The following is a 57,671-nucleotide window of genomic DNA, read 5'->3' as shown; positions in this document are numbered from 1 at the left end:
CCCTAGGGGCGCCCGCATTCCGGCGCCAACGATTTTGCGCAGGGTCACCGGCCGTGCTGTTGGAGGAGCCGCATCAGGTTCCGATTCGGTTCTGACCGGCACACAGAACGGCGTGTCACACGGTGAGATGGGCTTCGGTGCCGCAGTCCTGGTGCGGCGACCCGATCGTGACCGAGGCCCTGCTCCACGACAGGGACGTCGATGCAGCCGGTGGGCCACGGTCGAAACGGGTGCGCTCGACCGGCAGTGGCTCGCCCTCGCCGACCAAGCCCTGTCATCATCGCCTGTCGATCACGGCGATGTCGGACCCTGAGCGCCCCTTGCGCGCCGAGAGCCTCTTCATAGTCGAGCCACAGATTCACGCAGGTGAGATCGCTCAGGTCGCTGAATGGATGGCCGACCAGCCACCGAGTGGTCTTGTGCGAGTCCGAACATGGCGCGCGTCAGCGTCGAGGTGGGCCTCGCGAAAACGCCGTCCCGTCTCGCCGCGGGTGACCGTCTAAGTCCCCGATGGCATCCCTGGTCCGCCCGGCGGCGGTCAGCGCGGCGATCGCGGAGACCGCCTGGGTACCAGTTCACCGTAGGCGCGGGCTTCGGCGTACTCCATGTAGCCGTAACGTGCCTGCCCGCCAAGGCCCACCGCACCTGCCCCGTTCGATGGCCCGCAAGATCAGCGCCTCTTGGTCTTCTTCTTTTGCGGTGGGGACCAATCGCCTCGGTGCAACTGGCAGCGAGAGTAACCGATCATCGCAGGGTTCTCGCATCGTTTACGACATTTCTGATCACTGTGCCCATCAGGAACTCGCTGATCACAGATCGTCGGTGTCATCCGCCGTGTCGAGGTTGATCCCCAGACCCTCGGCGCCCGGATCGTCGTCCAGGATCGGTTTGCCCATCACGTCGGAGATGCTGCGGAGCAGCGCCGCCCTACGGGCGGTGAAGAATCCGTCGAAGTCATCGGTGGCCATCAGTTCCGGTTGGGCCAGGTGAGAGCGAATGCGTTCGGCGACGCTTTCGTGAGGAGTCTGCGCGGCCTTGATCAGACGGGCAAGATAGTCGGAGGGAGCCGCCCCTCCGATGATTCGGTTGGTACGGGCGGTCAACGGGGTCTTATTGATGATCGAATTGTAGTCGGCTGGGGCGTGCCCAGCCTTTTCGCACCACGTCTTGGGGAAGATGTGGTGAATGTCGATGGACTCGTCGAAATACCCGGTGACCTCGGCCTTTTCCCCGGTGCGCCAGTCCCGGGCGCCCGCCCTGAGCAGCAGAGCGTAAATCCCCTTGTAGGCAGCACTGTTCCGAGTACGCAGAGTCAACAGGCGTCCGGGGGCGAACTGCGCAGCGGTTACGGTCCGAGGCTCTGCGGCGTCCTCGCGGATCCAGTCGACGACATCCGGCAAATCCTGACTGAAGCGTGTCTCGGTCGAGCCGCCGTACAGCTCCCCGAACACACCACACCAGTACCAGCGAGCGAGCTTGTGCTGGGCCCCAGCACTCTGCGCGGCATCTCCGGCCACGGCCAGGATCGCGGCAAGCGGTATCAGCTGTGTTCCGTAAGGCAGGAACTTCGTATCGAAGAGAAACTGCTGGTGCAGGAACTTCGCCGCCGCCTTGAAGCCGTCGATGACGGACGGCGAGAAGCGTACGTAGTCCTCGAGGGCGAGGGCGAGCATGTCCTTGCGCTTGCAGCCGATGCGCGGCAGCCGCTCTTCTTCCGTGCCGCGTTCGGCCTCGCACCCGCGCCGCTCGGCCGTGGCCAGCAGGGTGACTGCCTGGAGGAAGTCCGTGTTCGATACGTCGCGAAGGATGCGGTACTCGGGCGCCTTCCAAGCAGCGCGGCACTCCCGCTCCCAGTGGTGGCGCAGATCGAACTCGTCCGCTGCGTAGGTGGCGGTCAACAGCTCGAAGACGGTCAGGGTGACACCGCCGGTGTTCACCTTCTCGAACACCTGGCACACGGCTTGGCGTGGGGTCGCCTGCCCGAGTTCGATGACTGGAACGTGGTAGCGGTCGAAGGAGCGGACGAACGCCTCGTTGAAGTCGCGCCACAGTGTGCGCTTGTCCTTGTCACCGTCCCAGTGGTCAGTGAACTCGTAGCCCCAGTCGCCGCCGTCGAAGACGGCGTGAAGCGGAAAGAGATGCGCCTCGTACTCACGCTCGGGAGTCGAGTAGTCCTCGATGACCTGACCCCGGAAGTTGAGGACCTTGCGCGTTTCCGGCAGAAACCGGATCGCGTCCTCTCGGTCGCTGTTCTCGTCGAGAGCCTGAACCATGTCGACGTAGAACCAGCCCGACACCTGGTGCTTGCGCAGGTCCTGCGTGACCACCGGACCGTTCAGCTTCAGCGACTGGAACAGCGACGTCAGCCGCTGCTGCCCGTCGAGTACGAGCGTGTCGGGCTCCGGCTTGCCGACCGGGGTGGCCCCCTCGATGGGCCGGTACTTGAACCGGACGTCGCCGCCCGCCTTGAGCAACATGACGGTGCCGACGGGATAGCTCAGCGAGATCGACGCAAGGAGGCTGGCGATGTTCGGGTAGGGCCACACCCAGCCCCGCTGAAACTCCGGCAATTGAGCCTTGCCCACTTCTACTTGCCGCAGCAGATCTCGCAACGGCCGCTTGTCGATGCTGAACGCTTCGTCGGGCACATCGGCTCCTTGAGGCTGCCGGTCACCAGAGGTGGGCGCCTGAGGTGGACTTGTCTCATGTCACAGCAAAACTACTGGTTGTCATGACATCGGGTGCCAGAATCGGGAAACAGCTCGAATCTTCATCAGGGAGTCGGTGGCCTCACCGGCTCAAGCCACTTGACGGCCGACGACTCCCGCACTTCGGCCGCATGGCCGCCTGCCTTCGGCGTCGGTTGTCCGCGGCGGCCGGCGGAGCCGCATGCCCAGGACCTGAGCGGTGGCCGGCCTCGGCTGTGGCCTCCGGGCAACCGCACACGTCTCGTCACGTCACATTGCAGCACCCGCCTGTAGGACCGCGAAGTGGCTGACCAGCTCCACGACCGCCCCGTCCGGACAGAGACGAGGGCGAGGAAGCGTGCGACACAGCCGAGGTGGAATCTCACGGCGAGGAACACGGCGACGACGGCGTCACCTCCACTCCCCCGCTGTCCCTCCCCTCGCGGCGTCAACTCACCGCGCAATCGGCCCCGTCGAGGGTGAAGGCGGTCGGTGTCCGGTTCGCGTCGCGCCAGGAGCCGAGGAACCCGAAGGACACGGTGCCGTGCGCGGCCACGGTTCTGTTGTAGTCGGCGGCGGTGGCCGTGACGTGGGAGCCGTCCTGGTGGACGGTGGCGTCCCACATGTTGCCGACCCGCTGGCCGTCGCGGAAGGACCAGGAGACCCGCCAGCCGGTGAGGGCCCGGTCGGTGGTGACGGTCACGGTGGCCTGGAAGCCGTCGGGCCACTGGCCGACCAGGTGGTAGGCGATCCGGCAGCCGGTGGTCCGCGGGGTGGCGGGGGCGCTCGCGGGGTGGGGCCGGGGGGCGGCGGAGGAGGTGCCCTGCGGCTCGGGGCCGGGCTCCTTCGGGACGGGCGCGGTCACGGTACCGGCCGCGGAGGCAGTGGCGGACGGTGTGGCGGACGGCGGCGCGGTCGTGGCCGGGCGGGTGGTGGTGCGGGAGGCGCCGCGGTCGGCGGCCGTCTGGCGGTTGTCACGGGCTTCGGCGACGCCGTCGCCGGAGCCGCCGAACGGCATCATCGACACGCCGAGCGCGAGCGCCGACAGCAGGACCGCGGCGGCGAGCAGTCCGCCGCGCAGGACGCGGCTGCGGCCCGCACCCTCCTCGGCGTCCCCCGTGCCGGATCCGGACGGGCCGGGGCGGCCCGCGCCGAGGCGGACCTCGGCGGCCCGGCGGCGGCGTTCCAGGTAGGCGAGGCCGCCCCAGCCGATCACCCCGCCGGCCAGCGCGGCGGGCAGGCCGCCGCCGTGCAGGCGCAGGCAGGCGGCGGCCTCGGCGCACTGCACGCAGGTCGCGAGGTGCCGCGAGAGGTCGGCGGGGGTCTCGGCGGCGGCCGAACGGGTGACCGCGTCCAGCAGGCGGGCGTAGGAGCGGCACTCCGCGTCCGTCAGAGAGTCGAGGTGGGCGCGGTGGCAGCGGTCCCGGAACAGGGTGCGGACCTGGTCGAGTTCACCGGCGGCGGTGGCCGGGTCCAGGCCGAGCCGGCGGGCCACGGTGGGCAGGGGCAGCGCCTCCACCTCGGCCAGCCACAGCAGCGCGGCGTCGGCCTCCTGCATGTCCCGCAGGCCGCGCAGTGCGACCGGGCGGTGCGGCGGCGGCCCCGTGAAGCGGGCGGCGCCGGGCGAGTTGAGCCACAGTCTCAGGTCGGGGTCGAGCCGGTGTCCCCCGCCGCCCGCCTCCCAGGCCGCCGCGGTGTTGCGTACGGCGGTGAGCAGCGCCGCGATCGTGGGCAGCCGGGCGGTGCGGCGGCCGGCGCCGCGCACGTGGGGAGCGGCGGCGGCGCGGACCTCGCGCATGCCGAGCGTGAACGCCTCGTTCGCCAGCTGGTGGGCCGTCAGGGATCCGGAGGTGCACAGGTCCGCGTACGAGAGCACGGCGTCCCAGCACTCCGCGAACAGCGCGGCCTCGGTGTCGTCCTGGGGGGTCGGCAGGTCGGGCATGGGACTCCTGCATCCACGTGCGAGTCAACTCACCTGAGAGGGAATGGAGTTGTAGGGGACCTCGCGGGAGGACACAGAGCCTTTCACGGCCTCGACACAACTGACAAGCTGCCTGTTCACATCCGGTTACCGAAGGTCATGACCCGGTCGCGTGGCACGACGGCCCGTGGCTCCCGTCTCCGTTACGGACGCGGACGCGGCCCCGTTCACCGGCCGCGCCCGCGTGTCGCGGAACCCTCGTCCGGCGGGGTCAGGCCCCGGCCGGCGTCTCCGTCCCCTCCGCCGGTTCCCGCGCGGGCAGGCTGTCCATGAAGGAGCTGACGGAGAACACCGCACGGCCCGGTCCGGGCGGGCCGTAGCCGGGCGGGGAGGACAGGCCGAAGTCGTCCATCGTCTGCCGGTAGGCCTGGAGCAGCCGGATGTGGTACTCCAGCGGCGCGCCCTGCGGGTTGGCCTTGCCCAGCGGGGTGGTGGGCTCCGGGCACCAGGTGGTGAAGCGGGGCGTGATGCCGTGCGACATGAAGAACCGCAGGCCCTCGGTGGTGGAGGCGATCGCCTCGTCGACGGTGGTGAAGCCGAAGGGCTCGGCCATCTCCACCCCGGCCACGAAGTTGGGGATGACGTTGCGGGCGCCGAAGACGTCGGCGGAGTCGAGGATGCGCTTGTGCCACTCGTCGCGGCCGACGTAGCGCTCCTTGCCGGGGCAGTACAGCTCGAACAGCCGGCGGTCCCACACCTCGAAATTGGGGTGGTAGATCTGCACGCCGTGGTCCTTGAACCGCTGCACGTCGTCCTTCGGCAGCGCCTGCGCCACGACCTTGCCGATCCAGCGGCCCGGGAAGCGCTCCTCGATGGCCTTGGCGTAGTGGCCGTAGAAGTCGGCCTCGTCCCGGCCCGCCACCGTCTTGGTGATCGCGCCGCCGGTGAGGGTGTACGCGGTGGAGGCCTTCTGGGTGTCGTACCGGTCGATGATCTCCAGCGCCTCGAGGACCTCCTCGACGTCCTTGACCCCGGTGTACGGCCGGCCGGCGGCCTTGTGCTGGCGCCAGTTGTGGTTGATGTCGCAGTACTGGCACTCCTCCTTGGCGCCGAAGTACTGGCACACCCGGAAGACGGTCAGATAGATCAGATAGCCCCACTGGATGGTCGGGGCGACCTCCATCACGGACTTCCCGTTGGACAGGGTGTGCCGGTAGTACTCGGGCATCGGCGGCACGCCCACGTCGGCGATGCGCCTGCCGTCCAGGTACAGCCCCAGCAGCCCCTCCTCGTCGGAGGCGACCCGGTAGGGGGAGGCGGGATTCACCCGTACGGAGACGACCGTACGCCTCAGGTCGTACGGGCCGCCCGTCAGGATGATCTCCTCCGGGGGCCGGCGCAGCGCGGCCTCGCCCAGCTCGGGCAGGGTGCCGTGGTCGAAGGAGAAGATGAAGTACGACTTCGGCTTGACGTCCCCGTCCTCGTTGTCGCTGAGGGCGGACTCGTCGAAGGCGACACCGCCCCGGAGCAGGTCCTCCTTGAAGACGGCCTCCCGGGGCACGTGCGGGAAGCGCTCCATCAGATCCTCGACCAGCGCGGTACGACTGCCCATTCGTCTGTCTCCTCCCGGCTCAGGCGTACATCCCTCACCGTATGCCCCCGCCTCCGGCTTGCCCGTGCCGGGTCCCCGCCGGACGGGCGCCGCCTTCCGGCCGGGACCGTCCGCGGCCCGCGCCGGTCAGGCCGTGCGCTCCAGCGCCGCTCGGTCGACGGCATGCAGGAGGCCGGCGCCCGACACCAGCCGCTCGGCCTCCTCCACCACCGTGCGGCCGAGGCGGGCCACCTCGTTGCCCTGGGAGCCGGCCAGGTGCGGGGTGACGAAGGCGTTCGGCAGGTCGTACAGCGCGGAGCCGGCGGGCAGCGGTTCGGGATCGGTGACGTCCAGGACGGCACGGAGGCGTCCGGTGCGCAGCTCCCCGACCAGTGCCTCATGGTCGACCAGGGCGCCGCGCGCGGTGTTGATCAGCACCGCCCCCGTGGGCATGAGGGCGAGTTCCCGGGCGCCGATCAGATGACGGGTCTCCGCGGTCCCGGGGGCGTGCAGCGTGACGATGTCGCAGGTGCGCAGCAGCTCGTCCAGGCGCAGCAGCGGTACGCCGAGGCGGCGGGCCTCCGCCGCGTCCACGTAGGGGTCGGCGAGCGCGACCCCGAGATCGTGCGGGCGGAGCAGTTCGATCAGGCGGCGTCCGACCCGGGAGGCACCGACGATCCCGACCCGCCGGCCGTGGTTGCCGATGCCGGGGACGATGCCCTCGTAAGGGAAGGCGCGCCGGGTGCGCAGCCGGTCGCGGAAGCCCAGGACGTCCTTGCCGGCGAGCAGGATCATGGCGAGCGTGTACTCGGCGACGGGCAGGGCGTTGGCGGCGGCGGCCGAGGAGACGAGGATGCCCCGCTGCCAGACCTCGGGGGCGGCGAACCCCTTGACCGAGCCGGCCGCGTGCAGGACGGCGCGCAGTCGCGGTGCGGCGTCCAGGGCGACCGCGTCCAGGCGGGGGCAGCCCCAGCCGGTGACGAGGACCTCGGTGCGGGCCAGGACCCGGCGCACCCGGGGTCCGGTGAGGTCGTGCGCCACCAGGGCGGGATCGATGGCCACGCACGCCCGCAGCCGCGCGAGCAGCTCGGGCGGGAAGAGGTGCGGCAGGTTCTCGGCGGCCATCGCGAACAGCGCCTGGGGACGCTCGGGCACGAATGTGACCTTTCGGCTCGGTGGCACGCGGACAGCAAGCGTTCTCTACGGTAGGTCGCGGCGGACAAGAGGGTCAACGGACACGCGAGTTCCCTGGAGGACACAGAGATGACGGTGGGCGCAGGAGCGGCGGAACCGGTGGGGGCGACGGCGGGCGAGGGGGCGGGGACCGTGTCGCCGGTCCGGCGGGAGGACGCCGGCGTGATCACCAACTGGGCGCGCACCGTGCGGTACGCGGCGCGGGAGGTGCACCGTCCGCGCACCCCGGAGGAGCTCTCGGCGCTGGTGGCGGGCAGTACCCGGGTGCGGGTGCTGGGCAGCGGGCACTCCTTCAACCGGATCGCCGACCCGGGCCCGGACGGCGTCCTGCTGTCCACCGCCGGGCTGGCGCCGGTGACGGAGGTGGACACGGCGGCCCGTACGGTCCGGGTGTCCGGCGGGGTCCGGTACGCCGAACTGGCCCGCGCGATCCACGCGCACGGTCTGGCCCTGCCCAACATGGCGTCCCTGCCGCACATCTCCGTGGCCGGTTCCGTGGCGACCGGCACGCACGGCTCGGGTGTCGCCAACGGGCCGCTGGCGTCGGCGGTCCGGGAGGTGGAGCTGGTCGTCGCGGACGGTACGACGGTGACGATCGGCCGGGACGACCCCCGTTTCGACGGGGCGGTGACCTCGCTCGGCGCGCTGGGTGTCGTCACCGCGCTGACGCTCGCGCTGGAGCCGGCCTACGAGGTGGAGCAGCGGGTGTACACCGAACTGCCGTTGCAAGGACTGGATTTCGCGGCCGTGGCGGCGGCCGGGTACAGCGTGAGCCTGTTCACGGACTGGCGGGAGCCGGGGTTCCGGCAGGTGTGGGTGAAGCGGCGCACGGACGGGCCGGCGGTGGACTTCCCGTGGGCGGCACCCGCGGCGGTACCGCTGCACCCGGTGCCGGGGATGCCCGCGGTCAACTGCACCGGGCAGCTGGGCGTGCCGGGGCCGTGGCACGAGCGGCTGCCGCACTTCCGGGCGGAGTTCACGCCGAGCAGCGGGGAGGAGATCCAGTCGGAGTACCTGCTGCCGCGGTCGGCGGCGCTCGACGCGCTGCGCGCGGTCGACGGCATACGGGGCACGGTCGCCGGTGTCCTCCAGGTCTGCGAGGTGCGTACGGTCGCCGCGGACCGGCAGTGGCTCAGCCCCGCCCACGGCCGGGACTCGGTCGCGCTGCACTTCACCTGGGTGCGCGACGAGGCGGCGGTCCTGCCGGTGGTGCGCCGGCTGGAGGAGGTGCTGGAACCGTTCGATCCGCGTCCGCACTGGGGAAAGGTGTACGAGATGCCGCCGGCCGTGGTCCGCAGGCGGTACGCGCGTCTGCCCGGCTTCCGGGCCCTGGTCCGATCCCTGGACCCCGGCGGCACCTTCACCAACGCCTTCGTACGGGACCTCCTCGACGGCTGACCGGCTCCGCGGGAACCGCCGCTCTCCCCCGCGGCCGCTTCCCCGCGCGGCCCCCGGCGGCCCCTTCCCGGGGCCCTTGTCGGACGTCCGCCCCAGCCCATAGCCTGACGGCCGCGCCGGTGCCGATGGCGCACCGGCCCGGCCGGCACCGGAAGGACAGCCGCGTGAAGCCCACCTCACGTGACCTCCGTACCGCGAACCACGACGAGGAGCCGCGCCGGATCACCGCCGGGGCTCCCGCCTCCCGGCGGCCCCCGTGACAGCGCCCTCCCCGGTACGACGGCGGAAGGACCCACGTGTCCGGACCGCACCAAGGGCTGACCCAGGAGACCGATGTCTTTGCGCACCCGCACCGTCGACCACGTCGAGGACGTCTCACCGGGTTCCGGGGCGCTGCCGCCCCGCGCCTGGTACGCCATCTCGGACGCCAAGTCCCTCTCACTGAACGGGAGCTGGCGCTTCCGGCTGTCGCCGACGGCCGACGCCGAGGACGACTCCTTCGCGGCGCCGGGGTACGACGCCGGTGACTGGGCGGAGATCTCCGTCCCCGGCCACTGGGTGCTCCAGGGCCACGGCGCCCCCGTCTACACCAACCACCGCTACCCGTTCCCGGTGGACCCGCCCCGGGTACCGACCGAGAACCCGACCGGCGACCACCTGCGCGTCTTCGACCTCCCGGCGGACTGGCCGGCACCGTCCGACGGCGGTGCCGTCCTGCGCTTCGACGGGGTGGAGTCCTGCGCCCGGGTCTGGCTGAACGGCACGGACCTCGGCGATTTCAAGGGCTCGCGGCTGCCGCACGAGTTCCCGGTCGGCCCCCTGCTGAGAACCGCGGGGAACGTCCTGGCGGTCCGCGTCCACCAGTGGTCGGCCGGCTCCTACCTGGAGGACCAGGACCAGTGGTGGCTGCCGGGCGTCTTCCGTGACGTCACCCTGCTGCACCGGCCGGCCGGCGGTGTCGTGGACTTCTTCGTGCACGCCTCCTACGACCACACGGCCGGCGCGGGCACCCTGCGTGTCGACTCCGACGTGGCGGGCCGGGTGGCCGTCCCGGAGCTGGGCATCGACATCGCGACGGGCGAGCCGGCGACCGTGCCCGTCGCACCGTGGTCCGCCGAGTCCCCCCGGCTCTACGACGGCGTCCTGGCCACCGGGGGCGAACGGGTGCCGCTGCGCATCGGCTTCCGCACCGTGGAGCTGTCCGACGGCCTGATCGAGGTCAACGGCCGCCCGGTGCTCTTCAAGGGCGTCAACCGGCACGAGTGGCATCCGCAGCGGGGCCGCGCCCTGGACCTGGAGACCATGCGTGAGGACGTGCTGCTGATGAAGCGGCACAACATCAACGCGGTCCGCACCTCCCACTACCCGCCGCATCCGGCCTTCCTCGACCTGTGCGACACGTACGGCCTGTGGGTGATCGACGAATGCGACCTGGAGACGCACGGCTTCACCGAACAGGGCTGGCGGGACAACCCCGTCGACGACGACCGCTGGACCCCGGCGCTGCTCGACCGGGCGGCCCGCATGGTCGAGCGGGACAAGAACCACCCGTCGGTCGTCATCTGGTCGCTCGGCAACGAGGCCGGCACCGGGCGGGGGCTGACGGCGATGGCCGCGTGGATCCGCGCCCGCGACGGCTCCCGCCCGATCCACTACGAGGGTGACCACGACTGCCGTGACACGGACGTGTACTCACGGATGTACGTCGGCCACGCCGAGGTGGAACGGATCGGCCGCGGCCTGGACGGCGGCCCCCGCAAACGCCGCGCGCTTCCCTTCCTGCTCTGCGAGTACGCGCACGCCATGGGCAACGGGCCCGGCGGGCTCGCCGACTACCAGCGGCTGTTCGAGGCCCACGGCCGGCTCCAGGGCGGTTTCGTCTGGGAGTGGATCGACCACGGCATCGCCCACCCCGAGCTGGGCTACGCGTACGGCGGTGACTTCGGCGAGGAGCTGCACGACGGCAACTTCGTCTGCGACGGCCTGCTGTTCCCCGACCGCCGCCCCTCCCCCGGTCTGGCCGAGTACAAGAAGGTGATCGAGCCGGTCGCCATCACCGCGCCACCCCGGCGTGAGCGGAACCGGCGGCCCGGGACGGAGGCGCACGGCACGGCGCGCATCACCAACCGGTACGACGTCACCGACCTGTCGGCGCTGGCGTTCACCTGGGCGTACGAGGTGGAGGGCGCGACGGTGCGGTCCGGCACCCTGACCGTGCCCGCGCTGGCCCCCGAGGAGAGTGCCGAGGTCGAGCTGCCCGCCGTGCCGGCCGGCGCGCCGGCCGGTGAGGCCCACTGGACCGTCCGTGCGGTGCTCGCGTCCGGCACGGCGTGGGCGCCGCCCGGCCACGTCGTCGCGTGGGGCCAGTTCCCGGCCTCGGCGCGCCGGGTGCCGTACGTCGCCGCGACCGCCCGGCCGGCGCACGGGGACGGCCTCGTCACCCTCGGTCCCGGTGTCTTCGACGCCCGTACCGGAGCGCCGCGGACGATCTGCGGGGTGCCCCTGACCGGTCTGCGCCTGGACGTGTGGCGGGCGACCACCGACAACGACGACGGTGCCGCCTGGCAGGGCGACCCGCGCCACGGGCCGCTGTGGCGCGGGCTCGGCCTGCACCGGATGCGGCACCGCCTGGACACGGTCGAGGCCGGCCGGAACGCGCTGACGGTCCGCACCCGGGTGGCGCCGGCCGGCGGGGAGCTGGGCCTTGCGGCGGAGTACCGCTGGACGTCCGACGGAGACCGGCTCCGGCTGACGGTGTCCACGGCCCCCGAGGGCCACTGGACCGTACCGCTGCCCCGTCTCGGCATCCGCTTCGCACTGTCCGGGGCCGACCGTGTGCGCTGGTACGGCGGCGGCCCCGGCGAGGCGTACCCGGACACCAGGACGGCGTCCGCGGCCGGCCGCTGGGAGTCGGCCGTGGACGACATGCAGACCCCGTACGTCCGCCCCCAGGAGAACGGCGCGCGCATCGACGTCCGCTGGGCGGAGCTGGGCGGCCTGCGCGTGGACGGCGACCCCGCGTTCTTCCTCACCGTCCGCCGCTGGACCACCGAGCAGCTGGACGCCGCCACCCACCGCACCGACCTGGTTCCGGGCGGCACGGTCTGGGTCAACCTCGACCACGGCCAGCACGGCATCGGCTCCCAGTCCTGCGGCCCGGGCCCGCTGCCCCGCTACCACCTGCGCGCCGAACCGGCGGAGTTCTCCTTCGTCTTCTCCCCGCGGCCCCTCTGCCCGCAGTCCTTCTCCCCGCATGCCGGCACCCGCCTCGCCTGACCCGTCCCACTCGGGCCCCCGGCTCCCTAGAGGCTCTAGGATAACTCCTAGTAGACCAAGGGGAGGTGGGCGGATGGCCCGGGTGGGACTCACCGCCGAGCGGCTGGTGGCAGCCGCCGCGGAGCTGGCGGACGAGGTCGGCCTCGACCACGTCGGCATCTCCGCGCTGGCCCGGCGTTTCGGCGTCAGGGACGCCAGCCTGTACTCGCACGTCCGCAACCTCCAGGACCTGCGGACACGGCTCGCGCTGCACGCGGGCGGCGAACTGATCGACCGGATCGCGGTGGCCGTCGCGGGCCGCGCGGGCAAGGAGGCGCTGACCGCGTTCGCCGGCGCCTACCGGGCCTACGCCCTGGAGCACCCGGGCCGGTACGCGGCCACCCAGATCCGCATCGACCAGACCCTGGTCGCCGGCTCCCCGGCGCTGCGCCGCACCACCGAGATCACCTACGGCATGCTGCGGGCCTACGGCCTGGACGAGCCGGACCTGACGGACGCCGTACGGCTGTTGCGCAGCACCTTCCACGGCTACTGCGTCCTGGAGGCGGCCGGGGGGTTCGGCGCGGCGCGGCCCGTCGCCCGGTCCTAGGACAAGGCGGTCGACGCCCTGCACCTCACCCTCGTGCACTGGCCCCGGGAACGGACAAGCGATGGCTGACCGCCCGCACCACGACGTCACCGGCCGCGGCCCCGTCCTGCTGCTGATGCCGGGCGGGGCCGGGCACCCGATGGGTCTCGGCCCGCTGACCGAGCGGCTGGCGCGGCGCTTCACCGTGGTGACGTACGACCCGCTCGGTCTTGCCCACGGCCGGCTCGGACTGCCGGTCGCCGAGCAGCGGGTGGCCGACTGGAGCGAAGGGGCGCACCGGGTGCTGGAGGAGGTCCTGCCGCCCGGTGAGCGGGCGTACGCCTTCGGAACCAGCTCGGGCGGCATCGCGGCCCTCGACCTGCTCGCCCGGCACCCGGAACGGCTGGCGCACGTGGTCGCGCACGAACCGCCGTGCGTGAGCCTGCTGCCGGACGGGGCGCGGCGCCGCCAGGAGCTGATCGACGGCCTCGACGGTCCCGGCCGGCCTCCCGCCGAGGGGGAGTCGGCGACGCCGATGGGCGTCTTCCTGGCCCACGTCCTGCGCCCGTTCACCGCCTGGACACCCCGGTTCACGACCGACCGTCTCACCGTGGCCGCGGGAACCGCCTCGCGCGGTCAGCTCCTCCACGACACCGCCCGCCGCGTCGCCGAACACCTCGGCAGCCCCTTCGTGGAGTACCCGGGCGGCCACCTGGGCGCCCTGGACCACCCCGACGCCCACGCCGCCCTGCTCGGCGACACGTTCCTCACCCGCACCGCGCGTCCCGGCCCCACTCCCCCACGCTGACGTCCACTCCGGCGGGGTCCAGCCGTACCCGCAGCCGCGCCGGGGTGCCCGTGGTCCAGTGGACGTCCAGGGTGCCGGTGCCGTCCGCCCGTACGGTGACCAGGTCCGCGAGTGGCGCCGGGGCCGGTTCGGCGGTCAGTCTGGCCAGTGCGGCGAAGAGAGTGGGGCCCTCGCCGGTGGTGCCGGTGAGGGTGGCGGACAGGCCCACGGCGGGCAGGAGCTCGGCTCGCCGGTCGTCGCGGGCCGCCCATCCGGTGAGCCGTACCGGTGTGCCCGGTGCGGCGCCGTCGACCAGGTGGCCGCGGACCTCCACCGCCCCGCGCGCCAGCACGACACTCGTCACGCGGGTTCCCCCGCCGCCCGTGTGCCGTGAGGCCGCCCAGCCGTCACCGACGCCCAGCGGTTCGATACCGGTACGGCTCGGATCCCCGCCGACGATCACGCTGTTGTCGTACGACGGTGCGGGCGCGGTCGCCGTCGAATAGGCCAGCCGGGTGTAGTACGGGTCGTAGCGGACGTCCTCGCTGCCGTGGTTGTGCAGCCGCACCAGGCCGTCCGAACGGGTGCTCTGAAGCAGCCAGTTGGGGGCGGGCAGGGGGCGTACCACGTCCGCGCGGTCGGCCGGACCGGGTTCCTCGCGTGCCGTCCACACCTCGTGTGCGGGTGGCAGCAGCAGGCCGAGGAAGCCCTTGCTCGCCCAGTACGGGGAGGCGGGGCCCGAATAGGCCTGGGCGAGCGACTCGTCGCGGCCGAGCCAGCCGAGCGGCAGCAGGCCCCGCAGGTCGACCGCGCCGCCGTCGAGGAAGTACCGCAGTGCGCCGGAGGCAAGGCGCCGGGTCTCACCCGGGGGCAGGGGGGTGTGGCCGGTCAGGGCGCCGAGCCAGAGCGGGGCCGCCGTCGCGAAGCGGTAGGTCAGGGAGCGGCCCTGGTGCAGCGGGGCGCCGTCGCCACCGAACAGGTGCGCGTAGTCGGCGAGATGGCGTGAGAGCCGTCCGCCGTACAGGGACAGCAGGGTGCGGTCGTCCGCCAGCCAGGCGTGCAGGACCGTGTACAGGTGCAGGGCCCAGCCGTTGTAGTAGTCGAACTTCCGGCCGTCCCCGTCGGTGTACCAGCCCTCGCCGGCGTACCAGCCCTCGATCCGCTCCAGCCCCCGGTGGATCACCCTGCGCGCCGCCTGCTCCCGGTGGCCGGTCTCCGCGAGGAAGCCGGCGACGGTGACCGGGAACAGCTCCCAGTTGCACGGCCAGGGTTGCGCGGTGAGCGCGTCCGCGAGCCAGGTGGCGGTCCGCTGGCGGACCGGGTCGTCCAGGCGGTCCCACAGCAGCGGCCGGGTCAGCCGCAGGGCGAGCGCGACGGACGCGGCCTCGACCAGCGGCTGGCTGCGGTCGGTGATCGCCGGCCAGACCCCTCCGGGTCCGGCCGCGAGTCCCTCGGCGTACCGGCCGAGCACGTTCTCGTCCCGCCGGAAGGCGGCCAGCAGCAGGGTGCGGGCGTACCCTTCGAGGCCGTCCGAGAGCCGTCCGGCGTGGCCCACATGGCCGCCGGGCAACTGGTAGAGGGCGCCGCCGGCGGTGCCGTAGGGCTCGACGGCGGCGAGCAGGGCGTCGGCGACGGCTTCCCAGTGGGCGCGGGTGTAACCGGTGTACGGGCTCGACGCGCGGTCGTCGGCGGGCAGCTTCAGCACGGCGGTGGCCTTCCTTCCCGGCGGGGCCCGGGACGCCCCGGTTCCGGTCGGGGCGCCCTGGGGGGATTCATCCCCTCCGTACCCGGCGGACGGGGGCCCCGATCCGCGTGGTCACGTGCCGCGTGTCCACTGCTGGTTGGTGCTCCCGGTGCACGTGTAGGTGATGACCGCGGCGGAGTCGGCGGTGGACGCGCCGGACACGTCCAGGCATTCGCCGCTCGTCCGGGCACGGACGGTCACGTACGACCCGGAGGCGACGACCGACCACTGCTGGGCGGCGGCGCCGGTGCAGTCCTCCTGCGTGACGTCGCTCGCGTTCTCCTGGAGACACAGGGAGCTGCCGCGGCCCAGCAGGGCGGAGTAGCCGTTGCCGAGGTCCTTGAACCACCACTTCTGGTTGGTGCCGCCGTTGCAGGTGTACTGCCCGACGGCGACGCCCTGCCACAGCGACCGGCTCGGTACGTCCACGCACTTGGAACTGTGCCGGGCGACCAGGGTGCGGTACGCGGCACCGGTGCCCGTGACGGTGCCCGCGGTGGTGTCGACGGTGATCTCCGGATACCAGGACATGCTCATCGAGGTGGCGGCCGGGAAGGCGAGCGGCAGCCACACATACCGGGAGTCGTCGACCGTGCCGCCGAAGGAGTTGCCCCAGCGGTCGCCCAGGTACAGGTACGAGGTGCCCGAAACGCCCTGCACCGTCAGTACGTAGGCGGTCTGGGAGCCGTAGGCGGTGGCGTCCCCGACGTTCGACCACGAGGTCCAGGGGCCGGAGAGGGAGGTGGCGGTGGCGTACTGCTGCTGGTTGGGATTCCAGCCGGTGGCGCCCGAAGTGAGCATGAAGTAGACGCCGTCGCGCCGGAACAGGGCGGGAGCCTCGCGGTGGCCGCCGGGCCAGGGGTTGGCGACCAGGCCGGCGATACCGGTGTAGTCGGCGGTGAGCCGGTAGATGTGCAGGTCGTAGTTCTCGTTGGCGGCGGAGACCATGTACGCGGTGCCGTCGGTGTCCACGTAGGTGGTCAGGTCGCGGGACATGTACTGGCCGAGGGGACGGAAGCTGCCCCGGTAGGTGTAACTGCCGTCGACGGTGCCGGAGACGGCCACCGCGGCGCGCGCCTCGCCGTAGTCGGTGCCGTTCTCCTTGTGCATCCACATGACGAACATGCCGGTGGCCGCGTTGTAGATGACCTTGGGGCGCTCGATGTACGCGGTGCCCAGTTCGGCGGCGGAGGACCGGGTGAGGACGCGGGCGCGGAACTCCCAGTTCGTCAGGTCCGTGGAGCGGTAGGCGTTCACGGACCGGAAGGTGTTGTCGCTGTTCCGGTCCTCGCCGAACCAGTAGTAGAAGGCACCGACCTTGATGACTCCGCCACCATGGGCGTGCACGGGGTCACCCGAAGTGTCCGTGAAACGGGTGCCGTTGCTGATCGTCCGCGGTGCCGCCTGCGCGGCGCCCGCGGTGGCCGGCGCGGCGGCGAGCGCGCAGCACAGGGCCAGCAGGACCGCGTACACGCGTCTCATCTCACGCACTCCCCTTCACGGTGTCGGCGACGGGGACGCCGAAGTCCGGGGTGCCGTCGGGTTTCCAGCCGAACCTCTGGACACGGGTGTGCCGGTTGGGGTCGTCCAGGGGGTCGCCGGTGATCTCCCGGTACTGGCGGGCGTGGTAGACGAGGACATCGCCGCGGCCGTCCTCGGTGACGGTGAAGCAGTTGTGGCCGGGGCCGTACTGCCGCGTGGTGTCGTTGCTGGTGAAGACCGGAGCGGGTGACTTGGCCCAGCTCCGCGCGTCCAGCAGGTCGCTGCCGGCGTCGGCGGTCAGCAGGCCCATGCAGTAGTGCCGGTCGGTGGCGCTGGCCGAATAGGTGAGGAAGACACGACCGTTGCGCTTCAGGACGGACGGTCCCTCGTTGACCCGGTATCCGACGCACTCCCAGTCGTACTCCGGGGTGGAGAGCCGGACCTGGGGGCCGGTCAGTGTCCACGGGTCGGCCATCTTCGAGATCCACAGCGCGGTGTTGTCGTCCATGCCGGGCTCGTGCTGTGCCCACACCAGGTAGCGGCTGCCTCGATGGGTGAAGGTGGTGGCGTCGAGGGAGAAGGTCTCCCAGGCGGTCCTGACCTGACCCCGTTCCACCCAGGTCCCCCTGAAGGGGTCGGGGTGGGCGTTCTCCAGCACCCAGATACGGATGGCCCACACGTCCTCGGCGGGGGCCGAGGCGAAGTAGACGTACCACTTGCCGCCGATCCGGTGCAGCTCGGGCGCCCAGATGTGCGCGCTCATCGGGCCGGTGGTGTGCGCACGCCAGATCACCGACTCGGCGGCCGTGGACAGGCCGTTCAGGGTGCGGGCACGGCGCAGGACGACGCGGTCGTACTCGGGGACGGTGGCCGTGAAGTAGTAACTGCCGTCGGTGTGGCGGGTGATGTGCGGATCGGCGCGCTGGAGGACGAGCGGGTTGGTGTAGCGGGCCGCCCTCGACGGGACGGGGGCCGCCTGGGCGAGGCCCGGAGTGACGGCGAGGGCACCGGCGGCGAGCGCGGCACCCTTGAGCATCAGTCTGCGGCTGGGGACTGCGGGCGGGTGTGCTCCGGGCAGGTCGTGGTCGCGGCTCATGCGGTCTGCCTCTCGCTGGGGCGGAGCTGTTTCGAGCACCGCTCGTTCGGTATTTCGTACGCCATCTGAGATCACGAACGTCGAAAAGGTAGAGGCGGGTCACGGGAGGGTCAATGGGCCCGACGGGAGAAGGGGAAAGCCCTTTCATCGTCGAGGTGCTCACTTCCTGGACACGGGAGCCTCGCGGATCGCGCGTCGATTAGCGTCGTGACATGACCAGCGACCTCTCCCCCGGCCTCGCCGGCGCCCTCGCCGGCGGCGGCACGGTCGTGCTCGACGGCGGCCTGTCCAACCAGCTGGAGTCGGCCGGGCACGATCTGAGCGACGAGCTGTGGTCGGCACGGCTGCTCGCCGAACGGCCGGACGCGGTGACCGAGGCCCACCTCGCCTACTTCCTCGCGGGCGCCGACGTCGCCATCACGGCCAGCTACCAGGCCACGTTCGAGGGCTTCGCCCAGCGCGGCACCGGTCACGAGGAGGCCGCGCGGCTGCTCGCGCTCAGCGTGGAGCTGGCCCGTGCGGCGGCCCGGCGGGCGGCCGGCACGGGCATCCGACGGCCGCTGTGGGTGGCGGCGTCGGTCGGGCCGTACGGGGCGATGCGGGCGGACGGCTCCGAGTACCGGGGCCGCTACGGGCTGAGCGTGGCCGAGCTGGAGCGCTTCCACCGGCCGCGGATCGAGGTGCTCGCCGCCGCCGCGCCCGACGTCCTCGCGCTGGAGACCGTCCCGGACGCCGATGAGGCCGCCGCCCTGCTGCGGGCGGTACGCGGGCTGGGGGTGCCGGCGTGGCTGTCGTACACGGTCGACGGCCGGCGGACACGGGCCGGCCAGCCCCTGGAGGAGGCCTTCGCGCTCGCCGCCGACGCCGAGGAGGTGATCGCGGTGGGAGTCAACTGCTGCGCGCCGCGGGACGTCGGACCCGCGGCGGAGCTCGCGGCCCGCGTCACCGGCAAACCGGTCGTGGTCTACCCCAACAGCGGCGAGGCCTGGGACGCCGGGGCCCGCGCCTGGACAGGCCGTACGACGTTCACTCCCGAGCAGGTCACGGGGTGGCGGGAGGCCGGAGCGCGACTGATCGGCGGGTGCTGCCGGGTGGGCCCGGACACGATCGCGTCGATCGGGCGGGCGCTGGAGACGGCGTGAGGCGGCACACCGAGCGCAACCCGGGCCGGCCGCCCGAGCGCTGCGCGACGTGAGCTCGCCACCGGGACCCTGAGCACGGCCTCGACCGGCCGGCCGAACCCCGGACACGGGGTGGGCTTGCCTCCGGCCGCCCTGGACCTGGGGCGGAGCTTGTCACCGGCCACCCCGGACATGGCGCGGACTCGCCGGCGGCACCCTGGATACGGGATGAGCCCTGTCACCGGCCGTCGCGGACATGGCCCGGACTCGCCGGCCGAACGCCGGGCACGTGGGCTTGTCGCCGGGCGCCCTCGGCACGGCCCGCCCGGACGCCGCCCGTACCCGCCACCCGCTTCGAGGGCGGCGCCGGGCGGGGCGGTGACGCACCCCGAGCGGCGTGGGCCGTGTCAGCGGCGCGGGGTGTTCACCGAGTGGCGCAGACGGCGCAGGGCGGCGGCGAGTTCGGCGCCGGGGGCGCGGGGCACGGTGGTCCGCGGGGGCTCCGGGGTGCCCTGCGCGGCCGGCCACAGGCCGATTTCCGCGTCCCGCGGCCCGTACGCCGTGTACGGCACCCCGTCACCGAAGATCCGTACGGGATGCGTGGCGTCCCACGCCGGCCACCCGGGATCGCCGCTCGCCAGGAACCCGACCCACGCCCCGTGCATCGCGTCGCACAGTTCCTGCGGCGCGCCCTCGCCGGCCAGCCGCTTCGACTCGGGCGCGTCCCCGGTGCCGAACACGAAGCCCAGTTCCAGCGCGTGGCAGGCGCCGAGGCCGGGGAGGCGGGACGGCCAGGCGAACTCGTAGAGGTACGAGGTGCCGGGGCGGGCGTCGGCGACGCGGTGCAGCGGGACGCGCAGCAGGTGGTCGGTGACCATCTGCCCGACGATCTCCGCGGCCCCGGTGCCGGGACGCAGGGTGCGGTAGCCGCGCGGCACCTCGTGGCCGGTGCGGCAGCGGGCCATGGCCCCGGCCAGGGCGACCGGGCCGAGCCGGTCGACGCGCTCCCCGAGGCGGCCGGGCACGAACCACAGCCGGTACTCGTCCCGGGTCCAGCCCATCAGCAGGTCCACGCCCGGGGCGGCACCGGCGCCGGCCAGCGCGTCCAGCGGGTCCCGGGGCACGAGGCCGCCGTCCATGACGATGCCGAACGCGGGCCCGCCCAGCACCGGGCTGCTGAGCCGGCCGGCCTCGGCCTGGACCCGCAGGAGCAGGTCGCGGTCGACGGCGGCGAACGCCTCGGCGGTCGCCGGGACCTTCAGCCGGGCGGCCATGCGGCGCACCATCCGCCGTACCTTGTCCCGGTCGCAGACCCCGGGCGCGCCGCTCTGGAGCACCGCCCGCCGGATGAGCCCCCTGGTCGCGGGTGCGGCGAGCAGGACGCCGGCACTGATCGCGCCGGCCGACTGCCCGCACAGGGTGATCCGGTCCGGGTCGCCACCGAACGCCCCGATCGTCTCGTGCACCCAGCGCAGGGCGGCGAACTGGTCGCGCAGGCCGGGGTTCGGGGGCGCGTCCGGGAAGAGTCCGTAGCCTTCTACGCCCAGCCGGTAGTTGACCGAGACGCAGACGACCCCGTCACGGGCGAAGGCGGTGCCGTCGTACACCGGCACGGCTGAGGAACCCCTGGTCAGGGCCCCGCCGTGGAGCCAGACGAGCACCGGGAGCCGGGCGCCGGGACCGGGTTCCGGGGTCCACACGTTGAGGTTGAGGCAGTCGTCCCCGGGGATGACCGGGTCGGACAGGTACGGGGTGAACGCTTCGGAGTACGGGGGTTTCGGCGCGGTCGGCCCGAAGGCGCCGGCGTCGCGCACCCCGTCCCAGGGCTCGGGCGGCGCGGGCGGGCGGAACCGCAGGGGGCCGAAGGGCGGGGCGGCGTACGGGATGCCCCGGAACACCGCGACGCCCCGCTCGTACCGGCCGCGTACGGCACCGTGGGGCGTCATGGCCACGGGGTCCGCCCGGTCTGCCGTCATCGCCCACCAGCCTCTCGCCGCGTCCCGCACCGTGCCCGGCGGCGCGCGCGTCGCTCCACATCAGAGCATCACAGTGCGCGGAAGAATTCCGCCGCACAGGCCCTGTGCTGGGCCGTTCGGCGTACGCCGGCCGTGCGGGCCGGACGTGTGCCGGGCCGTGCGGCGTACGTCCGCGCGCCGGAACCCGGCCGGTGCGGATCCGCGCACGCCCGCCGTCTTCCCGCCATGGTCACGGCCCGTCTATCGTAGGAAGCGCTTTCTGTCCATCGCCGCGCGGGCGGCGGAGGCGGTGCCGGTCGCGGCTCCCGAGGGCCCACGGACGGGCCGGAGAGGTGGTTCCCCATGGTCCGAGCGGGAGGTGCGGGCGTGGCGGCCGGACCGACGCTGGCGGTGGTGGCCCGGGAGGCGGGCGTGTCCGTGCCCACCGCCTCCAAGGTGGTCAACGGCCGCGAGGACGTCGCCCCGGAGACCCGCCGAAGGGTCACCGAGGCGCTCGACCGGCTCGGCTACGTGCGCCGCCCGCGCTTCGACGCGGCGAAGGCACCGGGCCTGGTGGACCTGGTGCTGCACTCGCTGGAGGACTCCTCCTCGGGCGCGGTGCTGCGCGGTGCGGAGGCGGCGGCGTACGAGGCGGGCCTGGAGGTGGTGGTCTCGGCGGGGCCGGCCCGGACGCGTGACGGGCGGCCGGAGCGCGGCCGGCTGGAGAGGCTGGCCGCGCGCGGCTCGTCGGGAGCACTGGTGCACCTGGCGGAGCTGTCCGCGACGCAGTACGCGTGGCTGGAACACCACCGCGTCCCGTACGTGCTGATCGACCCGGCGCACGAGCCGCCGGCCGGCGTGGTGTCGGTCGGGGCGGCCGACCGGCAGGGCGGGGCCAGCGCGACCGGGCATCTGCTGGGGCTCGGCCACGAGCGGATCGCGGTGATCACCGGCCACCCGCGGACGGTGACGGGAGCCGCCCGTCTGGCCGGCCACCGGGCGGCGCTCGCCTCGGCCGGGATCCGGTACCGCGCGGAGTACCTGCGGCACGCGGGCGACGACGAGGCCACCGCCCGGCTGCGCACGCACGAGCTGCTGGACCTGCCCCGACCGCCGACCGCGGTGTGCTGCTCGGACCGGGTGGCGCTCGGGGTGTACACGGCGCTGGCCGAGCGGGGGTTGAGCGTGCCTGACGACATCAGCGTGGTGGGCTTCGGTGACCTGCCCGAGGCCCGTTGGGCGGTCCCGGCGCTGACCACCGTCCGCCGGCCGCTGGCGGAGATGGCGGCGGCGGCGCTGCGGCTGCTGATGCGGATGACGGCAGGCGAGCGCCCGGAGGGAACGCGCACGGAGCTGCCGACGCGGCTGGTGCGGCGGGCGAGCACGGCCCCACCGGCCGACTGCGTGAACGCTGCGGCCCGTTCGGACGCAGGACGGTGACCCGGGCCCGGCACGGACCGTTCGCCGGGCATGGACCGCACCACGCGTACCGCCGCGGCCCTCGCCCCGGCCGCGGTCGCCCTGGTCGCCGCCTACGGCACGGCCGACGCCACCGGCCACACCCTCGCCCCCGGACAGCGGCGCGTCACCGCGGCCTCGCCCACCGGCGCGCACGAACCGGAGGAGGACGTCGAGGTGGACGAGGACGGCCGCCCCGGCCTCACGGAGGTCTGAGCGCCTCCGCCACGGCACCACCGGTAACGGTCACGGCCGGGCATCTCCCGCACGGGATGCCCGGCCGTCACCTGCGTTCCGTCGCCCCTGGGCGCAGCGCCTTCGAGGTGCGTCCGGCTCGGCTCTGTGCCTCAGTCCGGTGCGTCGTGGGCGCCGGTGCCGAAGAGGGCCTCCACCACGTCCACGGCGCTGCCGTCGTGGTCGCTGCCGGCGGTGCCGCTGCCGGTCTGGAGGTTGGCCGTGCGGTCGACTTCCAGGATCGAGTCGGCGTGGGAGTTGTCGATCACGGTGATCAGGCCCCCGTTCCCGGCGGCGGCCGTGGCGTGGGGGCCGGCGCCGAGGAGTGCGGCGGCGACCGCCGCGACCACGCCGAGCCGGGGTACGGCGCCGGTCACACGCCCACTCCTTCGGGGGTGAGCCGCTCCGGGGCGATGTTGCGTTCCAGCAGGCTGGTGGCGGCCCGCACACCGACGCCGCTGGCGGGGTCCACCTCCGGCAGCCGGCCGTCGGCCGCCTTCAGACCGCAGAGCGCGGAGTCCACGGCCTCGTGCGCCGCGAACAGGCACGGGGTGCTGTAGATGGCCACGTCGACGCCGAGGTCGGACAGTTCACCGAGGGACAGACGCGGCGACTTGCCGCCGGCGATCTGGTTGAACAGCAGCGGCTTGTCCCCGACGACCTCCCGGATCCGCCGGATCCACGCCACGCTGCGCACCCCGTCGACCAGGACCACGTCCGCGTCGGTGGCCGCCAGCCGCTCGGCGCGGTGGAGGATGTCGTGCTCGTCGGTGGCGTCGGTGCGGGCGACGACGACCAGGTCCCTGCGGGTCTCCAGGACCCGGTGCAGCTTCTCTAGATACTCCTCCAGCGGCAGCACCTGCTTGCCGTCGGCGTGACCGCAGCGGCGGGGCCGCTTCTGGTCCTCGAGGATCACACCGGAGGCGCCGATGCGCTCCAGGCCCTCGACGACGTGGCAGGCGACCTCGGGGTCGACGTACCCGTCGTCGATGTCGACGAGGAGGTGGTGGTGGGGGAACGCGCCCCGCAGCCGCTGGACGAAGGCCACCATGTCGGGCCACGCGATGAAACCGATGTCCGGCAGGCCGTAGTACGAGGCCGCGAAACCGAAGCCCGAGACGAACATCCCGTCGTAGTGCTTGGCCGCGATCGATGCGGAGTACATGTCATACACGCCGATCAGCGGGGTGGTCCCGGGCCCGGCGATGCGCTCGCGCAGCTTCTTACCGTAAGTCAAGGTCCGGCTCCTTGTGTGGGTGGGTGACGCGGGACGGGGAGGGTCCGCCGCGTCTCGACGCCCTTTACCAAGACAAGAGCATCTCTAGAAACTCGCCTGACCTTCTGCCTACGCGCGCTTTACTCACCCCAATGGGGGTACGGGTTCACCGCAGAAACGTCACTCGGCGAGCCGCCCCGCCCAGGTGAGCCCGCCGATGAGGTGGCCGAGGAAGGCCGGGTCGCCGTAGGCCCCGGCCGTGTGACCGAGCGCCGTGTAGAACATGCGCCCGCCTGTCCGGTCCTGCTCCCGGCACCAGGCCAGCGGATGGTCCGCGCCCATCCCGCCGCCGTCGTACGAGGTCTCGTCGGCGCGCAGCAGCACCCGGGTCCGGCCGCGCGGCACCTGGTCGAAGTCGTACCACTCGTCGGTGAACTCCCAGACGAGCGGCAGCCCCCGCGTCGCGGGGTGGCCGGGGTCCGCGACGAGGGCGCGGCCGGGCTGGCAGGCGGGGTGCCGGGTGAAGCGCGCGCCGAGGAGTCCGCCGAACCACGGCCACCCGTACTCCGTGCAGGCCGCCGCGTGCACCCCGGCGAAGCCGCCGCCCGCCGCGACGTACTCCCGCAGCCGCTCACGTCCGTCCGGGGTCAGCACATCGCCGCTGGTGGAGAGGAAGACGACGGCCGCGAACCCGTCCAGCGGCCGTTCCAGGTCCGCGGGCTCCTCGGTGTGCTCGACCGCGAAAGGGCCGTGGGCCCGGACGGCGGCGACGGCGTCCGGGATGGAGTCGTGCCGGTAGTCGGTGGTGCGGGTGCAGAGGAGGAGACGGGGGGTCATGCGCCCATGGTGCCGCACGGCTTCCCCACCCCCCGTGGCCCGGACGGTCAGTGGTCCCGGTGCGGGGTGTCGCCGTTGGTCCTGTGGATGTGGTGGGGGTTCTTCGCGTGGGCGCGCAGGCGGGCCGTCACGTCCTCCGGGGGAAGGAAGCGGGACCAGCGTTCGGGGAACTCGGAGGGCATGTCGGGGTCGTCCGGGTCGGCGTCCAGGGCCGCCGCGGCGCGGGCGACGTACTCGGCGACCTGCGCCTCCCGCAGCCGGTCGTTCGCCTCGCGGGCGGCGGCCGTGGCCGCGGCGGGCCAGACCCGGTCGATGGCCGCGTTCACGGCCGCGCCGACCAGTACGGCGAAGGCGGACACGCCGATCCACAGCAGGACGGCGACGGCGGCGGCCAGGGAGCCGTAGATCGTGGCTCCCTCGATGGTGCTGGTGAGGTAGATGCGCAGCAGGAAACTGCCGAGGACCCACATCGCGAGAGCGACCAGCGCGCCGGGCACGTCCTCGATCCACGGCGAGCGGACCGGCACCGACACGTGGTAGAGGGTCGTCAGGAAGACGATGGAGAGGACGATCACGACCGGCCAGTACAGGACCTGCACGACCGTCGCCGACCAGGGCACGATCCGGACCACCGCGTCCGGTCCCGCCACCATCAGCGGCAGCGCCACCGAGCCGATCAGCAGCGCCACGACGAACAGCAGGAAAGCCATGATCCGGGTCTTGACGATGCCCCGGACGCCGTCGAGGCCGTACATGACGGTGATGGTGTCGATGAAGACGTTCACGGCGCGCGAACCCGACCACAGGGCGAAGAGGAAGCCTATGGAGATGACGTCGGGCCGGCCGCCCCTCATCACGTCGTGCAGGATCGGCTGGGCGATGTCCTTGACGCCCTTGTCGGACAACACCGTGCGCGAGGCCTCGAGGAGGTTGCTCTCCAGACTGTGGATGGTGTCGGCGCCGGTCCAGTCGTCGACGTAGCCGAGCAGCCCGATGAGGCTCAGCAGCAGCGGCGGCACCGACAGCAGCGTGAAGAACGCCGCCTCGGCCGCGAGCCCCAGGATGCGGTACTCCATGCAGGAGTTGACGGTGTCCTTGAGCAACAGCCAGGCGGTCCTGCGCTTGGAGACGTTCCGGTAGAGGGCTCTGGCCCGGTGGAGCCGGCCGGCGGGCCGCTCGGGGGGTTCACTTGCTGGCTGCACGTCCTAACGGTATCCGCCGAGCCGGGCCCGCCTCACCTTCCGGGGGCGGTCACCGGTCCGGCGCACCGGGTTTCCGTTCCCGCGGTCCGGTTTACCCGCTCCGGCGGGCCGGGCTCCCCTCACCCGTGGACCAGCCCTCCCGCTCCGGTGGACCACTCCCGTGGACCGGCTCTCCCGCTCCCGCGCCCCGCGTCTCCGGCCCGGCGCGCCCCCTCTCCGTCGTCGTGCCCGGATTCCGGCGACGTGCCACGGCGGGGGTCATCACGGCCGCCGTCCCGGGTAGGTGACCGGCATGGCAGGCACCCCCACGCACACCGTGACGAACCAGCCGCCCCCACTGGTCGGCTACGACCTCTTCACCGCCGACCGGGCCCTCACCGAGGCCGTCGGCCGCCACACCGCCCCCGACGTCCTGGACGAGGTGCGCGCCGAGCTGACCGCGCTCGGCCGGGCCGCCGGCTCGGCCCAGCTCCAGCAGTGGGCGGCGCAGGCCGACGAGCAGCCGCCGCGACTGCGCACGCACGACCGCTACGGTCACCGGATCGACGAGGTCGAGTTCCATCCGGCCTGGCACCGGCTGCTCGGCAAGGGCGTGTCGGCCGGGCTGACCGGTGCCTGGACGCGGCCGGCCGGGCACGTGCGCAGGGCGGCCGGGTTCCTGGTCTGGACGCAGGTCGAGGCGGGCACCTGCTGCCCGCTGTCGATGACCCACGCGGCCGTGCCCGCGCTGCGCGCCGACCCCGCGCTGGCCGCCGAGTGGGAGCCGCGGCTGACGTCGACGGTCTACGACCGGGCGTTGCGGGCCCCCGCGGAGAAACCCGGAGCACTGTTCGGCATGGCCTTGACGGAGAAGCAGGGCGGCAGCGACGTCCGCGCGAACACCACGCAGGCACGGCCCCTCGGGGAGGCCGGGACGTACCTGCTGACAGGCCACAAGTGGTTCTGCTCGGCGCCGATGTCGGACGCCTTCCTGGTCCTTGCCGGGGCGCCGGGCGGGCTGACCTGCTTCCTGGTCCCGCGGATCCTGCCCGACGGCACCCGCAACGTCTTCCTGATCCAGCGGCTGAAGGACAAGCTGGGCAACCGCGCGAACGCCACCGCCGAGATCGAGTTCGCCGGTACGTGGGCGCGCCGGGTCGGTGCGGAGGGCGACGGGGTGCGGACCGTCATCGGGATGGTCGCCGCGACCCGGCTGGACCGCGCGGTCGGCTCGGCGGGGCTGATGCGGCAGGCGGTGGCGCAGGCCGTGCACCACTGCACCCACCGGGCGGCCTTCGACGGGAAGCTGGCCGACAAGCCGCTGATGCGCAACGTCCTCGCCGATCTGGCGCTGGAGTCGGAGGCCGCGACCGCCCTGGCGCTGCGGCTGGCCGCCGCCTGCGACGACGGCGGCGAACGGGAGCGGGCCTTTCTGCGGCTCGCGGTGCCGGCCGCGAAGTACTGGATCACCAAACGGTGTGCGCCGTTGGCCGTGGAGGCCGCCGAGTGCCTGGGCGGCAACGGGTACGTCGAGGAGTCGGGCCTGCCCCGGCTGGTGCGCGAGTCACCGCTGAACTCGGTCTGGGAGGGCGCCGGGAACGTGCAGGCGCTGGACGTGCTCAGGGTGCTGGGCCGGGAGCCGGACGCGCTGGACGCCTGCCTCACCGAGATCGGCCGGGCGCACGGCGCCGATCACCGCCTGGACCGGGCGGTGAAGGACCTGTTCACCGAACTCGCCGATCTGGAGGGCATGGAGGGGCGGGCGCGGCGGCTGGTGGAGCGGCTGGCGCTGGTGCTCCAGGGGTCGCTGCTGGTGCGGCACGCGCCGCCGGAGGTGGCCGACGCGTTCTGCGCCTCCCGTCTCGGCGGCGATCACGGCGCCTCCTTCGGCACCCTGCCGGCCGGCCTGGACCTCAGGCCGGTGCTGGAACGGGCCCGCCCGGCCTGACCGCCCGGGGTCGACGGCAGCCCGCACACCGGGCCGACCCACCCGGGCCGCCTGGGACCGATGGCAGGGGGTGGTGCCGCGCCGACACGGCACCACCCCCGGCGTCCGGGCCCGTCGGGCCCGCGGACGCGCGGACGCGCGAGCGCGTCGGGGCCGAGATGGAGATCCACCCCAAGCCCTTGCCGGCTGGCCGCGCGGACGCGCGAGCGCGCCGGGGCCGAGTCTGCGCCGGTCCGCGGCGGTTCACCAGGGTTGCAGGAGGTTGCAACTCATGGGTGTTGTCGAAGAGGTGCCCGGAGTCCGTCCGTCCGCCGTGGCCGGAACGGCAGTATGGGAGACGCAGCCGGGCCGGAACCCGCCGTCCGGACGGTTTGACACCTGTGTTCGGCGCCCCTGTTTCCGAGAGGATCCCCGTGGGACACCCGCCGCTGGACGTGGCACGCCTGGCCGCCGTGGACGCGGCCCACGCGGCGCGGGTGCTGCGCGAGGTGCGTGAGGCCACGCTCTCGGGGCGACGTGCGCGGATGGCGCCCCGCCCGGTGATCGAGCAGTCGTGGGGGCGGATGCTGCGCGGCGGCCTCGATCCCGAGCACGATGTCAGGTCCGGGCTGCTGCCCCCGGACGAACTGCGGCGCCGGCGGCAGGAGTCACCCCTGCGGCACGTGCTGCCGGAGCTGCGGGAGGGTCTGCTCTCGGTCGCGGACGCCGCCCAGCACATCATGGTCGTCGCGGACGCCGACGGGCGCGTGCTGTGGCGGGAGGGAGCGGCGCGGGTGCTGCGCAAGGCCGACGGACTCGGTTTCGAACTCGGCGCGGACTGGCGGGAGGACGTCGTCGGCACCAACGGGGTGGGCACCCCGGCGGTGCTGCGGCGGCCCGTGCAGGTCTTCGCCGCCGAGCACTTCGTGCGGTCGCAGACCTCGTGGACCTGTTCCGGCGCCCCGATCACCGATCCCCGGGACGGCCGGCTGCTCGGTGGGGTGGATCTGAGCGGTCCGCTGGAGACCATGCACCCGGCGACGCTCGCCTGGGTGGACTCGGTGGCCAAGCTGGCCGAGGCCCGGCTGCGGGAGCTGCATCTGGACTCGCTGGAGCGGCTGCGGGCGGTGGCGGCGCCGGTGCTGGCCCGGCTGGCCGGGCGGGCGGTGGCCGTGGACCGGGACGGCTGGGCGGCGGCCGTGACCGGGATGCCGTACGTGCGGCGGGTGGCACTGCCGAAGGGACTCGCGCCGGGCCGCCGGTGGCTGCCCGCGCTCGGTGTGTGCGCGGTGGAACCGCTGGGCGGGGGCTGGCTGCTGCGGGCGGACGACGAACCGCCCGCCACCGCGGTGCCCCGGATCGTGCTGGATCTGGCCGGGCCGGACCGCCGCACGGTGACGGTCGTGGCGGCGTCGGCTTCCTGGACGCGGGAGCTGAGTCCCCGGCACGCCGAGTTGCTGTTCCTGCTCGCCGAGCACCGCGGCGGCCGCGGAGCGGCGGAGCTGGCCGAAGACCTGTTCGGGGACGCCTCCAGGACGGTGACCGTGCGGGCGGAGATCTCCAGGATCCGGCGGTATCTCGGCGAGTTCCTCCAGCACCGGCCGTACCGCTTCCGCGCGGATGCGGACGTCGAGGTGGTGCTGCCCGCCGACACCCGTGACCTGCTCCCCCGGTCCGCCGCTCCGGCAGTGGCCCGCGAACGGAACGGCGTGGACAACGGCCGGGCCGGGCCGCCCCGTCGGCACACGCCGGCGGCCCGGACGGTGGCCCCGTGAGCGCGTCTTCCGTCCATGTGCGCGGTCTTTGCCCTACGGGGCCCGTTCCTGCCGTAGCATCCCGTACGGGCCTCCCCATCTGCTCCTCGCGTCAACGTACGGACCATCAGGCGCAGTTGGCCCGCCCTCTGGAGGAGAGATGAAGCATCGCGGCAGGCACCGCCGGCGCAGGCGGGGAGCGGCACTGCGCGGCGTGCTGGCCGGGACCGCGCTGGCGCTGACCGCCGCCGCGACCCTGATCAGCGCGTCACAGGCCCAGGTCGCCGAGAATCCCGGCGCGCTCAAGCCGTTGACCTCCCCGGCGGACACCGGCCCGCTCCGGCTCCAGGAGCACCTGGTGCCCGGGCGCACCCTGGACCGGCTCGCCGCCGGGATGGGCCGCCCGGTCGGCGTGGACGCCGTACTGCGTGGCGCCGACCGCGCTCTGCGCGAGTCCGGCGACTGCTCCTCCGACGACCGCGCCTCCCTGCCCGTCGCCCCGGCCGCCGCCCGCGCCTACTGCTGGGACCCGGCCGACACCGCCTCCGGCGCCTGGCGGCCGGCCTCGGTGACCACCTCCGGGGACGCCGGCGGCGACGGTGTCTGGGGCACCCACCGGGTCGTCCTGGCCGGCTGGACCCACCGCGCGGGCACCGGCCGCCCCGCCGAACGGGGCCTGGCCCGGGTCGCCTTCGTCGACGCCGACGATCCCGCCCACCTCGCCTACCGCTGGGTGCTGCTGGTCGTGCCGACGCACGGCGGCCGGGACTACCGGCCGCTGGCCTCCGGGATCTCCGGCATGGTCTGGTACGAGAACAAGCTCCTGGTCACCACCAGGGCGGGCAGCGCCGACGCGCTCTACGTCTACGACCTCGACCGCATCCAGCGCACCACGGTCGACGGGCCGGCGATCGGCCGGGTGCCGGGCGGCTGGTCCGCCGACGGGTACCGCTATGTGCTGCCCGCGGTCGGCTCCTACCGTTTCGCCTCCGGCCGCTGTGCCGCATTCGGGCCGCCGTGTCCGGGTGCGCTGGCTGTCGACCGCGGTACGGCGCCCGACAGCCTGGTCGCCGCGGAGTGGACCGCGCCCGGCGGCGACCGGCGTACCCGTCTGTGGCGGTACGCGTTCAGCACCGACCCGGCGCGTGCCGGGTTGCTCGCCACGGACGCCGCGGGCCGCGCGGACCCGGTGGAGGCCTACCGGACCCGGGCGACCGGCGTCCGGGGCGTGCTGTCGTACCGGAAGGCCGGGGCGGACCGCCCGTCCTGGTATGTGGGACGCCTGCCCGGCTCGCAGGACGGACACGGCGGGCTGTGGCGGCAGGACACCGACGGCGCCCAGGGGGCCCGGTGCGGCTCCGACACCTCGCACCGCTGCTGGGCGCGGGACGCGGGCTCCCTCTCCTACTGGCAGGCGACCGGCGATGTGTGGTCGCTGTCGGACCGGATGCTGTTCGCCCTGCCCCTGGCCGGTCTCGACCGCTCCCTGGGCTGACCGGGGCCGATCGACAGACCGGGCGGCGGGATGATTCCCTGGCCCGCATGAGCAGCGTCCCTGTCACCACGTGGTCCCTGGAGCAGACCTCCCCGGCCGACCTCCTGCCCGCCGCCGCCCCCGACGGCGAGGTCCGGATCGTCCACGCCGGGGTGCCCTCCCCCGAGCTCAGCCGGTTCCTCTACGCGTCGGTCGGCGGCGACATCCGGTGGACCGACCGGCTGGGCTGGACGTACGCGCGGTGGCAGGAGTACCTGGACCGGCCCGGCGTGGAGACCTGGGTGGCCTACGACCGGGGCACCCCGGCCGGTTATGTCGAACTGGACCCGCAGGACGGGGGCGTGGTCGAGATCGCCTACTTCGGGCTGCTCCCCGCCTTCCGCGGCCGGCGCATCGGCGGCCATCTGCTGGCGTACGGCACGGCACGCGCCTGGGACCTGGCCGAGCGGTGGCCGCAGCGGACGCCGACGAAGCGGGTGTGGCTGCACACGTGCAGCAAGGACGGCGAGTTCGCGATGGACAACTACCAGCGGCGGGGCTTCAAGCTGTTCGACACCAAGGTGGAGCTGGAACCGGAAGGCGCGGCACCGGGTCCGTGGCCCGGCGCATACCCCGCCTGACCTGCCGGGACAAGACTCCGCGCGGCGCATGTGAGCGACGACACCCTCGTCCCACATTTCGGGACAAGGATGTCCACCTAATGGACGAAGCTGGACTGTGCCGAGATCGCCGTGACACGCTTCCGTCATGTCCGGAACTGGAGTTGCCTTGGTGAGTCGGCGGCACGTCGACCTCGGCCGCATGTCCAGCGCCATCTGTCCGGCGAGCTGACCACTCCGGCACCGCCGACCCCCCTCGCACCGATTCCTGCCGCGCAAGGACGCGCGCGCCTGCCCGCATGCGCACATATGCGCAGGTCAGAGCCGATTTCCGCCTGTCCCGAAGGACGTAGAACCATGGCCGCCACCCCACAGAACCCCGCCTCCGCGCCCCGCCGCAAGGTGAGCCGTCACCGCGGTGAGGGTCAGTGGGCCATGGGTCACTTCACCCCGCTCAACGGCAACGAGCAGTTCAAGAAGGACGACGACGGTCTCAATGTGCGGACACGCATTGAGACGATCTACTCCAAGCGCGGCTTCGACTCGATCGACCCCAACGACCTGCGCGGCCGGATGCGCTGGTGGGGGCTGTACACCCAGCGCAAGCCCGGGATCGACGGCGGCAAGACCGCGATCCTGGAGCCGGAGGAGCTGGACGACGAGTACTTCATGCTCCGCGTCCGCATCGACGGCGGTGCGCTCACCACGCGGCAGCTGCGGGTGATCGGCGAGGTCTCCCAGGAGTTCGCGCGCGGCACCGCCGACATCACCGACCGGCAGAACGTGCAGTACCACTGGATCCGGATCGAGGACGTGCCCGCGATCTGGGAACGACTGGAGGGCGTCGGCCTGTCCACCGTCACGGCCTGCGGCGACACCCCCCGCGTGATGATCGCCTCCCCGGTGGCGGGTATCGCCGAGGACGAGATCATCGACGCCACGCCGGCGCTGGAGGAGATGAAGCGCCGCATCCTGAACAACCCGGCCTACTCGAACCTGCCGCGGAAGTTCAAGACGGCCATCTCGGGCTCGCCGCTGCTGGACGTCGTGCACGAGATCAACGACGTGGCCTTCGTCGGCGTACGGCACCCCGAGCACGGGCCGGGCTTCGACGTGTGGGTGGGCGGCGGCCTGTCGACCAACCCCAAACTGGGCGTGCGCCTGGGCACCTGGGTGCCGATCGACGAGGTACCGGACGTCTACGAGGGCGTCATCTCCATCTTCCGTGACTACGGCTACCGCCGGCTGCGCACGCGCGCCCGCCTGAAGTTCCTGGTCGCCGACTGGGGCGCGGAGAAGTTCCGGCAGGTGCTGGAGGACGAGTACCTGCACCGCAAGCTGGCCGACGGCCCCGCTCCCGAGCAGCCCGTGCAGCAGTGGCGCGACCACATCGGCGTGCACCGGCAGCGGGACGGCCGGTTCTACGTCGGGTTCGCCCCGCGCGTCGGCCGGGTGGACGGCGCCACACTGACGAAGATCGCCGACCTCGCGGAGGCACACGGCTCGGGCCGGGTGCGGACCACGGTCGAGCAGAAGATGATCGTCCTCGATGTCGAGCAGGACCGGGTCGAGTCGCTGGTCGAGGCCCTGGAGGCGCTGGACCTGAGCGCCCGGCCGTCCTCCTTCCGGCGCGGCACCATGGCCTGCACAGGCATCGAGTTCTGCAAGCTCGCCATCGTCGAGACCAAGCAGCGCGGCTCCCAGCTGATCGACGAACTGGAGCGCCGGCTGCCGGACTTCGACGAGCCGATCACCATCAACCTCAACGGCTGCCCGAACGCCTGCGCCCGTATCCAGGTCGCGGACATCGGTCTCAAGGGCCAGCTGGTCCTCGACGGCCAGGGCCGGCAGGTCGAGGGCTACCAGGTGCACCTCGGCGGCGCCCTCGGCCTGGAAGCGGGCTTCGGCCGCAAGGTGCGCGGCCTGAAGGTCACCGCGGAGGAACTGCCCGACTACGTCGAGCGGGTGCTGAAGCGGTTCCGGGCGGAGCGCGAGGACGGCGAGCGGTTCGCGGCCTGGGCGGCGCGCGCGTCCGAGGAGGCGCTGTCGTGAGCGAGCGGGCCGCGCCCTTCTACTGCCCCTACTGCGGCGACGAGGACCTGCGCCCGGGCGACGAGGGCCACGGTGCCTGGGAATGCGGGGCGTGCAACCGCGCCTTCCGGCTGAAGTTCCTCGGGCTGCTGGCCCGGGGGCTCCAGCGAGCCGACCACGAAGGGGACGAGCGCATATGGCGACGGCTCAGGAAGGCCGTACGGACGAGGAGTCGAAGGCACTCGCCGAGCAGGCGGGCCGTGATCTGGAGGACGCCAGCGCACTGGAGATCCTCCGGTGGGCGGTGGACACCTTCGGCGACGAGTTCTGCGTCACCTCCTCCATGGAGGACGCCGTGGTCGCCCACCTCGCCTCGCGCGTGCTGAAGGGCGTGGACGTCGTCTTCCTCGACACCGGCTACCACTTCCCGGAGACCATCGGCACCCGGGACGCCGTGGAGGCCGTGATGGACGTCAGCGTCATCACCCTCACGCCGAGGCAGACGGTCGCCGAGCAGGACGCGGAGTACGGCCCGAAGCTGCACGACCGCGACCCCGACCTGTGCTGCGCCCTGCGCAAGGTGCGCCCCCTCGAAGAGGGCCTGAGGAACTACCGGGCCTGGGCGACCGGCCTGCGCCGCGACGAGTCCCCGACCCGTGCGAACGCCCCGGTCGTCGGCTGGGACGAGAAGCGGCGCAAGGTCAAGGTGTCGCCGATCGCCCGCTGGACCCAGGACGACGTTGACGCCTACATCGCCGAACACGGCGTGCTCACCAACCCGTTGCTGAGCGACGGCTACGCCTCCATCGGTTGCGCCCCGTGCACCCGCAGGGTCCTGGAGGGCGAGGACGCGCGCGCCGGCCGCTGGGCGGGCCGCGGCAAGACCGAGTGCGGACTGCACGGATGACGAACGACCAGATTCAGGAGAACCACGTGACGACCGGAGCCACCGTCTGGCTCACGGGCCTGCCGAGCGCCGGCAAGACCACCATCGCGTACGAGCTGGCCGGCCGGCTGCGCGCCGGCGGCCGGCGCGTCGAGGTGCTCGACGGCGACGAGATCCGCGAGTTCATCTCGGCGGGCCTCGGCTTCTCCCGGGAGGACCGGCACACCAACGTGCAGCGCATCGGCTTCGTCGCCGAACTGCTCGCCCGCAACGGCGTCACGGCGCTGGTGCCGGTGATCGCGCCGTACGCGGACAGCCGGGACGCGGTGCGCAAGCGGCACGAGGAGAACGGGACGCCGTACCTGGAGATCCATGTGGCGACCCCGGTCGAGGTGTGCAGCGAGCGCGATGTGAAGGGGCTGTACGCCAAGCAGGCCGCGGGCGAGCTGAACGGGCTGACCGGGGTGGACGACCCGTACGAGGAGCCGGTCGGACCCGACCTGCGGATCGAGTCGCAGCACCAGACGGTGCAGGAGTCCGCGGCGTCGGTGTACGCGCTGCTGAGCGAGAGGGGATGGGCATGACCGCGGTCGTCACGGTGGAAGAGGGCACGCACAGCCCGTACGCCCTGTCGCATCTGGACGCCCTCGAGTCCGAGGCCGTCCACATCTTCCGCGAGGTGGCGGGCGAGTTCGAGAACCCGGTGATCCTGTTCTCCGGCGGCAAGGACTCCATCGTCATGCTGCACCTGGCGCTGAAGGCGTTCGCCCCGGCCCCGGTCCCGTTCTCCCTGCTCCATGTGGACACCGGACACAACTTCCCGGAGGTTCTGGAGTACCGGGACCGTGTGGTCTCCGCACATGGGCTGCGCCTCCATGTGGCCTCCGTCCAGGACTACATCGACCGCGGTGTGCTCAAGGAACGGCCCGACGGCACCCGCAACCCGCTCCAGACCCTTCCCCTGACCGAGAAGATCCAGAGCGAGCGGTTCGACGCCGTGTTCGGCGGCGGACGCCGGGACGAGGAGAAGGCCCGCGCCAAGGAGCGCGTCTTCTCCCTGCGCGACGAGTTCTCCCAGTGGGACCCGCGCCGCCAGCGCCCCGAGCTGTGGAACCTGTACAACGGCCGGCACGCCCCCGGCGAGCACGTCCGGGTGTTCCCGCTGTCGAACTGGACCGAGCTGGACGTCTGGCAGTACATCGCCCGGGAGGGCATCGAGCTGCCGCAGATCTACTTCGCGCACGAGCGCGAGGTGTTCCGGCGCGCCGGCATGTGGCTGACGGCCGGCGAGTGGGGCGGCCCGAAGGACGCCGAGACCGTCGAGCTGCGGCAGGTGCGCTACCGCACCGTCGGTGACATGTCGTGCACCGGCGCCGTCGACTCCGACGCCACCACGCTGGAAGCCGTGATCGCCGAGATCGCCGCCTCCCGGCTCACCGAGCGGGGCGCGACCCGCGCCGACGACAAGATGTCCGAGGCCGCGATGGAAGACCGCAAGCGCGAGGGGTACTTCTAACGATGAGCACGACCACGACCGAGGTCCTCCCGGAGACCACCCTGCTGCGGTTCGCCACGGCCGGTTCCGTGGACGACGGCAAGTCCACGCTCGTCGGGCGGCTGCTGCACGACTCCAAGTCGGTCCTCACCGACCAGCTGGAGGCCGTGGAACGCGTCTCCGCGAGCCGCGGCCAGGAGGGCCCGGACCTCGCACTGCTCACCGACGGTCTGCGCGCCGAGCGGGAGCAGGGCATCACCATCGACGTCGCCTACCGCTACTTCGCGACCCCGCGCCGCCGGTTCATCCTGGCCGACACGCCGGGCCACGTGCAGTACACCCGCAACATGGTCACGGGCGCCTCCACCGCCGAGCTGACGGTGGTGCTGGTCGACGCCCGCAACGGCGTGGTCGAGCAGACCCGCCGGCACGCGGCCATCGCCGCCCTGCTCCGGGTCCCGCACGTCGTCCTGGCCGTGAACAAGATGGACCTCGTCGGATACGCGGAACCGGTGTTCGCCGCGATCGCCGAGGAGTTCACGGCGTACGCGATCGAGCTGGGCGTCCCCGAGGTCACCGCCATCCCGATCTCGGCGCTCGCCGGGGACAACGTGGTGGAGCCGTCCGCGAACATGGACTGGTACGGCGGTCCCACCGTCCTGGAGCACCTGGAGACCGTGCCGGTCAGCCACGACCTGGCACACTGCCACGCGCGACTGCCCGTGCAGTACGTGATCCGGCCGCAGTCCGCCGAGCACCCGGACTACCGGGGGTACGCGGGCCAGATCGCGGCCGGCACCTTCCGGGTCGGCGAGGACGTCACCGTCCTGCCGTCCGGCCGCACCACGCGGATCGCCGGGATCGACCTGCTGGGCGAGCCGGTCGACGCGGCCTGGACGACGCAGTCGGTGACGGTCCTGCTGGAGGACGACATCGACGTCTCGCGCGGCGACCTGATCGTCCCGACCGAGGACGCCCCGGCCACCACGCAGGACGTGGAGGCGACCGTCTGCCATGTCGCCGACGCCCCGCTGACCGTCGGCCACCGGGTACTGCTCAAGCACGGCACCCGCACGGTCAAGGCGGTCGTGAAGGACATTCCGTCCCGGCTCACGCTCGACGACCTGTCCCTGCACCCGCACCCGGGACGGCTCGTCGCGAACGACATCGGCCGGGTGAAGATCCGTACCGCCGAGCCCCTGCCGGTGGACTCCTACGCCGACTCGCGCCGCACGGGCTCCTTCATCCTGATCGACCCCGCCGACGGCACCACGCTCACCGCGGGCATGGTCGGCGAGTCGTTCGCGTCCCCCGAACCGGTCAAGGACGAGACCGACGACGGGTGGGACTTCTGAGCATGACGACGACCGATTTCTACTCGACGTTCGCGAAGGAGGGCGGCCGCGTCGGCAGCGGCGCCCTCGGCAGCGGGCAGGGCGGGGTCGCCCGATGTGTGTGATGACGTACGCGCACCGCCTGCGCGCCCCGTCCCCCCACCCGACGTCCCGGACACGACGAAGACCGAACGCCGATTTCCCGGCCACGACCTGAAAGACCGTGACCGCCGGGCCAACGAGAGGAACACCTCCCGTGCCTGCCAGCCGCTCCACCCTGCTCCGCCGCGGCATAGCCGCCGTCGCCGCGCTCCCCCTGCTCACCCTGGCCGCCTGCGGCTACGGCTCCGAGTCCAAGGACGACGCCCCGGCCAAGGTCGCCGCCGGGTCGAAGAAGACCGACGGGCTCGACTCCGTCCGGATCGGTTACTTCGGCAACCTGACCCACGCGACCGCCCTGGTCGGCATGGAGAAGGGCTTCTTCCAGAAGGCCCTCGGCGCGACCGAGGTCAAGCCCGCGATCTTCAACGCCGGCCCGTCCGAGATCGAGGCCCTCAACTCCGGTTCCATCGACATCGGCTGGATCGGCCCCTCCCCGGCGATCAACGGTTACACCAAGTCGAACGGCCAGAGCCTCAGGATCATCGGCGGTTCGGCCGCCGGCGGCGTGAAGCTCGTCGTCGACCCGAAGAAGATCAAGTCCCTGAAGGACGTCAGGGGCAAGCGGATCGCCACGCCGCAGCTGGGCAACACGCAGGACGTGGCGTTCCTGAACTGGGCCGCGGACCAGGGCTGGAAGGTCGACGCACAGAGCGGCAAGGGTGACGTCACGGTCGTCCGCACCGACAACAAGGTGACGCCGGACGCCTACAGGTCCGGCTCCATCGACGGTGCCTGGGTGCCGGAGCCCACCGCGTCCAAGCTGGTCGCCGAGGGCGGCAAGGTGCTGCTGGACGAGTCGGCGCTGTGGCCCGGCAAGAAGTTCGTGATCACGAACATCGTGGTGTCGCAGAAGTTTCTCAAGGCGCACCCGAAGGCCGTCGAGGCGGTCCTGAAGGCCTCCGTCGAGACCAACAAGTGGATCAACGCCAACCCGGACGCGGCGAAGGCCGCGGCGAACAAGCAGCTGGAGGCGGACTCCGGCAAGGCGCTCCCGGCCAAGGTCCTGGACCCGGCCTGGAAGTCCATCCAGATCACCGACGACCCGCTGGCCGCCACCCTGCACACCGAGGCGGAGCACGCGGTCAGGGCGGGCCTGCTGGAGAAGCCGGACCTCAAGGGGATCTACGACCTGACGATCCTCAACAAGGTCCTCAAGGCCGCGGGCGGGAGCCCGGTCGGCGCCGCCGGTCTCGGCTCCAGCTGACGCCGGTCCCCGATGACTTCCCAGGAGGTGACGACCATGGCCACGACCCTCGCCGAGGCCGACCAGGCGGTCGACCACGCGGCACGCCTCGAGCACGTCTCGAAGTCCTTCGCGACACCGGGCGGGCAGCAGCTCGTCCTGGACGACATCAGCATCGATGTCGCGCCGGGTGAGTTCGTCACCCTCCTGGGGGCCTCGGGCTGCGGCAAGTCCACGCTGCTGAACCTGGTGGCCGGTCTCGACCGGCCGTCCGCCGGAGCCATCCGCACGGACGGCCGGCCGGCCCTGATGTTCCAGGAACACGCCCTCTTCCCGTGGCTGACCGCGGGCAAGAACATCGAACTCACGCTGAGACTCAGGGGAGTTCCCAAGCCCGAACGCCGGCCCAAGGCCGAGGAACTGCTCGAACTGGTCCGGCTGAAGGGCGCGTACGGCAAACGCGTGCACGAGCTGTCCGGCGGTATGCGCCAGCGTGTGGCGCTGGCCCGCGCGCTGGCGCAGGAGAGCGGCCTGCTGCTGATGGACGAGCCGTTCGCGGCTCTCGACGCCATCACCCGGGACGTGCTGCACGACGAACTGACCCGCATCTGGCAGGAGACGGGCCTGTCCGTGCTGTTCGTGACGCACAACGTGCGCGAGGCCGTCCGGCTCGCCCAGCGGGTCGTCCTGCTGTCCTCCCGCCCGGGCCGGGTGGCCCGCGAGTGGAGGGTCGACATTCCGCAGCCGCGCCGCATCGAGGACGCGCCCGTGGCGCAACTGTCGCTCGAGATCACCGAAGTCCTGCGTGGGGAGATCCGCCGCCATGGCCAGCACTGAGACGACACCGGTCAAGGACGCCGGCAGCGTCGAGGCCGGCCTCGACGCCCTGGAGACCTCGGCCACCAGCCGCCCCTCCCTGCGGCGGACCCTCGTCGACAAGGTCCTGCCGCCGGTCAGCGCGATCATCGTGGTCCTGCTGGTCTGGCAGGCTCTGATCACCCTGGGGATCGCCGACGATCCGACCAAGCTGCCGTCCCCGTCGGCGGTCTGGCACGCGGTCGAGACGGACTGGCTGGGCGGCCGGCTGCTCGACTACATCTGGACCAGCGTCTCCCGGGGCCTGCTGGGCTTCTTCTTCGCGCTGCTGATCGGGACCCCGCTGGGACTGGTCGTGGCGCGCGTGCGGTTCGTGCGCGCGGCCATCGGTCCGATCCTGTCCGGGCTCCAGTCACTGCCGTCGGTGGCGTGGGTGCCCCCGGCCCTGATCTGGCTGGGCCTGAACAACAAGATGATGTACGCGGTCATCCTGCTCGGCGCGGTTCCCTCCATCGCCAACGGCCTGGTGTCCGGCGTCGACCAGGTACCGCCGCTGTTCCTGCGGGCGGGGCGGACGATGGGCGCGACCGGGCTGAAGGGCGTCTGGCACGTCACCCTGCCCGCGGCACTGCCCGGCTACGTGGCCGGACTGAAGCAGGGGTGGGCGTTCTCCTGGCGCTCGCTGATGGCCGCGGAGATCATCGCCACGTTCCCCGACCTGGGCGTGGGCCTCGGCCAGCTGCTGGAGAACGCGCGCACCGCCAGCGACATGGCCATGGTGTTCGAGGCGATCCTGCTCATCCTGTTCGTCGGTATCGCGATCGACCTGCTGATCTTCAGTCCGCTGGAGCGGTGGGTGCTGCGCAGCCGCGGTCTGCTGGTGAAGAGCTGACGTCCCATGCGCAGTGAGCCGGTCCTCCTCGTCATCGCCCACGGCAGCCGCGATCCGCGGCACGCCGCGACCGTGCACGCCCTGGTGCGGCGGGTGCGGTCGCTGCGGCCGGGCCTGCGCGTGGAGACCGGCTTCCTCGACTTCAACGTGCCGTCCGCGCCCGGGATGCTGGAGTCGCTGGCGGCGGAGGGGGTGCGGGAGGTGGTGGCGCTGCCACTGCTGCTCACCCGGGCCTTCCACGCCAAGGCCGACATCCCCGCGGTGCTGCGGGACGCGCCGGCGCGGCTGCGGATCCGGCAGGCGGACGTGCTCGGCCCGTCCCCGCTGCTGCTGTCCGCGCTGGAACGGCGCCTGTACGAGGCGGGGCTGACGCCCGCCGACAAGGCCTCGACCGGGGTCGTGCTGGCCTCGGCGGGGTCCTCCGACCCGGAGGCGATCGCGGTGATCGCCTCCCTCGCGCGGGCGTGGTGGCGCACCGGCTGGCGTGCCGTGCGTCCCGCGTTCGCCTCCGCGTCCCTGCCCCGCACCGAGGACGCCGTACGGGACCTGCGTGCCCTCGGCTGCGCACGGGTCGCCGTCGCGCCGTACGTCCTGGCCCCCGGCTTCCTGCCGGACCGCATCGCCCGCGGCGCGGCCGGGGCGGACGTACTGGCCGATGTGCTCGGTGCGGCGCCGGAGGTGGCGCGGGTGCTGCTGGCACGGTACGACGCGGCCCGCCGTCCGGCAGTGGCGGCGCTCGGCGCGTGACGGCCGGTGCGGCGAGCGGCTACCCGGGGCCCCGTGGCGGCGGGGCCCCGGCGCTCACAGACCGAGGGCGTCGGTCAGCTGCTGGGTGAAGGTGAGGCTGGCGGTGCCGGCCGCCGCGCCGATGGCGACGTTCTCCAGGGCGGTGCGGATCCGGCCCCGGTTGGGCGGCAGACCGTCCTCCGCGGACTGTGCCAGTTCCCGCTGGACGACCTCGCCGTTGCTCACCAGCTGCGGGTACTCGGCGCGCAGCGCCTCGGCGAACCGGTCGGCCACGTGCATGAGCGCGGGCAGGTCCGGGGTGACGTAGGGGGTGCGGGTCCGGCCGCGGTCGCCGAGGTCGGCCGGGCCGTGGTCGGGTCCGAAGTGGTAGGTGCTCATGTCCTGTCCTCGCTTCTGGGGCGGCGGCTCGGGCCCGGGCCGCGGGAGCCGTCGGATGGCTGGGGATCGCGGCTTCGGCGCGCCGCCCGCCCGGGAGGACCGTCCCCTGCGCGCCCGAAGGCGCCGGGACGGCCGACGTCACCGATGCCGGGGGATGCGGGTGGCCGGGAACGCTCCGCGCGACCGCGGGAACGCCGAGAGGGCTGAAAACAGCCACCCGTCCGGGTGACGGGTGTGTGTTGACCGGCCTCCGGAAGTCGGCACGGTGGTGACCGGAGGCGCCGCCGCGGACGGCCGCGCCCGCGTCCCGGGCCCGGGACGGCGCCGGGCGCACCGGCTCGCGGGCGGGGCTCCGGCCCTGCGTGTCGCCTGGTGGTGCGCCCGTCACCGTCATCCGTCCCCTCCACGCGTTTCACCCTAGGGACGCCGCGCGGGGACTGTCGCGAGGTTCGGTGAGCCGGCCCGTCCGGGGGCGGATGTGTGCTATCGGCCACCGCGGTCCGGCGTTCCCCTGTGACGTCGGACCGCGGTGGCTCTTTGTTCTGCGCCGGGCCCGGCGTCCGCGTCACAGGGGTGCCGGAGCCGTCGCGCGTCAGGGGCGGTTATCGGCCAACTCCCCCTGGGGTCAGTCGAAGCGGAGGGCGCCGGTGCGGGTGCGCTTCACTTCGAAGAGGTCGGGATGCCGGGCCAGCACCCGGAAGCTGTCGAAGAGTTCGGCCGCTTCGGGCCCGCGGGGAACGGCGCGCAGCACGGGGCCGAACCACACCGTGCCGTCGAGGTGGAGCGTGGGGGTGCCGACGTAGCCGCCGGTCTCCGGTTCGGCACCGGCCGCGTGGCTGCGGCGGACGGCCTCGTCGTACGACGGGTCGTGGGCGGCGGCCGACAGTTCGGCGGGGAGCCCGAGTTCGGCCAGCGACTCCTCGACCACCGTGTCGAAGTCCTTGTCGCCCTGTACGTGGATACGGGTCCCGAACGCGGTGTACAGGTCGCGCAGCACCGTCTCGCCGCACCTCTCGGCGGCGGCCACCGCGACCCGCACCGGGCCGATCGAGCGGTCCACCAGGTCCCGGTACCAGTCGGGGAGTTCGTTGCCGGTGTTGTGCAGGTACAGGCTCATCACCCGGAACCGGAGGTCGACCGGGCGCAGCCGCTCGACCTCCAGAAGCCAGCGTGAGGTGATCCAGGCGAAGGGGCAGGCCGGGTCGAAGAAGAAGTCGATCCGGGTCGGGGCGGTGGGGGCGTCGGTGGCGGTTCCGGTGCTGCTGTGCGTCATACCGCCGACGCTAGAGGGCCGGTGGACCTAGGTCCCGGCCCAATCGGCGCCGCTTTCCCTGGCCCACTCGACACCTCCGGACGCCCGCCGTCCGCCCCGCCCCGGCGCGTCGCGGATCGGCACGGTAGGCGTCAACCGCCCTGGTGTGCCGCCTCGTCGGCCGGTCGGACCGGTTCGGTGACCGACAGGTAGCCGGCCGGCCGGCGTTCGCGCGCGAACCGGTTCGCGAGGCGTTGCAGCAGGGCGTTCAGCGGCGTCGGCACGCCGTGCAGCCGGCCCAGCAGGACGATCTCGCCGTTGAGGTGGTCCGCCTCGATGGTGCCGGTGCCCCGGACGAGGGACTGCCAGGAGGAACCGCCGCCGCGCGGGGCACCGTCCAGCGGGACCGGCGGGACCTTGTCGCCGCGCCGCTCGTGCCCGACGTGGCGCCCGCCGGCAGTACGCCGAACTGCTCGGCAACCTCGGCAACGCCCTGGAAGCGCTCAGCGGGCCGGTGACCGGTGGGGACGCCGAGGGGCTGTACGCGCGTGCGGGCCGAGGGCGGGGCCGTGCTCGACGCGGCCGGGATCGCGTACGCGAGCGTGGACGAACAGCGCGCGGCACGCCGCCGACCTGGCGGACGCCCGGTTCGAGGCGCTGTAAGGGACCACTCGCCTGACGAATTCCCCCGTCGCCTCCCAGCGGAACCATCGCTGGCGGCCCCGGGCTCAGCCGCCCTTCGCCCGCTCGGATCGGCCGGTTCGGGGTCGTCAGGACCCGACGCGTCGCCGAGGGACCGCACCGGCCGGCCCGTCCGGCGAATGGGAGACTGGCCGGGAACGGCCCCGCGTCCGGCGCACGCGGTGTGCCCATGGACGGCGCGGAAGACGGCACGGAGGCACGACGATGGACGAGGCACGGGCACGGGACGTACTGGCCCAGGCGGGAGTGCTGCCGGGCCGGGCCCGGGACGCGCGGCTCCTGGCGCTGGGCGAGAACGCGGTGTTCGCCGCCGGCGGCCTGGTGGTGAAGGTGGGCCGCGACGCCGAGCTGCTGGAGCGGGCCGGACGCGAGCTGGCCGTCGCCGGCTGGCTGGCCGGGGCGGGCGTGCCGGCGGTGCGGGCGGCCGAGCCCGAGCCATTGCTGGTGGACGGCCACCCGGTGACCGTGTGGCACCGGCTGCCGGATCCCGTGCGGCCCGCCGAACCGCGGGACCTGGCCGGGCTGCTGCGGATCGTGCACGCCCTCCCCTCGCCCCCCTTCGCCCTGCCGCCCCGAGATCTGCTGGGCGGTGTGGAGCGCTGGTTGCGGCTCGCCGGCGACGCGATCGACCCCGAGGACGCCGCCTTCCTCCGTGCGCGCCGCGACGGCTTCGCGGCCCGGGCGGCGGCACTGACCCCGCGGCTGACGCCGGGCCCGGTCCACGGCGACGCGCTGCCCCGCAACGTGCACATCGGGCCGGACGGTCCGGTCCTGGTCGACCTGGAGACCTTCTCGGCCGATCTGCGCGAGCACGACCTGGTGGTCATGGCCCTCTCCCGCGACCGGTACGGATTGCCCGCCGACGCCTACGACTCCTTCACCTCGGCGTACGGCTGGGACGTGCGGCAGTGGGAGGGCTGCGCGGTGCTGCGGGGCGCACGGGAGACGGCCAGCTGCGCATGGGTGGCCCAGCACGCGCCGGGCAACCCCAAGGCGCTGGCCGAGTTCCGGCGCCGGGTGGCCTCCCTGCGCGACGGTGACGGGACGGTGCGCTGGTATCCGTTCTGAGCAGGCGGCGATCGCCCGCTCAGATCCCATGCTCAACAACTGCCGCCCGGAGCCCGTATCGAGTAGTGCTACGCCACCGTGCCGCTGTTCTTCGGACTTCGCCACGGGGGGGGATGCCATCAGGGCAGAAGGGTGACGAGCCCCGTCTCATAGGCGGTGATGACGAGCTGGACCCGGTCCCGGGCGCCCAGTTTGGTGAGCAGCCGTGACACGTGCGACTTGGCGGTGGCCACGGTGATGAAGAGGTCCTCGGCGATCTCGGTGTTCGACCGGCCGCGTCCAACCAGGGTCAGTACTTCCCGTTCCCGCTCGGTGATGCCCTCGACCGGCCGTAGGGAGCGCTCCGGGACAGCCGCGGGGCGCCCGATGAGGTCCGCGATCAGACGGCGCGTCACACCCGGCGCGATCAGTGCGTCGCCGGCGGCGACCACGCGGATCGCCGCGAGGATGTCGTCCAGTGCCATGTCTTTGACCACGAAGCCGCTTGCGCCGGCTCGGAGTGCGCCGTAGACGTGGTCGTCCTCGTCGAAGGTGGTCAGGACGAGGACGCGTGTGGTTGCCGGACCGGCCGTGATCAGGCGGGTGGCCTCGATCCCGTCCATGCCGGGCATCCGGATGTCCATGACCACGACGTCGGGACTGGTGTCACTGACCAGTTGGACGGCCTCGGCACCGGTGGCGGCTTCACCGACGACCTCCAGGTCGCTGTGATCGGCCATGAGCACGCGTAGACCGGACCGCGCCAGGGGCTGGTCGTCGGCGAGCACCACCCGGACGGTCATCGGGCCTCCACCGGAACTCCGACGGGTGCGGGCAGCGGCAGCCGGGCCGTCACCCGGAAGCCGCCCTCGGGGCGCGGTCCGGCGCTGAGGTGGCCGCCCAGCAGACCAGCCCGCTCCCGCATCCCGATGAGGCCGAAGCCGTGGCCCGAGCCGTCCCCGGAGGCGCCGCGCCCGTCGTCGACGACTTCCACGGACAGTTCCTCGTCTCCGTAGTCGATGGCCACCCGGCAACGCCCGGTGTCCGCGTGTCGGACCACGTTGGTCAGTGCCTCCTGCACGATGCGGTAGGCGGAAAGGTCGATGTCGGCCGGCACGGGACGCTGCTCCCCGCTGCAGCGTACGTCGACGCGTACCCCCGCGCCCGAGGTCGCTGCCGCAAGCCGTTCGATGTCCGCCAGCCCCGGCGTGGGTGCGAGCGGTGACTGCTCCGAGGCGGTCGCGCCTCGATCGGCCCGACGGAGCGACACCAGCGTGCGCCGAAGTCCCGACAGCGTCTCCCTGCTGGTGGCCTCGATGGCGCGCAGGGCCTCACGCGCCTCGGCCGGCTGGGTCTGAATGACCCGGCTGCCCACACCGGCCTGGATCGCGATGATGCCGATGCTGTGCGCGACCATGTCGTGTAACTCCCGTGCGATCCGCAGCCGTTCGGCGGTCACCGCCTCGGCCACCTCCTGTGCCCGTAGCGCCACCGCGTGCTCGCGGCGCTCGCGGCTCAGCAGACCGGCCATGCAGGATGCGGTCAAGGCCAGGAGGGCGATAACCCCGTTGACTGCCAGGCCGTCGGCATGTGCGAAGAGGCCAATCACCAGGAGTTGCACTGTGAAAGACGCGGCCACGGCCACAACCGAAGCGCGCCGTGCGCAAGTGGCGACGATGAAGCCCAGCACGAGGTCCACCGCCAGATACGACAGGAACTGGCCCTGGTACGACGCTGCCGGGCTCTCATGGGCGGAACTCGGGGGGCCCACCACCACAGCAGTGGATCCGAAGAGTGCCATGGCCAGAGCCAGCAGCGGCATCCGTCGCACCGCACCGGCGAGCAGGCTCAGAGCCAGCAGTGCCCCGACACCGTGGACCGTGCCCGATGCCCGCGGTGCGGCCCCCACCAGCAGACCCACCACGAGGAGGTAGGAGGCACCCCCTGCCCAGGCCACGGCCTTGGTTCCCGTCATCGGCGGTGTCCCCTCCCGGGAACAAGGACGAGGTGCGCGACGCGCGCAGGCAACGAAATGGTCGTCATGGGGTTCACGGGGCGAGACTAACCGGACACCAGCAGCGCGGCATCAGCCCGGGGACGTACGCCCACGGTTCAATCCGGCCGCACGATTGTCGCCCACGGCCCCATGCCCGGACGGGGCTCCTCTCGGCAGTGTGGGTGCCGTGATCGAAGTCAGCGAACTCACCAAGCGCTACGGCAGCAAGACGGCCGTCGACCATCTGTCCTTCACCGTGCTGCCGGGCCAGGTCACCGGATTCCTCGGCCCCAACGGAGCCGGCAAGTCCACCACCCTGCGGATGATCCTCGGCCTGGACGCGCCCACCATCGGCGCCGCCACCGTCAGCGGCGTCCCCTTCCACCGCCACCCGCGCGGACTGCGGCACGTCGGTGCCCTCCTCGACGCCGGACAGGTTCACGGCGGACGTAGCGCTGCGGCCCACCTGTCCGCTCTGGCCCGCAGCAACAACATCCCGCGGCGCCGGGTGGGCGAGGTACTTCATGAGGTGGGGCTGGCTGAGGTGGCAAACCGCCGCATCGGTGGATTCTCCCTCGGTATGAAGCAGCGCCTCGGCATCGCCACCGCCTTGCTCGGCGACCCGCCCGTGCTCATGTTCGACGAGCCGATCAACGGCATGGACCCGGAGGGTGTGCTCTGGGTACGTCGGCTCTTCCGGCGCCTGGCCGCCGAGGGGCGCACGGTGTTCCTCTCCAGCCACCTGATGGCGGAGATGGAGAACACCGCCGACCATCTGGTCGTCATCGGCCGGGGCCGCCTCATAGCCGCCGAGTCGGTACGGGACTTCGCGGCCCGCAGCACCCGTAGCAGCGTTGTGGTGGGGACACCGCAGGCCGCCGAGTTGGCAGCCGTGCTGACCGCGGCGGGCGCCTCGGTCGAGCCGGAGGGCTCGACCGGCGTAGAGAAACTCGCCGTGACCGGGCTCCCGGCCGACCGGATCGGGGCGCTCGCCTTCGACAACGGTATCCAGCTGAACGAGCTGACCACCCGCACCGCCTCACTGGAGGCGGCCTTCATGGAACTCACCGCCGACAGCACCGAATACCTGGCAGGACAGCCCCGATGACCACGCTCACCTCCGCCCCCCGGACCACCCCCGTCACCGCGCCGCCCGCCCGCTTCCGCGACCTGCTCGCCGCCGAGTGGATCAAGACACGGTCCCTGCGGTCCACACCGTGGACGATCGCACTCACCCTCCTGTTCGTCATCGGGTCCACCGCCGTGGCCACGCTGGCGGACAAAGCCGCGCCCTCCGGCCCCGCTGACTTCCGGCCCTACGACGCCTATCCGCCGGCCGGCTACTGGACGCTGATCCTCGTCGCCAGCAGCATGGGCGCCCTCACCGTCGTGAGCGAGTACAGCAGCGGGCTGATCCGCACCACCACCGTGGCCGTCCCGGCCCGCGGCTCGATCGTGCTGGCCAAGGCAGCCGTCACCGCCGCACTGTGGACCGCGGTCGGCACGGCCGCCTCCACCGGTTCCTTCCTGATCTCCCAGGCCATCCTGAACGGGCACCATGCCGACCTTCCGATCACCCACCCCGGGGCGCTCCGGGCGCTGGTGGCCTCCGCGCTGCTGGCTCCGGTCTGCGCCCTGGTCGGTCTGGGTCTCGGTGTTCTGCTCCGGCATACCGCCGGGACCATGGTCACCAGCATCTTCACCCTGGTGATGCTGCCCCCCATGTTCTCGGAGAGCAGCCGTTGGTCGGCGGACATCAAACACGCGCTGGTGTCGGCCGCCTGGAACCGCCTGATCCAAACCTGGGGGCCGGAGCCCGGATCCCTGGGCTACACCGCCACAGTCTCTGGCTCCTGGCTCGTGTACACGCTCTGGCCGCTGATCACGGTCGCACTCGCCGTTCTCGTCGTGAAACGCCGCGACGTGTGAGCGTGCCTCCAGGGCGCACACGTCGTGCCTTGGAGGCACACTCTGGGAAAGGCCCCGTAGCTCGTCGCAGCGTTGATTGATCCAGGCCATCAGCCGACGTACGGGATGACGGGCCAGGCCGACTCGACAGTCGCCTTCGGGTCAGACGTACGCCGAAGGTACTTCTGTAGCGACGCGGCCTGCTCGGCTGCCGCCCGTATCTGAAGATCATGCAGGTCCGCCAGTGCCAACGCTCCTATGGCCGTGTGCTTGACCCCCATGGACCGGGCGGCACGTGCCGCGGCCACCGCGTCCGCGACGGCGTTGTGCGCGTGGTGGAGCGGCACGCCGTAGTGCGCGCAGAGGGCCTGAAGGTTCCGCGACCCCTTCCTGTACCGGTCTACGTGCTTGTCCAGGACCAATGGGTCGATGACCGACGATGCCTTTCCGAACAACCGGTCACCCAAAGGCTTTATCCCATGCCGTCGGCACTCGCGGTCGAGGAGGGAGAGGTCGTACCGCGCGTTCATCACCACCAGCGGGGTTCCGGAGTTCAGCACCTCGGTGATGGCCGAGGTGATCTCTTCGATCGCGGGAGCCGATTGCATTCCGTGCTCTCGGGCGTGGCCGGTGGAGATGCCGTGGATGGCCGAAGCCTCCTGCGGGATTGCCACCCCGGGGTCGAGCAACCATGTTCGGGGCTTTGGAAGCCGCCCGTCCGGCTCCACAGCCACTACCGCCGCGGTGACGATCCGGTCGCTCTCGATGTCCGTTCCTGTGGTCTCCAGGTCGAAGGCCACCAGCGGCTGACTCGTCCAGCTCACCGCAGATCCCCGCTCATCGCTGCGGGCTGAGACATCTGAGGCGTTACTGAAGTGAGTGGATAAAAGGCCGCGTTGTAGGCGACGACCGGGACGCCCGCCGTCCAGTGGGACACCAGGGCGTCCGCGACGGCGTCGGCGACCCGGTCGGCCGGACGGCCCTCGGCCGTCGCGCGTTCGTTGCTGATGCCGTGCACGGCGACCGCGTCGGCCGGGATCTCCACGCCCGGATCGGCCAGCCACTCCCGGTGCCCCATGGGCTCACCGGCCCGCACCTCGATCACGGCAGCCGTGACGATGCGCGCCTCGCGCGGATCGGTCCCGGTCGTCTCCAGGTCGAAGCCGATCAGCAGCTCCTGGTGCCAGCCCATGGGCGGCCCCCCTTCTTGGTGGTGCTTTCCCCCAGTGGCCTTCACCCTCGCACGCGCCACTGACAATCCGGGGACCGCGTTCCGCTCGGCCGCGCGGACCGTTCAGGACACGGGGCGCGAATCCGCCCAGGCCAGCTCGAACTCCTCGCGGTATGTCGGGAAGAGTCCGGTTTCGCCCGACCGGTCCGGTCTGACCACCCGGCTGCCGTTGCGCAGCACCAGCACCGGCGACTCCATGCCCCGCGCCCCGCGCAGGTAGGACTGCACCACGGCCACGCCGTCGGCGCCGTCGCCGTCCACCAGGTACGCGGTGAAGCGGGGCGTCTCGTCGTACACCTGGATCTCGAAGGCGCCCGGGTCGCGCAGCCTCGACCGCACCCGACGCATGTGCAGGATGTTCATCTCCACGGAACGGCCCAGTTCGCCCCGCTTCATCCCGAGTTCGCGTTCGCGGCGTTTGACCGAACTGGAGGCCGGGTTGAGGAAGAGCAGCCGCACCCGGCAGCCGGACTCGGCGAGCCGGAGCAGGCGCCGCCCGGAGAAGTTCTGCACCAGCAGGTTGAGCCCGATGCCGATGGCGTCGAGCCGGCGGGCGCCGTCGAAGATGTCCTCGGCCGGGAACTGGCGCAGCAGCCGCACCCGGTCGGAGTGGACGGCGACGACGTCGGCGTACCGGTCGCCGACCAGGTCCTCGACCGCGTCGACGGGCAGCCGGCGCGCCGAGGGCACGTCACCGCCCGCGCCGAGCATCTCCAGCAGCCGCGCCGAGGCCCGCTCGGCCTGGCCGAGGACCGCCTCCGACAGGGCCCGGTTGCGGGAGACGACGTTGCGGGTCACCTCCAGCTCGTCCAGGGCGAGTTCGAGGTCCCGGCGTTCGTCGAAGTAGGGCTCGAAGCACGGCCAGTGCTGAATCACCAGTTCGCGCAGCTGCGGCAGTGTGAGGAAGCTGAGCACGTTGTCGTCGGCCGGGTCGAGCAGATAGCCCTTGCGGCGGCTGACCTCGCGTACGGCGACCGCGCGCTGCACCCACTCCTGCCCGGCCGGGCCGGCCGCGGCGACCACCCACTCGTCGCCGTGGACGGGTTCGTAGACGGGCCGCAGCACGGCGGCCACGACCGCGCGCAGCCGTTGTTCGACGAGGTTCAGCCAGATGTAGGCCCGGCCGGCCCGCTGCGCGCGGGTGTGCACCTCGCGCCAGGCGTCGGCGTCCCAGTCCAGCTCCGGCCCGATGGATCCCGCGTCCATCGGCCGGGCCAGGGACACCGCGCCGGGCGGGACGTCTGCGGAGTTCCCCTCGTGACCCTCGTCACCAGAAGGCAGCTCCAGCCCTCCCGAGCCCACCCGCGCACCGCCTTCCGCTCCCCGGGCCTTTCCCGTCTCAACGATCAAGGAAGGGTACTCCGCGAGGGGTCGGCGGTGCAGCCGGACGGTCAGGTCGGTTTCCCGTCCGCCGCGCTCAACTACGCCGGCGCCAGTGACCGTTCTGCCATGCCAGGTCCTTGGGAGTGAGCGGATTCATAGCCGTGACGTCCCGGGGGGCGATGGAGAAGCCCTGCCAGTGCACGGGCATGGGCTGCTGGTCCTCGTCCCGCACGATGTGGTGGAAGCCGACGTTCATCCAGACCACCGGGTGGCTGAGGGTCTGACCGTCGACCCACTTGTCGACGGACTGCGGGTGTCCCGCGGCGCACCCGGGGTTGTTGCTGGCGAACAGCTCGCACGGGTCGTACTCGGTGACGTACATGTCGTGCCGGGTGAAACTGCGGCCGGGGTACCGGGTGGTGGGCCCGGGGACCAGCTCGTAGGAGCGGGCGTGGCCGTCCTTGTTCCTGCCGGTCGCGCTGACCACCCGCCACCAGCGGTAGGTCTTGTAGTCGGCCGCGAGTTCCCTGGTGACCTTGGTGCGGGTGGTCCTGGCGGACGGGCCCTCCTGCCGGCCGGAGGGGGCGCTGACGGTCGAGTCGTACTGCTCGACCTTCGTGCGGGAGGAGCCGTCGAGGCCGAAGTCCAGCCGCCAGAAGACGTCGTGGCTGTGGCTGGTGGAGTAGTCCTTGGCGCCCTTGCCGATGGGCCAGCCCCGTCCGTCCTGGGCGTTGTAGTCCTCGAAGGAGAGGCTGCCGGTCGCGCCGACGTTCATGTCGATCGTGCCGTCGTCCCGGAACCGCCACTCGGTGATGTACTCGTACCAGCCGACCTGGTTGACCGTGTACACCAGCAGGTCCTTGCCCTGGGCCTGGTGGACCCGGCCGGTGGCGAAGTCCGACATCCGGTAGGCGTGGCCGCGCGAACGGGTGGTCGCGCACAGGCCGTTGACATTCGGGTGCCGCGGATCCCCGTCCGGCACCCTGACCGGCTCGACGGTGCCGCCGGGGCATTCGCCGGGTGCCAGCTCCATCAGCCCCTGGGCGAAGCCCTGGCCCGTCAGGTCGTCGTACTCGTGCTTGCCGTCGTCGTAGGGGACGTGGATCTGGCCGAGCCTGGCGCTGTTGAGGACCTTGATCGGCTTGGTCTCGCCCTTGGGCTGGTAGGAGATGTTCTCCAGGACGAGGCCGGCCTTGCTGTCGTAGCGCCGGCACATACGCCAGGTCGTGCCGGTGGACAGCTTCTGTTCGATCCTGTAGGCGCTGCTGCATCCGGCGGCCGGCGCGGCCGCGGTCTGCGGGCGGGCCGCGGCCGGGCCGGCGCCCGTGGTGGCGCCGGCGGCCAGCGCGGCGAGGGAGAAGGCGACGGCCGCTCCCTTGCGGACACGGCCGGCGGCTCGGGCCCGGACGCCGCCGGGCAGGTGCTGTGCGGGCATGACGAGGTGACTCCCTTGCCGGAGGTCGGGTGGGTGAGGCGGGCGGCGGCCGGTCAGCCCCGGTCGAGGGCAGCGGCCTTGCGGGTGCTGAGGTCGATCACCAGGTCCCGGGTGTCGATCCAGGGGCCGTTCCTGACCTTGGAGAACAGCCGCACGCAGCGCTGCACTCCGCAGTCGTCGAGCACCGCCGGCTGGGCGCCCGGTGCTGCCCGGTAGACGCCGCCGCTCAGCTCCAGCTGGTCCGGGGAGGTCAGCTCCCTGCCGGTGGCGTCCTCGTAGTCCTCCCTCAGGCCCGCGCCGAGCGGGCCGGCGATGAGGATCCGGGCCGCCTCGGAGTCCTCGGCGCGGCTCGGCGGCGGCTGGACGCCGCGCTGGGTGCCGGTCCGCCCGGCCTTGCCGGTCCGCAGGTCGACGGTCGTGGTGACGAGGGTGTCGGTCCGGTAGTCGTAGAAGGTCACGTCGGCCCGGCGCGGCGCGTCCGGATCGTCGGCCTCGCCGGGTCCGGGTTCGGCGAGGTCGACGGCGAGGCGCTGCGGACCGCGGCCTCCGCCGGCGTCGCGGCCCGTGACCGACAGCCGCCCGGTCACGGCGGCCTTCTCGACGCGCCGGATCTCGTCGTCGGTGAGCGGATCACGGCCCGTGCCCTGTTCCCGCTGGGCGGGCGCCCGCTCCACGACGCCCGGCCGGACGGTGTCCGGTCCCTCACCGGCCTGTCCCGCGGCCCGCGGGCCGCCGCCGGCGCCCCCGGAGTCGTCCGCGCCCGCCGTGCCCGGCAGGGTGACCGCGACCATCGCGGCGGTCCCCGCCGCCGCGAGGGCCGCGCCGGTCAGTAATTTCCCCAGGTGGCGGTGGACTGTCTCGCGCACATCTTCCCCCTGCTGCCCGTGGTCGTCGGGAGTACGTGTTCGCCCCGCTGGTTCGGCGCAGGGCGGGTACCAGAACCGCCATGCGCACTGGTCGGTGGGTAAGAGGGACGTAAGTCGCGGAAAGTTCCGCCACTTACGGGCACATTCGGGGGTCGACACGGCTCCCGGCGGCAGCACACCTGGGAGAGTCGTATCCATGCAGGTCTGGCCTGGCGAGGCGTATCCGCTCGGCGCCACCTATGACGGCGCCGGCACCAACTTCGCGGTCTTCACGGAGGCCGCGGACCGAGTAGAACTGTGTCTGCTGCACGACGACGGCTCGGAGACGGCCGTGGAACTGCGCGAGAGCGACGCATTCGTGCGGCACGCGTACGTGCCGGGCGTGATGCCGGGACAGCGGTACGGGTTCCGGGTCCACGGCCCGTACGACCCCGCGCGCGGACTGCGCTGCAACTCGGCGAAGCTGCTGCTCGACCCGTACGCGAAGGCGGTCAGCGGGGCGATCCGGTGGGGCGAGGAGGTGTACGGCTACCACTTCGACGACCCGGGACGGCGCAACGACCTGGACTCGGCGCCGCACACCATGGCGTCGGTGGTCATCAACCCCTACTTCGACTGGGGCGACGACCGGCCGCCCCGCACCGAGTACCACCGCACGGTGATCTACGAGGCCCACGTCAAGGGCCTGACCATGCGGCACCCCGGGCTCCCGGAGGAGCTGCGGGGCACCTACGCGGGGCTCGCCCATCCGGCGGTCATCGAACATCTGACCAAGCTCGGGGTGACGGCGCTCGAACTGATGCCCGTCCACCAGTTCGTGAACGACCACCGGCTGGTCGACATGGGCCTGAACAACTACTGGGGATACAACACCCTCGGCTTCTTCGCCCCGCACAACGCGTACGCCTCCTGGGGCGACCGCGGCCAGCAGGTGCTGGAGTTCAAGTCGGCGGTCCGTGCCCTGCACGAGGCCGGGATCGAGGTCATCCTGGACGTCGTCTACAACCACACCGCCGAGGGCAACCATCTGGGCCCGACGCTGTCCTTCAAGGGCATCGACAACCCGTCGTACTACCGCCTGACCGAGGACCCCCGCTACTACATGGACACCACGGGAACCGGCAACTCGCTCCTCATGCGGTCCCCGCACGTGCTCCAGCTGATCATGGACTCGCTGCGCTACTGGGTCACCGAGATGCACGTCGACGGCTTCCGCTTCGACCTCGCGGCCACCCTGGCCCGGCAGTTCCACGAGGTGGACCGGTTGTCGTCGTTCTTCGACCTGGTGCAGCAGGACCCGGTGGTCTCCCAGGTGAAGCTGATCGCCGAACCGTGGGACGTCGGCGAGGGCGGCTACCAGGTGGGCAACTTCCCGCCCATGTGGACCGAGTGGAACGGAAAGTACCGGGACACCGTGCGGGACCTGTGGCGGGGCGAGTCGCGCGCGCTGGCGGAGTTCGCCTCCCGGCTCACCGGCTCCTCGGACCTCTACCAGGACGACGGCCGCCGTCCGCTGGCCTCCATCAACTTCGTCACCTGCCATGACGGCTTCACGCTGCACGACCTCGTCGCGTACAACGACAAGCACAACGACGCCAACGGCGAGGAGAACCGGGACGGCGAGAGCCACAACCGGTCCTGGAACTGCGGGGCGGAGGGCGACACCGACGACCCCGAGGTGCTGGGGCTGCGCGCCCGGCAGATGCGGAACTTCATCGCCACGCTGATGCTGTCCCAGGGCGTGCCGATGATCAGCCACGGCGACGAGTTCGCCCGCACCCAGGGCGGCAACAACAACGCCTACTGCCAGGACAACGAGCTGTCGTGGGTGGACTGGCCGGACTCCCTGGAGAGCGACCTGCTGGAGTTCGTCCGCTCGATGGTGTGGCTGCGCCGGGACCACCCGGTCTTCCGCCGGCGCCGCTTCTTCCACGGCCGCCCGGTGGAGGGCCCGCACGACGAGCTGTCCGACATCGCCTGGTTCACCCCCGGCGGCGGCGAGATGACCCAGCAGGACTGGGACTCGGCGCCGGCGTCCGCGCTGACGGTGTTCCTGAACGGCAACGCGATCTCGGAACCCGGCCCGCGCGGGGAGCACATCGCCGACGACTCCTTCCTGCTGATGTTCAACGCCTCACCCGAACCGCTGGACTTCCTGGTGCCGGCCGACCTCGGCCGGCAGTGGCAGGTGGTGGTCGACACGGCCCGCCCGGACGGGGTGCCGCCGAACACGGGCGAGAAGATCGCGGCCGGCGACCGGATCACCCTGCCGGACCGCAGCCTGACGGTGCTGCAGCGCCCCGCGTGAGCGCCGGCCCGCCGGGACCGGGCACCGTCGGGACCACCCGGCGCGCCCGCGTCCCGGCGGGACCGACGGCGGCGTGACGGCGGCCCGACCACGGCCCGGAAGCGGGCTCACGGCGGGCTTCGGCGCAGGCCGCGCCAGGAGCCGGTCGGGCGGTCGGCCGGCGGCCTGTAGGCCGTCCGGCCCAGCGCGGGTGCCCCCGCCGGGCAGCCCCCGCACCGGACCGGGCACGCTCGTCCGGACGGCCGGCGGCACCCTCCTCGGGCTGGACGGCACCCGCCGGCAGCCGCCGTCGTCCCCCGTCGTTCCCCCGTCCGGCGCCGGGCACGCGCGCGTGGATCGGCGCGTGGGTGACACGAAACCCGGCGAGCTGGGTACGTAGGTTCCCATGACTTCTGCGCGCCCCGGACCGGAGGTGCCCACGGCCACCTACCGGCTCCAGCTCCAGCCCGCGTTCCCCTTCGCGGCCGCCGCGGCGGCCGTCCCCTACCTGGCGTCGCTCGGCGTCTCGCATCTGCATCTGTCCCCGGTCCTGGAGGCCGTCCCCGGTTCGGCGCACGGCTACGACGTGGTGGACCACACGCGTGTGCGTGAGGAGCTGGGCGGCGAGGACGGCCTGCGCGCCCTGGCGCACACCGCGCGGGAGCACGGCCTCGGCCTGGTGGCCGACATCGTGCCCAACCACATGGCGATGGCGCCCCGGCACAACCACGCCCTGTGGGAGGTGCTGCGCGAGGGCACCGGCTCGCCGTACGCGCGCTGGTTCGACATCGACTGGCAGGCGCAGGGCGGCCGGATGCTGCTGCCCGTGCTCGGCGGCCCCGTCGGCGCGGAGCTGGAACACCTGCGGGTCGAGGGCGGCGTGCTGCGCTACCACGACCACGCCTTCCCGCTCCGCCCCGGCACCGCGCACCTTCCGCTGCCCGAGCTGCTGGACGCCCAGTGGTACCGCCCGGTGTGGTGGCGGCTGGCCCGCACCGAACTGAACTACCGGCGCTTCTTCAGCATCTCGGAGCTCATCGGGCTGCGGGTGGAGGACCCGGAGGTCTTCGACGCCACCCACGCCAAGATCCTCCAGCTGCTGGCGGAGGGCGTGCTGGACGGGCTGCGCGTCGACCACCCCGACGGACTCGCCGACCCCGACGGCTACCTGGCGCGGCTGCACGAGGCGACCGGCGGGCGCTGGACGGTCGTGGAGAAGATCCTGGCCGACGGCGAGCACCTGCCGGCCACCTGGCCCGTCGCGGGCACCACGGGCTACGACGCCCTGCGGCACGTCGACGGCCTGTTCACGGACCGCACCGGGGCGTACGGACTCCTGGGCCGGTACCGGGCCTTCGCGGCGCCCCAGACGGATCGGGGCGGCAACTGGGAGGCCACGGTCCGGCGGGCCGCCTACAAGGTGCTCACGCACGAACTGGCCGCCGAGACCGACCGGCTCACCCGGGTCGCCACCCGGCTGTGCGCCGTCTCGCCCGACCTGTCGCTGCGCGACCGGGCGCCCTGGGCGCTGCGCACGGCCGTGGAGGAGCTGCTCGTCCGGATGCGGGTCTACCGGCCCTACGCCTCCGGTGACGCCGCCGCCGTCGTCACCGAGGAGGCCGCCGAGGAGGCCCGGCTGGCCTTCGTGGTGCCGCAGGAGGCCGAGGCCGTAGGCGTCGTGCGCCGGCTGCTGGTGGAGCCGCCCGACACGTCGGCACCGGACCACGCCGACCGGGTGGAGTTCCGCACCCGGTTCGCGCAGACCGCGTCGGCGCTGCGCGCCAAGGCGGTGGAGGACACCGCCTTCTACCGCTTCGTGCCGCTGCTGTCGGCCACCGAGGTGGGCGGCGACCCGGGCAGCCCCGGTGTGTCCCCGGACGACTTCCACGCGTACTGCGCGCGCGTGCAACGCGACTGGCCGCTCACCGGCACGGTCGTCACCACGCACGACACCAAGCGCAGCGCCGACGTGCGCGCGGCGCTGGCCGTGCTCACCGAGTGCCCGGACCGCTGGGCGGAGCTGCTCGCCGAGGTGACCCGGCCCGAGGAGGGCGTGCCGGACGGGCAGCTGGCCTGGGCCGCCTGGCAGATGGTGTTCGGGCTGGGTCCGGCCGAGGAGGAGCGGGTCCGGGAGGCGCTGCTCAAGCACGTACGCGAGGCGGGCATGTACACCAGCTGG

45 protein-coding genes and 3 pseudogenes (1 of these 48 cut by a window edge) are annotated in these 57,671 nt (G+C 72.7%); 26 read left to right on the top strand and 22 right to left on the bottom strand.

The window, feature by feature from the left end:
• Positions 1 to 809: 809 nt before the first annotated feature.
• From ACGFT1_RS06830 to ACGFT1_RS06815, 4 genes are all read right to left on the bottom strand, one after another.
• Entirely contained in the window at positions 810 to 2,648 is a 1,839-nt protein-coding gene (locus ACGFT1_RS06830) for a DUF262 domain-containing protein (RefSeq protein ID WP_373907966.1), read from the bottom strand.
• A gap of 487 nt (positions 2,649 to 3,135) precedes the next feature.
• Positions 3,136 to 4,629: a cellulose binding domain-containing protein gene (locus tag ACGFT1_RS06825; RefSeq protein WP_373907965.1), complete on the bottom strand. Its 1,494-nt coding sequence runs from the start codon at positions 4,627 to 4,629 to the stop codon at positions 3,136 to 3,138.
• A gap of 250 nt (positions 4,630 to 4,879) precedes the next feature.
• Entirely contained in the window at positions 4,880 to 6,220 is a 1,341-nt protein-coding gene (locus ACGFT1_RS06820; RefSeq protein WP_373907964.1) for a radical SAM protein, read from the bottom strand.
• Positions 6,221 to 6,346: 126 nt separating this feature from the next.
• Positions 6,347 to 7,354, bottom strand: a complete 1,008-nt coding sequence (locus tag ACGFT1_RS06815) for a hydroxyacid dehydrogenase (RefSeq protein ID WP_373907963.1) — start codon at positions 7,352 to 7,354, stop codon at positions 6,347 to 6,349.
• 108 nt (positions 7,355 to 7,462) lie between these two features.
• Here ACGFT1_RS06815 and ACGFT1_RS06810 point away from each other — a divergent pair, with 108 nt between their 5' ends.
• The 4 genes and pseudogenes from ACGFT1_RS06810 to ACGFT1_RS06795 all read left to right on the top strand — a co-directional run bounded on the left by ACGFT1_RS06810 (position 7,463) and on the right by ACGFT1_RS06795 (position 13,443).
• Positions 7,463 to 8,791, top strand: coding sequence for an FAD-binding protein (locus tag ACGFT1_RS06810; protein WP_373907962.1), 1,329 nt, complete (start codon positions 7,463 to 7,465; stop codon positions 8,789 to 8,791).
• Between the two features lie 333 nt (positions 8,792 to 9,124).
• Positions 9,125 to 12,067: a glycoside hydrolase family 2 TIM barrel-domain containing protein gene (locus ACGFT1_RS06805; RefSeq protein ID WP_373907961.1), complete on the top strand. Its 2,943-nt coding sequence runs from the start codon at positions 9,125 to 9,127 to the stop codon at positions 12,065 to 12,067.
• 73 nt (positions 12,068 to 12,140) lie between these two features.
• A pseudogene (locus ACGFT1_RS06800) lies at positions 12,141 to 12,653 on the top strand (TetR/AcrR family transcriptional regulator); the annotation flags it as partial.
• Between the two features lie 64 nt (positions 12,654 to 12,717).
• Positions 12,718 to 13,443, top strand: a complete 726-nt coding sequence (locus ACGFT1_RS06795; protein ID WP_373907960.1) for an alpha/beta fold hydrolase — start codon at positions 12,718 to 12,720, stop codon at positions 13,441 to 13,443.
• Here the strand turns inward: ACGFT1_RS06795 and ACGFT1_RS06790 are convergent.
• The 3 genes from ACGFT1_RS06790 to ACGFT1_RS06780 form a co-directional block, all read right to left on the bottom strand.
• On the bottom strand, positions 13,403 to 15,124 hold the full coding sequence (locus ACGFT1_RS06790) for a DUF2264 domain-containing protein (protein ID WP_373908230.1): 1,722 nt from the start codon (positions 15,122 to 15,124) through the stop codon (positions 13,403 to 13,405). The genes ACGFT1_RS06795 and ACGFT1_RS06790 overlap by 41 nt on opposite strands.
• A gap of 114 nt (positions 15,125 to 15,238) precedes the next feature.
• A complete protein-coding gene (locus ACGFT1_RS06785; protein WP_373907959.1) occupies positions 15,239 to 16,648 on the bottom strand; it encodes an RICIN domain-containing protein in 1,410 nt (469 codons plus the stop codon).
• Between the two features lies 1 nt (position 16,649).
• The gene (locus tag ACGFT1_RS06780; RefSeq protein WP_373907957.1) at positions 16,650 to 17,744 is read right to left on the bottom strand and encodes a family 43 glycosylhydrolase; all 1,095 of its coding nucleotides are present in this window, start codon (positions 17,742 to 17,744) and stop codon (positions 16,650 to 16,652) included.
• Positions 17,745 to 17,956: 212 nt separating this feature from the next.
• Here ACGFT1_RS06780 and mmuM point away from each other — a divergent pair, with 212 nt between their 5' ends.
• Positions 17,957 to 18,886: a homocysteine S-methyltransferase gene (gene mmuM, locus ACGFT1_RS06775; protein WP_373907956.1), complete on the top strand. Its 930-nt coding sequence runs from the start codon at positions 17,957 to 17,959 to the stop codon at positions 18,884 to 18,886.
• A 386-nt stretch (positions 18,887 to 19,272) separates the two neighbouring features.
• Here mmuM and ACGFT1_RS06770 read toward each other — a convergent pair whose 3' ends face one another.
• Positions 19,273 to 20,841, bottom strand: coding sequence for a carboxylesterase/lipase family protein (locus ACGFT1_RS06770; RefSeq protein WP_373907955.1), 1,569 nt, complete (start codon positions 20,839 to 20,841; stop codon positions 19,273 to 19,275).
• A gap of 342 nt (positions 20,842 to 21,183) precedes the next feature.
• Here ACGFT1_RS06770 and ACGFT1_RS06765 point away from each other — a divergent pair, with 342 nt between their 5' ends.
• Both ACGFT1_RS06765 and ACGFT1_RS06760 read left to right on the top strand, forming a co-directional pair.
• The gene (locus ACGFT1_RS06765; protein ID WP_373907954.1) at positions 21,184 to 22,260 is read left to right on the top strand and encodes a LacI family DNA-binding transcriptional regulator; all 1,077 of its coding nucleotides are present in this window, start codon (positions 21,184 to 21,186) and stop codon (positions 22,258 to 22,260) included.
• Between the two features lie 30 nt (positions 22,261 to 22,290).
• Positions 22,291 to 22,494, top strand: coding sequence for a hypothetical protein (locus tag ACGFT1_RS06760; RefSeq protein WP_373907953.1), 204 nt, complete (start codon positions 22,291 to 22,293; stop codon positions 22,492 to 22,494).
• A 131-nt stretch (positions 22,495 to 22,625) separates the two neighbouring features.
• On the opposite strand, the gene ACGFT1_RS06755 is transcribed toward ACGFT1_RS06760, so the two are convergent.
• From ACGFT1_RS06755 to ACGFT1_RS06740, 4 genes are all read right to left on the bottom strand, one after another.
• Positions 22,626 to 22,889 (bottom strand): hypothetical protein, encoded by a 264-nt coding sequence (locus ACGFT1_RS06755; protein ID WP_373907952.1) that lies wholly within the window; start codon positions 22,887 to 22,889, stop codon positions 22,626 to 22,628.
• A complete protein-coding gene (locus ACGFT1_RS06750) occupies positions 22,886 to 23,749 on the bottom strand; it encodes an oxaloacetate decarboxylase (protein WP_373907951.1) in 864 nt (287 codons plus the stop codon). Before ACGFT1_RS06750 ends, ACGFT1_RS06755 begins: the two co-directional genes overlap by 4 nt.
• Positions 23,750 to 23,908: 159 nt before the next feature.
• On the bottom strand, positions 23,909 to 24,565 hold the full coding sequence (locus ACGFT1_RS06745; RefSeq protein WP_373907950.1) for a ThuA domain-containing protein: 657 nt from the start codon (positions 24,563 to 24,565) through the stop codon (positions 23,909 to 23,911).
• A 47-nt stretch (positions 24,566 to 24,612) separates the two neighbouring features.
• Positions 24,613 to 25,767: a YihY/virulence factor BrkB family protein gene (locus ACGFT1_RS06740; RefSeq protein ID WP_373907949.1), complete on the bottom strand. Its 1,155-nt coding sequence runs from the start codon at positions 25,765 to 25,767 to the stop codon at positions 24,613 to 24,615.
• Positions 25,768 to 26,059: 292 nt separating this feature from the next.
• Here ACGFT1_RS06740 and ACGFT1_RS06735 point away from each other — a divergent pair, with 292 nt between their 5' ends.
• From ACGFT1_RS06735 to ACGFT1_RS06670, 14 genes are all read left to right on the top strand, one after another.
• Positions 26,060 to 27,694 carry an acyl-CoA dehydrogenase family protein gene (locus ACGFT1_RS06735; protein WP_373907948.1) on the top strand — a complete coding sequence of 545 codons (1,635 nt, stop codon included), beginning with the start codon at positions 26,060 to 26,062 and terminating at the stop codon, positions 27,692 to 27,694.
• Between the two features lie 413 nt (positions 27,695 to 28,107).
• Entirely contained in the window at positions 28,108 to 29,448 is a 1,341-nt protein-coding gene (locus tag ACGFT1_RS06730) for a GAF domain-containing protein (RefSeq protein WP_373907947.1), read from the top strand.
• Positions 29,449 to 29,587: 139 nt separating this feature from the next.
• The gene (locus tag ACGFT1_RS06725) at positions 29,588 to 30,922 is read left to right on the top strand and encodes a hypothetical protein (RefSeq protein ID WP_373907946.1); all 1,335 of its coding nucleotides are present in this window, start codon (positions 29,588 to 29,590) and stop codon (positions 30,920 to 30,922) included.
• A gap of 47 nt (positions 30,923 to 30,969) precedes the next feature.
• The gene (locus ACGFT1_RS06720; RefSeq protein ID WP_373907945.1) at positions 30,970 to 31,542 is read left to right on the top strand and encodes a GNAT family N-acetyltransferase; all 573 of its coding nucleotides are present in this window, start codon (positions 30,970 to 30,972) and stop codon (positions 31,540 to 31,542) included.
• Between the two features lie 127 nt (positions 31,543 to 31,669).
• Positions 31,670 to 31,753, top strand: coding sequence for a putative leader peptide (locus ACGFT1_RS06715; RefSeq protein WP_345942706.1), 84 nt, complete (start codon positions 31,670 to 31,672; stop codon positions 31,751 to 31,753).
• Between the two features lie 125 nt (positions 31,754 to 31,878).
• The gene (locus ACGFT1_RS06710; RefSeq protein WP_373907944.1) at positions 31,879 to 33,573 is read left to right on the top strand and encodes a nitrite/sulfite reductase; all 1,695 of its coding nucleotides are present in this window, start codon (positions 31,879 to 31,881) and stop codon (positions 33,571 to 33,573) included.
• Between the two features lie 175 nt (positions 33,574 to 33,748).
• On the top strand, positions 33,749 to 34,459 hold the full coding sequence (locus ACGFT1_RS06705; protein ID WP_373907943.1) for a phosphoadenylyl-sulfate reductase: 711 nt from the start codon (positions 33,749 to 33,751) through the stop codon (positions 34,457 to 34,459).
• A 26-nt stretch (positions 34,460 to 34,485) separates the two neighbouring features.
• Positions 34,486 to 35,022 carry an adenylyl-sulfate kinase gene (gene cysC / locus ACGFT1_RS06700; protein ID WP_373907942.1) on the top strand — a complete coding sequence of 179 codons (537 nt, stop codon included), beginning with the start codon at positions 34,486 to 34,488 and terminating at the stop codon, positions 35,020 to 35,022.
• On the top strand, positions 35,019 to 35,954 hold the full coding sequence (cysD, locus tag ACGFT1_RS06695; protein WP_373907941.1) for a sulfate adenylyltransferase subunit CysD: 936 nt from the start codon (positions 35,019 to 35,021) through the stop codon (positions 35,952 to 35,954). Before cysC ends, cysD begins: the two co-directional genes overlap by 4 nt.
• A 2-nt stretch (positions 35,955 to 35,956) precedes the next feature.
• A complete protein-coding gene (locus ACGFT1_RS06690; protein ID WP_373907940.1) occupies positions 35,957 to 37,288 on the top strand; it encodes a sulfate adenylyltransferase subunit 1 in 1,332 nt (443 codons plus the stop codon).
• Positions 37,289 to 37,523: 235 nt separating this feature from the next.
• Positions 37,524 to 38,633 (top strand): aliphatic sulfonate ABC transporter substrate-binding protein, encoded by a 1,110-nt coding sequence (locus ACGFT1_RS06685; RefSeq protein ID WP_373907939.1) that lies wholly within the window; start codon positions 37,524 to 37,526, stop codon positions 38,631 to 38,633.
• Between the two features lie 36 nt (positions 38,634 to 38,669).
• Positions 38,670 to 39,449, top strand: coding sequence for an ABC transporter ATP-binding protein (locus ACGFT1_RS06680; RefSeq protein ID WP_373907938.1), 780 nt, complete (start codon positions 38,670 to 38,672; stop codon positions 39,447 to 39,449).
• Positions 39,436 to 40,320: an ABC transporter permease gene (locus tag ACGFT1_RS06675; RefSeq protein ID WP_373907937.1), complete on the top strand. Its 885-nt coding sequence runs from the start codon at positions 39,436 to 39,438 to the stop codon at positions 40,318 to 40,320. The genes ACGFT1_RS06680 and ACGFT1_RS06675 overlap by 14 nt, the downstream gene beginning before the upstream one ends.
• A 6-nt stretch (positions 40,321 to 40,326) precedes the next feature.
• A complete protein-coding gene (locus tag ACGFT1_RS06670; RefSeq protein ID WP_373907936.1) occupies positions 40,327 to 41,067 on the top strand; it encodes a sirohydrochlorin chelatase in 741 nt (246 codons plus the stop codon).
• A gap of 54 nt (positions 41,068 to 41,121) precedes the next feature.
• On the opposite strand, the gene ACGFT1_RS06665 is transcribed toward ACGFT1_RS06670, so the two are convergent.
• The 3 genes and pseudogenes from ACGFT1_RS06665 to ACGFT1_RS06655 all read right to left on the bottom strand — a co-directional run.
• The gene (locus ACGFT1_RS06665) at positions 41,122 to 41,445 is read right to left on the bottom strand and encodes a hypothetical protein (protein WP_373907935.1); all 324 of its coding nucleotides are present in this window, start codon (positions 41,443 to 41,445) and stop codon (positions 41,122 to 41,124) included.
• A 625-nt stretch (positions 41,446 to 42,070) separates the two neighbouring features.
• The gene (locus ACGFT1_RS06660; protein WP_373907934.1) at positions 42,071 to 42,718 is read right to left on the bottom strand and encodes a DsbA family protein; all 648 of its coding nucleotides are present in this window, start codon (positions 42,716 to 42,718) and stop codon (positions 42,071 to 42,073) included.
• Positions 42,719 to 42,849: 131 nt separating this feature from the next.
• A pseudogene (locus ACGFT1_RS06655) lies at positions 42,850 to 43,131 on the bottom strand (ketopantoate reductase family protein); the annotation flags it as partial.
• Positions 43,132 to 43,603: 472 nt separating this feature from the next.
• On the opposite strand from ACGFT1_RS06655, the gene ACGFT1_RS06650 reads away from it, so the two are divergent.
• On the top strand, positions 43,604 to 44,467 hold the full coding sequence (locus ACGFT1_RS06650) for a phosphotransferase enzyme family protein (protein ID WP_373907933.1): 864 nt from the start codon (positions 43,604 to 43,606) through the stop codon (positions 44,465 to 44,467).
• Between the two features lie 119 nt (positions 44,468 to 44,586).
• Here ACGFT1_RS06650 and ACGFT1_RS06645 read toward each other — a convergent pair whose 3' ends face one another.
• Both ACGFT1_RS06645 and ACGFT1_RS06640 read right to left on the bottom strand, forming a co-directional pair.
• Positions 44,587 to 45,249 (bottom strand): response regulator, encoded by a 663-nt coding sequence (locus tag ACGFT1_RS06645; protein WP_373907932.1) that lies wholly within the window; start codon positions 45,247 to 45,249, stop codon positions 44,587 to 44,589.
• Entirely contained in the window at positions 45,246 to 46,421 is a 1,176-nt protein-coding gene (locus tag ACGFT1_RS06640) for a sensor histidine kinase (protein ID WP_393732908.1), read from the bottom strand. Before ACGFT1_RS06640 ends, ACGFT1_RS06645 begins: the two co-directional genes overlap by 4 nt.
• A gap of 208 nt (positions 46,422 to 46,629) precedes the next feature.
• Here ACGFT1_RS06640 and ACGFT1_RS06635 point away from each other — a divergent pair, with 208 nt between their 5' ends.
• Both ACGFT1_RS06635 and ACGFT1_RS06630 read left to right on the top strand, forming a co-directional pair.
• Positions 46,630 to 47,550 (top strand): ATP-binding cassette domain-containing protein, encoded by a 921-nt coding sequence (locus ACGFT1_RS06635; protein ID WP_373907930.1) that lies wholly within the window; start codon positions 46,630 to 46,632, stop codon positions 47,548 to 47,550.
• Positions 47,547 to 48,371, top strand: a complete 825-nt coding sequence (locus ACGFT1_RS06630; protein WP_373907929.1) for an ABC transporter permease — start codon at positions 47,547 to 47,549, stop codon at positions 48,369 to 48,371. The genes ACGFT1_RS06635 and ACGFT1_RS06630 overlap by 4 nt, the downstream gene beginning before the upstream one ends.
• An 89-nt stretch (positions 48,372 to 48,460) precedes the next feature.
• Here the strand turns inward: ACGFT1_RS06630 and ACGFT1_RS06625 are convergent, their stop codons facing one another.
• From ACGFT1_RS06625 to ACGFT1_RS06605, 5 genes and pseudogenes are all read right to left on the bottom strand, one after another.
• Positions 48,461 to 49,174, bottom strand: coding sequence for a 3'-5' exonuclease (locus tag ACGFT1_RS06625; RefSeq protein WP_373907928.1), 714 nt, complete (start codon positions 49,172 to 49,174; stop codon positions 48,461 to 48,463).
• A 62-nt stretch (positions 49,175 to 49,236) separates the two neighbouring features.
• Positions 49,237 to 49,542, bottom strand: a pseudogene (locus tag ACGFT1_RS06620) (exonuclease domain-containing protein); the annotation flags it as partial.
• Between the two features lie 102 nt (positions 49,543 to 49,644).
• Positions 49,645 to 50,883, bottom strand: a complete 1,239-nt coding sequence (locus ACGFT1_RS06615) for an SAV2148 family HEPN domain-containing protein (protein WP_373908229.1) — start codon at positions 50,881 to 50,883, stop codon at positions 49,645 to 49,647.
• 115 nt (positions 50,884 to 50,998) lie between these two features.
• Positions 50,999 to 52,339 carry a copper amine oxidase gene (locus tag ACGFT1_RS06610; RefSeq protein ID WP_373907927.1) on the bottom strand — a complete coding sequence of 447 codons (1,341 nt, stop codon included), beginning with the start codon at positions 52,337 to 52,339 and terminating at the stop codon, positions 50,999 to 51,001.
• Between the two features lie 53 nt (positions 52,340 to 52,392).
• The gene (locus tag ACGFT1_RS06605; protein WP_373907926.1) at positions 52,393 to 53,205 is read right to left on the bottom strand and encodes a Tat pathway signal sequence domain protein; all 813 of its coding nucleotides are present in this window, start codon (positions 53,203 to 53,205) and stop codon (positions 52,393 to 52,395) included.
• A gap of 196 nt (positions 53,206 to 53,401) precedes the next feature.
• Between ACGFT1_RS06605 and glgX the strand changes: the two genes are divergently transcribed.
• Complete coding sequence (gene glgX / locus ACGFT1_RS06600; protein ID WP_373907925.1) at positions 53,402 to 55,513, top strand: glycogen debranching protein GlgX; 2,112 nt, start codon at positions 53,402 to 53,404, stop codon at positions 55,511 to 55,513.
• A gap of 385 nt (positions 55,514 to 55,898) precedes the next feature.
• Positions 55,899 to 57,671: the 5' portion of a malto-oligosyltrehalose synthase gene (gene treY / locus ACGFT1_RS06595; RefSeq protein ID WP_373907924.1), read on the top strand. The gene runs 594 nt beyond the window's last position; only the first 1,773 of its 2,367 coding nucleotides appear in the window; its start codon is at positions 55,899 to 55,901; its stop codon lies off the right edge, out of view.

Source organism: Streptomyces sp. Y20 (assembly GCF_043195475.1).
GTDB lineage: Bacteria > Actinomycetota > Actinomycetes > Streptomycetales > Streptomycetaceae > Streptomyces.
The sequence above is the reverse complement of the archived record's forward strand: the minus strand, read 5'-3'. Positions and strand labels throughout refer to the sequence as shown.

Bases quoted from the DNA above. Each gene is read 5' to 3' on its own strand.
- ACGFT1_RS06640 (WP_393732908.1), bottom strand. From the start codon at position 46,421: ATGACGGGAACCAAGGCCGTGGCCTGGGCAGGGGGTGCCTCCTACCTC.
- ACGFT1_RS06630 (WP_373907929.1), top strand. From the start codon at position 47,547: ATGACCACGCTCACCTCCGCCCCCCGGACCACCCCCGTCACCGCGCCG.
- ACGFT1_RS06680 (WP_373907938.1), top strand. From the start codon at position 38,670: ATGGCCACGACCCTCGCCGAGGCCGACCAGGCGGTCGACCACGCGGCA.
- ACGFT1_RS06745 (WP_373907950.1), bottom strand. From the start codon at position 24,565: ATGACCCCCCGTCTCCTCCTCTGCACCCGCACCACCGACTACCGGCAC.
- ACGFT1_RS06670 (WP_373907936.1), top strand. From the start codon at position 40,327: ATGCGCAGTGAGCCGGTCCTCCTCGTCATCGCCCACGGCAGCCGCGAT.
- ACGFT1_RS06780 (WP_373907957.1), bottom strand. From the start codon at position 17,744: ATGAGCCGCGACCACGACCTGCCCGGAGCACACCCGCCCGCAGTCCCC.
- ACGFT1_RS06765 (WP_373907954.1), top strand. From the start codon at position 21,184: ATGGTCCGAGCGGGAGGTGCGGGCGTGGCGGCCGGACCGACGCTGGCG.
- ACGFT1_RS06665 (WP_373907935.1), bottom strand. From the start codon at position 41,445: ATGAGCACCTACCACTTCGGACCCGACCACGGCCCGGCCGACCTCGGC.
- ACGFT1_RS06810 (WP_373907962.1), top strand. From the start codon at position 7,463: ATGACGGTGGGCGCAGGAGCGGCGGAACCGGTGGGGGCGACGGCGGGC.
- cysD (WP_373907941.1), top strand. From the start codon at position 35,019: ATGACCGCGGTCGTCACGGTGGAAGAGGGCACGCACAGCCCGTACGCC.
- ACGFT1_RS06705 (WP_373907943.1), top strand. From the start codon at position 33,749: ATGGCGACGGCTCAGGAAGGCCGTACGGACGAGGAGTCGAAGGCACTC.
- ACGFT1_RS06725 (WP_373907946.1), top strand. From the start codon at position 29,588: ATGAAGCATCGCGGCAGGCACCGCCGGCGCAGGCGGGGAGCGGCACTG.
- ACGFT1_RS06825 (WP_373907965.1), bottom strand. From the start codon at position 4,629: ATGCCCGACCTGCCGACCCCCCAGGACGACACCGAGGCCGCGCTGTTC.
- glgX (WP_373907925.1), top strand. From the start codon at position 53,402: ATGCAGGTCTGGCCTGGCGAGGCGTATCCGCTCGGCGCCACCTATGAC.
- mmuM (WP_373907956.1), top strand. From the start codon at position 17,957: ATGACCAGCGACCTCTCCCCCGGCCTCGCCGGCGCCCTCGCCGGCGGC.
- ACGFT1_RS06795 (WP_373907960.1), top strand. From the start codon at position 12,718: ATGGCTGACCGCCCGCACCACGACGTCACCGGCCGCGGCCCCGTCCTG.
- ACGFT1_RS06720 (WP_373907945.1), top strand. From the start codon at position 30,970: ATGAGCAGCGTCCCTGTCACCACGTGGTCCCTGGAGCAGACCTCCCCG.
- ACGFT1_RS06785 (WP_373907959.1), bottom strand. From the start codon at position 16,648: ATGAGACGCGTGTACGCGGTCCTGCTGGCCCTGTGCTGCGCGCTCGCC.
- ACGFT1_RS06650 (WP_373907933.1), top strand. From the start codon at position 43,604: ATGGACGAGGCACGGGCACGGGACGTACTGGCCCAGGCGGGAGTGCTG.
- ACGFT1_RS06710 (WP_373907944.1), top strand. From the start codon at position 31,879: ATGGCCGCCACCCCACAGAACCCCGCCTCCGCGCCCCGCCGCAAGGTG.
- ACGFT1_RS06820 (WP_373907964.1), bottom strand. From the start codon at position 6,220: ATGGGCAGTCGTACCGCGCTGGTCGAGGATCTGATGGAGCGCTTCCCG.
- ACGFT1_RS06770 (WP_373907955.1), bottom strand. From the start codon at position 20,841: ATGACGGCAGACCGGGCGGACCCCGTGGCCATGACGCCCCACGGTGCC.
- ACGFT1_RS06760 (WP_373907953.1), top strand. From the start codon at position 22,291: ATGGACCGCACCACGCGTACCGCCGCGGCCCTCGCCCCGGCCGCGGTC.
- ACGFT1_RS06805 (WP_373907961.1), top strand. From the start codon at position 9,125: ATGTCTTTGCGCACCCGCACCGTCGACCACGTCGAGGACGTCTCACCG.
- ACGFT1_RS06660 (WP_373907934.1), bottom strand. From the start codon at position 42,718: ATGACGCACAGCAGCACCGGAACCGCCACCGACGCCCCCACCGCCCCG.
- ACGFT1_RS06735 (WP_373907948.1), top strand. From the start codon at position 26,060: ATGGCAGGCACCCCCACGCACACCGTGACGAACCAGCCGCCCCCACTG.
- ACGFT1_RS06645 (WP_373907932.1), bottom strand. From the start codon at position 45,249: ATGACCGTCCGGGTGGTGCTCGCCGACGACCAGCCCCTGGCGCGGTCC.
- ACGFT1_RS06675 (WP_373907937.1), top strand. From the start codon at position 39,436: ATGGCCAGCACTGAGACGACACCGGTCAAGGACGCCGGCAGCGTCGAG.
- ACGFT1_RS06715 (WP_345942706.1), top strand. From the start codon at position 31,670: ATGTCCGGAACTGGAGTTGCCTTGGTGAGTCGGCGGCACGTCGACCTC.
- ACGFT1_RS06610 (WP_373907927.1), bottom strand. From the start codon at position 52,339: ATGCCCGCACAGCACCTGCCCGGCGGCGTCCGGGCCCGAGCCGCCGGC.
- ACGFT1_RS06690 (WP_373907940.1), top strand. From the start codon at position 35,957: ATGAGCACGACCACGACCGAGGTCCTCCCGGAGACCACCCTGCTGCGG.